We start from the raw sequence: 57671 nt of genomic DNA, 5'->3' as shown, positions 1-57671 counted from the left end.
AGATGCGGAAGTGGCGGAATTGGTAGACGCACCAGATTTAGGTTCTGGCGCCGTAAGGTGTGAGAGTTCAAGTCTCTCCTTCCGCACCATCTTAATAATCATCTACAATATCAAATATGCGGAAATGGCGGAATTGGTAGACGCACCAGATTTAGGTTCTGGCGCCGCAAGGTGTGAGAGTTCAAGTCTCTCTTTCCGCACCATACTTTCCTTGTTTTGGAAAGCGCTTAGTTGAAAGGCTAAGACCTGTAGGGCTATCGCCAAGCGGTAAGGCAGCGGCTTTTGATGCCGCCATTCCCTGGTTCGAATCCAGGTAGCCCTGCCATTACAAAACGTTGTTGAGGTTTTACCAATTACCTTGATGACTACAAGATAAGTTGCGGAAGTGGCGGAATTGGTAGACGCACCAGATTTAGGTTCTGGCGCCGCAAGGTGTGAGAGTTCAAGTCTCTCCTTCCGCACCATCATTGAAAACCCAGCATTAATTTGCTGGGTTTTTTCTTTTTTCCGATTCTGGACTCGGTAGATCATTGATTTACCGAATTAAAAAAGCGAGCTCATGGCTCGCTTTTTTTCTATCTGGTTTGCTACGTAATACTTAGCCTACATACCTAACGCGTACTTCAATACTTGTGCTTTGATCGGCCCTGAATTTTCAGCCAGCTTTAATGCTGCATTGCGTGCAAGCTTCAAAGGCCCCAAATCATTGCTAAAGCCTTTGTAGAAAAAATCCATACCGGTCTGCATTAGAAGATTGTCCGGGCGACGAGTACGCTCATATTTTGCTAATAGAGCATCCGTTAACTCATCTTGCCCTTGTGTCACTGATAGCAATACATCAACGTCTTTAAAGCCTAAATTCACGCCCTGCCCCGCTAATGGATTGATTGTATGCGCTGAATCACCAACTAGCACACAACCTCTATGCGAATAGGACTGCGCGTGTCGACGTGTCAAAGGGAAAGAACCAAACTGCAGAACTTCGATATCTCCAAGCTCTTTAGGAAAGTGACGCACGATCTCTTCTCTTAATTGAGGTTTGGTCATAGCGCAAAGCTGTTTGATTCGTTTTGGGGAATCATACCAAACTAGAGATCCTTGCCCGACTTCTTGTCCATCTTCTGTCAATGAACACAAAGGTAGGAAAGAGCGAGGCCCACTAGGAGTGAACTGTTGCCAAGTAATGTCTTGTTGTGGCAACTCAGTTTTAACATTGATGAGCATACAATGTTGACGGTAATCCCAAGCAGTTAGGCCAATACCCGCTAGCTGACGTACTTTAGAATTGGCACCATCAGCGCCAATGATCCAGTTCGCATCAAACTGTTTGCCGCTTTCTAGCGTGATACGGTTTCCATCATTGAAATCGATGTCTTTTAATCGCTCAGGACACTTCACCGTTAAGTTGTCGAATTGCGCGAAAGCTTGCCAAAGGCCAAGTTGGATTAGGCGGTTTTCAACGATGTAGCCAAGTTGATCCAATGAAAGCTCATCAGAATGAAAACGAGTACGACACTCAGGATGCTCCCAAGTTTCCAGACGACGATAGGGACAGACGCGCATTGCTTCGATCGCCGACCAAGCATCTAATGATTCAAGTAATTTCACCGATTGATGTGAAATAGCAGAAACTCGCACGTCCAGAGCTTGAGCAGCATCGAATGCTTTAGGCTCCGCTCCTTCAACTACCACTACGCTTCTACCTTGCTTGGCAAATCCAACCGCGACAGCTGCCCCGACCATGCCGCCACCGATTACGGCGATGTCATACTTGTTCATTTTTTGCTCTTCATCATGCTGATTATTTGGCGTTTTTCAATTGTACGTTCCGAGGCTATTTTTACAAAATTGTTTAACAAAAAACCTTGCTGTATATAGGGCAAAAAACTAGATTTCATCAGGGTTTGCAGAGAATTCGTCAGATCACTAGTCAGGTGCTTTTTAAAGCAGTACAATACGCCGCTTACCGCCGTGATGGCGGCTATAATTTGAGCAATAGCTCTCCAATTTAAGTACAACTGAACGAGCGAAAGTGAGATGAGTAAGAAACTGCTAATTAAAACCTGGGGCTGCCAGATGAACGAATACGATTCATCAAAAATGGCCGACCTGCTTAATGCTGCAAACGGCTATGAGCTGACGGAAGAGCCAGAGGAAGCAGACGTACTTCTACTTAACACCTGTTCGATCCGTGAAAAAGCGCAAGAGAAAGTTTTCCACCAGCTAGGCCGTTGGAAAACACTAAAAGATAAAAAACCTGGCGTAGTTATCGGTGTAGGTGGTTGTGTAGCAACACAAGAAGGTGACCACATCCGTGAGCGTGCACCATACGTTGACGTGATCTTTGGCCCTCAAACTCTGCACCGCCTACCTGAGATGATCAAACAATCTCAAACTGACGATGCACCGGTAATGGACATTTCGTTCCCAGAGATTGAAAAGTTCGACCGCCTACCTGAGCCACGTGCAGAAGGTGCGACGGCGTTTGTTTCTATCATGGAAGGCTGTTCAAAATACTGCACTTACTGCGTTGTACCATACACTCGTGGTGAAGAAGTTAGTCGTCCAATGGATGACGTGTTATTCGAGATTGCACAGCTAGCAGAACAAGGTGTACGTGAAGTTAACCTACTAGGTCAAAACGTAAACGCATACCGTGGCCCTATGCACGACGGCGAGATCTGTTCTTTTGCTGAACTGCTTCGTCTCGTTGCATCTATCGATGGTATCGACCGTATTCGTTTCACGACTAGCCACCCGCTAGAGTTTACAGACGACATCATCGCGGTTTACGAAGATACCCCGGAGCTTGTGAGTTTCCTACACCTGCCAGTACAAAGTGGTAGTGACCGTATTCTAACGATGATGAAGCGTCCTCACACAGCTATCGAGTACAAGTCGATCATCCGTAAACTACGTAAAGCGCGTCCTGATATCCAAATCAGTTCTGACTTTATTGTTGGTTTCCCTGGTGAAACAGACAAAGACTTCCAAGACACAATGAAGCTAATCAAAGACGTAGACTTTGACATGAGCTTCAGCTTTATCTTCTCACCTCGTCCAGGTACACCAGCGGCAGATTACCCTTGTGATATACCAGAGCAAGTGAAAAAAGAGCGTCTATACGAGCTGCAACAAACCATCAATGCACAAGCAATGCGTTACTCACGCCTAATGCTTGGTACTGAGCAGCGTGTACTGGTTGAAGGCCCTTCTAAGAAAAACCTAATGGAACTGCGCGCTCGTACAGAAAACAACCGTGTAGTAAACTTTGAAGGTAGCGCAGACCTAATTGGTCAGTTCGTTGACGTGAAGATTACGGACGTATTTGCAAACTCGCTACGTGGTGAGCTAGTACGTACAGAAAAAGACATGGACCTTCGTAGTGTGATTTCTCCAACACAAATGATGGCGAAAACACGTCGCGAAGATGAGCTAGGTGTAGCTACTTTTACGCCATAAGCTCGTATAAATCGCCATGGAGAGCCTGGTCGTCATCAGGCTCTCATTGAGTGGCATAAAATGAGAGGCAACATTGAGCAATAAAATCGTAACTCTAGAAATTAACCTAGAACCTTCAGATAACCGCCGACTTGCTAGCCTGTGCGGTCCATTCGACGACAACATCAAGCATTTAGAACGCCGTCTAGGCGTTGAAATCAACCATCGTAGTGACCATTTTACCATTGTTGGTAAGCCTCACACCTCAGCGGCTGCGCTGGACATTCTAAAAACGCTTTATGTAGATACTGCGCCTGTGCGTGGCGAGATCCCAGATATCGAACCAGAACAAATTCATCTGGCGATCAAAGAATCTGGCGTATTAGAACAAAATACCGAGTCAAGTATTGCGCACGGTAAAGAAGTGTTCGTAAAAACCAAAAAAGGCGTCATTAAACCGCGCACACCAAACCAAGCTCAATACTTGGTCAATATGGTTACGCACGACATCTCTTTTGGTATTGGTCCTGCAGGTACAGGTAAGACTTACCTTGCCGTTGCAGCAGCAGTTGATGCACTAGAACGCCAAGAAATTCGTCGCATTCTTTTGACACGTCCGGCGGTAGAAGCGGGTGAAAAACTGGGTTTCTTACCTGGTGACTTAAGCCAAAAGGTTGACCCATACCTTCGTCCACTGTACGACGCATTATTCGAGATGCTAGGCTTCGAGCGAGTTGAAAAGCTGATTGAACGCAACGTTATAGAGGTCGCTCCTCTGGCATACATGCGCGGTCGTACGCTGAACGATGCTTTCATCATTTTAGATGAAAGTCAGAACACCACCGTTGAACAGATGAAAATGTTCCTGACTCGTATTGGTTTCAATTCGCGTGCGGTTATTACTGGTGACGTCACTCAGATCGACTTACCTCGTGGTGCGAAGTCAGGTCTTCGTCATGCGATTGAAGTGCTCAGTGAAGTCGACGACATCAGCTTTAACTTCTTCCAAGCAGATGACGTTGTTCGCCACCCTGTGGTTGCTCGCATCGTCAACGCCTACGAGAAGTGGGAAGCGCAAGATCAAAAAGAACGTAAAGAGTTCGAGAAACGTCGCCGTGAAGAGCGTGATGCTAAACTGTTAGAAGCAGCGAAAGCAGAACTTAGCGCTCAAGTCGCTGCAACTAAGGAATAAAAATGGCAATTGAACTTGATCTGCAACTGGCAGTCGAAAATGAAGAAGGCTTACCTTCGCAGCAAGACTTCCAACTTTGGTTAGACAAGACCATCCCTCTTTTCCAACCTCAAGCAGAAGTGACAATTCGAATTGTCGATGAGAAAGAAAGCCACGATCTTAACCATGAGTATCGTGGTAAAGATAAGCCGACGAATGTGCTTTCTTTCCCATTTGAAGCGCCTCCTGGCATGGAGATTGACCTTTTGGGCGATCTTATTATTTGCCGCCAAGTTGTTGAAAAAGAGGCAATTGAACAGAATAAGCCTCTGTTAGCACATTGGGCGCATATGGTTGTACATGGCAGCTTGCATCTGCTAGGTTATGATCATATCGAGGATGACGAAGCTGAAGAGATGGAGTCACTCGAAACCGAAATCATGCAAGGTATGGGTTATGAAGACCCTTATATTGCTGAAAAAGAGTAACCCTTTGGGTACTCGACAGGGAAAGGCGAACCAATAAAACAGTTCTCGCGTTCGCCTCTCTACGTGAGCTATCACACGTCTGATAGCGTTACTTAATTGAGAAACAATGAACGAAGATAATTCTCCCTCTTCTAACGAAGGTAAGAAAGAAAAGGCAGAAGGTCCGAGTAGAAAGTCCTTCTTTGAACGCCTAGGTCAACTATTTCAAGGCGAACCAAAAGACCGCCAAGAGCTTGTGGATGTAATCCGCGACTCAGAAGTAAATGACCTGATTGACCACGACACTCGCGATATGCTCGAAGGTGTTATGGAAATCTCCGAAATGCGTGTGCGTGACATCATGATCCCGCGTTCGCAAATGGTCACCGTTGAGCGCACTGACGATTTAGATACTCTAATCGCACTTATTACCGATGCTCAGCACTCTCGCTACCCAGTAATCAGCGAAGATAAAGACCATGTGGAAGGTATTCTTCTTGCGAAGGACTTACTTAAATACTTAGGCTCAGGCAGTAACCCATTTGATATTGAAGAAGTAATTCGACCTGCAGTTGTGGTACCGGAAAGCAAACGTGTTGACCGCCTGCTAAAAGAGTTCCGTGAAGAACGCTATCATATGGCGATTGTTGTCGATGAATTCGGTGGTGTTTCTGGTCTTGTGACCATTGAAGATATCCTGGAAGAAATCGTCGGGGATATCGAAGATGAATTCGATGAAAGCGAAGAAACAGACATTCGTAAGCTAAGCAAGCATACGTTTGCTGTCAGAGCGCTGACAACCATCGAAGAGTTTAATGAGACATTCGGTACCAACTTCAGCGATGAAGAAGTAGATACGGTAGGTGGCATGGTCATGACGGCCTTTGGTCACTTACCTTCTCGCGGCGAATTGGTCGAAATTGAAGGCTACAACTTCAAAGTGACCGCTGCCGATAACCGTCGTGTCATTCAACTCCAAGTGACCATTCCAGACGAAGAAACGCTGGTTGAAGCCACTCAAGAGTAACGCGATACCCTACTACCGGGAATATCAGAAAAAACAATAATGATGAATTTACTCTTTCATCGCCTCAAGCGGCCCTTAGTGGCCGCTTTTGTTGGCGCCTCCACTACCCTAGCATTTGCTCCTTACCAGTTGTGGCCAATTGCCATTCTTAGCCCTGCAATATTGCTAATTCTTCTTGCAAACCAAACACCTAAGCGCGCGCTTTGGATAGGTTATGCTTGGGGGTTAGGCCAATTTGCAACAGGTGTTAGCTGGGTTTATGTCAGCATTTCTGGCTTCGGCGGGATGCCGCTGATTGCGAACCTCTTCTTGATGGGTATGCTCATTGCCTACCTTGCAGTTTATTCCGGATTGTTCGCTTGGCTAAACAATAAGTTTTTCCCTCAATTTAGCCTCAGTAAAGCGCTTCTTGCTGCTCCTGCATTATGGCTAATTACCGATTGGTTGCGCGGTTGGGTGATGACCGGCTTCCCTTGGTTGTGGTTGGGCTATAGTCAAATTGATGCGCCACTAGCAAGCTTTGCACCGATCGGTGGTGTAGAACTGCTTACGCTGTTTGTTCTTATTAGTGCAGGAGCATTAGCATATGCGTGGATTCACAAACAGTGGTTGATGATTATCATCCCTGTTGTTTTGATGAGCGCAGGTTTTGGGATTCGCCAATGTGATTGGGTAACACCTCGCCCAGAAGACACCACCAAAGTGGCCTTGATTCAAGGTAACGTCGACCAGAACCTCAAATGGCTGCCAAGCCAACGCTGGCCAACCATCATGAAGTACGCCGACCTGACGCGTGAAAACTGGGACGCCGACATCATTGTCTGGCCAGAAGCAGCAATCCCTGCATTTGAAGTTGAAGTGCCTTCCTTCTTGAGCAACATCGACAGTGCCGCGAAGATGAACAACAGCGCCATCATCACAGGCATTGTTAATCAATCGGAGGACAGGCAGTTCTATAACAGCATTCTGTCGCTAGGCGTCACACCATACGGTGATTACAGCTTTGATATGAGCGAACGCTACCACAAGCATCACCTATTACCGTTTGGTGAGTTTGTTCCGTTTGAAGATATCTTGCGCCCGCTGGCTCCATTCTTCAATTTACCAATGTCGTCGTTTAGTCGTGGGGCGTTCGTGCAACCTAATATCGTTGCGAACGGCATGCACATGGCACCAGCGCTCTGTTACGAGATCATTTTTAATGAACAAGTGCGTCAAAACGTTACTGACGAAACCGACTTCATTCTAACGCTTTCGAACGATGCATGGTTTGGACATTCGATTGGACCACTTCAACATATGGAAATCGCTCGCATGCGTGCTCTGGAACTGGGCAAGCCGCTGATCCGTTCAACAAACAACGGCTTAACAGCAGTAACCGATTATAAAGGCAAGATTGTAGAGCAAGTTCCTCAATTTGAAACAGCTGTACTACGTGCAGAGCTCACCCCAACAGATGGAACAACACCATACCGAACGTTTGGCACTTGGCCATTGTATTTTTGGGTTGCGCTGAGTTTAATGCTGGCTTGGTGGTTACCGAGAAAGAAAGACTAAAAACGTCATTTTTTGACATAAGACGAATAACGAAAAAGAGGCCACACGGCCTCTTTTTTTCTTATCAAGCAAATACAAAAAGATTGTATAGGTGGCTATGGTTTCAAGGACTGACGACTAAAGCCTTTGTGGCCACATTTGATACATGGAATGATGATAGTTGGATGGTTGTAGGTAGTTTTATGTCCGCACTCATCACAGACAAGTGTGCCTAAGCCGATAACCTCGCCAGCTTCATACAAGCCTTGATGCTCCAAGTCATCAAAAAGCTCTACCCATTCAACTTTGGTACGGTCCGTAATCTCTAGTAAGCCTTGCCAAATGGAATCCGCTACCGTTAAGTAAAAAGGACCGCTTTTGCTGTCTTCATAGCTCTCAGAAAACTCTTTTAAGTCGGCTTTCACATACGCGGCAATTAAGGCCAACTCATCTTTGGTCAAGTCATTGGCGGCTTCCACCACTTTGCCCGACGTTTCTAAAGCTTTGTTAACTTCTTCCGGACTTTGCTTCAAGGTTTCAATCACATCCTCGAGCATTTCCTCATAACCTGTTTTACGTTTAGGCATAACTGACCTCCATTCTTTCTCCTACCTAGGCGCATTCAGTGCGCATGGGTACAGATTGGCTATTGTTGTGATCCCTAGCTTTAGGTATTCTATGACGATCTATTTAAGTCTGTTCTAACCGAACTCACAAATTCCAAGATAACCGGATATCATCGATGCAAGAACAATACAATCCACAAGACATTGAACAGAAAGTTCAAAAGCACTGGGATGACAACAAGACCTTTGTTGTAAGTGAAGACCCAAATAAAGAAAAATTCTACTGTCTATCTATGTTCCCATACCCAAGTGGTCGACTGCACATGGGTCACGTGCGCAACTACACCATCGGTGACGTAGTATCTCGCTTCCAACGCCTACAAGGCAAAAATGTAATGCAACCAATTGGTTGGGATGCGTTCGGTCTACCAGCAGAAAACGCAGCGGTGAAAAACAACACAGCTCCTGCGCCATGGACTTACGAAAACATCGAATACATGAAAAACCAGCTTAAATTGCTAGGTTTTGGCTACGACTGGAATCGTGAATTCGCAACTTGTACGCCTGAGTACTACCGTTGGGAACAAGAGTTCTTCACTAAGCTTTACGAAAAAGGCCTAGTTTACAAGAAGACGTCTTCTGTTAACTGGTGTCCAAACGACCAAACCGTTCTTGCAAACGAACAGGTTGAAGACGGCTGCTGCTGGCGTTGTGACACTCCAGTAGAGCAAAAAGAGATCCCTCAGTGGTTCATCAAGATCACAGAATACGCGCAAGAGCTACTTGACGATCTAGACAAACTTGAAGGTTGGCCAGAAATGGTTAAGACCATGCAACGCAATTGGATTGGTCGCTCTGAAGGTGTGGAACTGAAGTTTGAAGTGAAAGGTCAACAAGACCTAGAAGTTTACACAACGCGTCCAGACACACTAATGGGTGTGACTTACGTTGGTATCGCAGCGGGTCATCCTCTAGCAACGCTAGCTGCAGAGAACAACCCAGAGCTTGCTGCATTCATCGAAGAATGTAAGAACACCAAAGTTGCTGAAGCTGAACTGGCGACAATGGAGAAGAAAGGTATGGCAACTGGCCTTACTGCTATTCATCCATTGAACGGTCGTGAAGTACCAGTTTACGTCGCAAACTTCGTATTGATGGACTACGGTACAGGCGCTGTAATGGCAGTACCTGCACACGACCAACGCGACTTCGAATTCGCAACTAAGTACGGTCTAGACATCATCCCAGTGATCAAACCAGCAGATGGTAGCGAGCTAGACATCTCTGAAGCGGCGTACACAGAAAAAGGTGTATTGTTCGATTCAGGTGAGTTCGACGGCCTAGAATTCCAAGCGGCATTCGATGCAATTGCAGCGAAGCTAGAAGCGGAAGGTAAAGGCACTAAGACCGTTAACTTCCGTCTACGTGACTGGGGTGTATCTCGTCAACGTTACTGGGGCGCACCAATCCCAATGGTAACCACTGAAGACGGTGAAGTTCACCCAGTACCTGCTGACCAACTACCAGTGATTCTTCCAGAAGACGTGGTAATGGACGGCGTAACCAGCCCAATCAAAGCAGACAAAGAATGGGCGAAGACCACATTCAACGGCGAACCGGCTCTACGTGAGACAGATACGTTCGATACGTTCATGGAATCTTCTTGGTACTACGCACGTTACTGTTCACCACAAGCTGACGATATCCTAGATCCAGAAAAAGCAAACTACTGGCTACCAGTAGACCAGTACATCGGCGGTATCGAGCACGCTTGTATGCACCTATTGTACTCACGCTTCTTCCACAAATTGCTACGTGATGCAGGCTACGTAACGTCTGACGAGCCGTTCAAACAACTACTATGTCAAGGCATGGTACTGGCTGACGCGTTCTACTTCGAGAACGAGAAAGGCGGTAAAGAGTGGGTTGCACCAACAGATGTTGCTGTAGAGCGTGACGGTAAAGGCCGCATCATTTCTGCTAAAGACAACGAAGGCCGTGATGTAACACACTCAGGCATGATCAAAATGTCTAAGTCTAAAAACAACGGTATCGACCCTCAAGAGATGGTAGACAAGTACGGTGCTGATACAGTGCGTCTATTCATGATGTTCGCATCTCCAGCAGACATGACGCTTGAGTGGCAAGAGTCTGGCGTAGAAGGTGCAAACCGCTTCCTAAAACGTGTTTGGAAACTAGTGAAAGAACACTCAGAGAAAGGCGCAGCAGAAGCAGTGGATGCAGCAGCACTTTCTGGTGAGCAAAAAGCACTTCGTCGTGACGTTCACAAAACTATCGCGAAAGTGACTGACGATATCGCTCGTCGTCAAACGTTCAACACAGCAATCGCAGCAATCATGGAACTGATGAACAAGCTAGCGAAAGCACCTCAAGAATCTGCACAAGATCGTGCAATTCTTGATGAAGCGCTAAAAGCAGTTGTAACGATGCTTTACCCAATCACTCCGCACATTTCATACGAGTTATGGACTGCGCTTGGTGAGTCAAACATCGACAACGCAGCATGGCCAACGTTTGATGAGAAAGCGCTAGTTGAAGACGAAAAAACTATCGTTGTTCAAGTTAACGGTAAGCTACGTGCGAAGTTAACAGTAGCGGCAGACGCAACGAAAGAACAAGTTGAAGAGCTTGGTCTAAACGACGAAAACGTTACTAAGTTCACAGATGGCCTAACAATCCGTAAAGTAATTTACGTCCCAGGTAAACTGCTGAACATCGTTGCAAACTAAGCGGTCACTGTAAGCAAATTACAGCTTGCAATAACGCAGAGCGAACTAATTCGCACGCTAAGAGTCTTTAAACAGGGTAGTTCACTACCCTGTTTATTTACCTCAAACCATTCACAGTGAGTGGTTTAAGGTAAATAACCCCTTCAATTTAGGATGAATACAATCAATGCGCTTTTTCTCTTTGATTAAACTACCAGTGGTATTGGTACTAGCGGGGCTTCTTTCTGCCTGTGGTTTTCACCTTCGTGGCGAGTATTCCGTTCCGGAAGAGCTGCACACCATGTCATTCTCTAGCTACGATGAATACAGCAAACTCACACGCTATGTACGCTCTCAGCTGCAACTCAACAAAGTTGACCTAGTTCAGCCGTCATCTTCAGTACCAAATCTGCATTTAATCAAAGCAACCATGGATGAGCGAACGCTCTCGCTTTACCAAAACAGTCGTGCGGCAGAAAAAGAATTGACTTACGTGGTGCAATATCGCGTCACAATTCCAGGGTTTGGCTCAAAAAATTTCACCACAACCGTGAACCGCAACTATTTAGACAACCCGCTAACAGCATTGGCAAAATCGGTTGAACGTGACGTAATCGAAGACGAGATGCGTCAACAAGCAGCGAAACAGATGATGCGTCAACTTGGCCGAATCCGTGCTGAGTACGAAGCGGGGCAAATTGCAGCGCCAACTGAGAAAACAAACTCTTAATCAACATGCGAATTTATGCTGACAAGCTAGCTGACCATCTAGCCAAACACTTAAAGCAGGTTTATCTGATCTTCGGAAACGAACCGCTACTGATCCAAGAAAGCCGCCAAGCGATTCAAAAAACCGCTCTACAACATGGTTTTGAAGAAAGACACCGTTTTGCTGTCGATGCAAGTTTAGATTGGAACCAAGTGTATGACTGCTTTCAAGCTCTGAGCTTATTTTCTAGTCGACAACTCATTGAGCTTGAGATCCCAGAAAGCGGTGTCACCACAGCCATCAGCAAAGAGCTACAGACTCTGTGTGACATGCTGCATGATGACATCATGCTAGTGATCATCGGAACGAAGCTGACTAAAGCGCAAGAAAATGCCAAATGGTTTAAAGCACTGAATGCCAAAGGCGACTGGGTCAGCTGCTTAACGCCGGATCTTCAGCGTTTGCCTATGTTTGTGCAAACGCGCTGCCGCGCATTGGGTTTAAAGCCCGATCAGCAATCCTTACAGATGTTGGCACAGTGGCATGAAGGCAACTTATTTGCACTTTCTCAGAGTCTAGAGAAACTGGCTTTGCTCTATCCTGATGGCGAACTGACTGTTGTACGCTTAGAGGAAGCCTTAAGTCGACACAACCACTTTACGACGTTTAACTGGATTGATGCGTTACTTGCAGGTAAAGCTAATCGTGCTCAACGCATCCTGCGTCAATTAGAAGCCGAAGGCATTGAAACGGTCATTCTCATCCGAAGTGTGCAGAAAGAGTTCAACCAACTATTAAGCATGCATCAAGATCTGACTCAAATGTCGATTAGCCAAGTCTTTGAGAAGTATCGCGTTTGGCAAAATAAACGTCCGCTTTATAACGCCGCGTTAATGCGCTTATCAGCAAGCCGTATTTGCGCCCTAATCTCCTTGCTTGCACAAGCTGAGATTAAAGCCAAAACCCAGTATGACGAGTCCGTCTGGCCAACTATTCATCAATTGAGCTTAGAAACCTGCTCTCCTGATATTAAGCTGGCAATTTAAAAATCAAAGCGTGCTATAGTGCGCGACCTATTTTGCCCAACTACACGCAAAATAGATGAGATGTAAAAGAGATAACCCGAGGAAAACCGAGTGCTTCGCGAAGAACTGAAAGACTTTTTAGCAGACAAAGCCGACGATATGAAAGCGGAAGATATTGTCATCCTAAACGTGGAAGACAAATCCAGCGTAACAGACTACATGATCATTTGTACGGGTACGTCTAAACGCCACGTTTCATCCATCGCCGATCACGTTGCATCTGAAGTAAAAAAAGCAGGCCTTGAACCTTTAGGTATGGAAGGAGAAAACGAAGGTGAATGGGTTGTCCTAGATATGGGCGATGCGATGCTGCATGTCATGCAGGAAGAACACCGCTCTCTGTACCAACTAGAAAAACTCTGGGGTTAATCTTTTGAAAATTCAACTAATTGCCGTTGGCACAAAAATGCCAAAGTGGGTTGAAGAAGGCTTCCAAGAATACCGTCGCCGTTTCCCTCATGATATGCCACTAGAGTTGGTTGAAATCTCAGCAGGAAAACGCGGCAAAAACGCTGATATTGCTCGAATTCTACAAAAAGAAGGCGAAGCGATGTTAGCAGCAGTGCCAAAAGGCAATCGTATCGTGACCCTAGATATTCCCGGTAAAAAGTGGGACACCCCACAGCTGGCAGAGCAGCTAGAAGCTTGGAAACTCGATGGTCGTGACGTTTCTATTCTGATAGGTGGTCCTGAAGGTTTAGCACCTGCATGTAAAGCCGCAGCCGACCAAAGTTGGTCACTGTCAGCGCTAACGTTACCGCACCCACTTGTGCGTATCGTCATGGCAGAGAGTTTATACCGAGCGTGGAGCATTACCGCTAACCACCCTTACCATCGCGAATAATCGTTGTTTAACTTTAGAGCCAAGCGTTAATGATTCGTAGACGCCGCAGTCAAATCCGAGATTATCAAGCCGAAGCGCGCCTGTTCGCCAGCCGCGCTATCGTTGCTTTTTTCGGCATCGTTGTTTTGATGGGCTTGCTGGTCGCCAATATGTACAACATTCAGGTGAACCAGTTTCAAGATTATCAAACCCGTTCAAATGACAACCGCATCAAAGTGGTTCCTATTGCGCCAAACCGCGGTCTTATCTACGACCGAAATGGTGTCCTGTTAGCCGAAAACCGTCCTGTATTTAACTTGGAGCTGACTCCAGAAAAAATCAAAGACATCGACGCTACTATCCAAGAATTGCAAACCATTCTGGAAATCACACCAGAACAGATCGAACGCTTCCATCGTGAGCGTAAGCGTACTCGTCGATTCAAATCCGTCCCATTGCTAACCCAGCTGAACGAAAAGCAGGTCGCGGTCTTTTCCGTCAACCAATACCGTTTTCCTGGTGTTGAAATTAGTGCCACACTCAAACGTTACTACCCTTACGGGGAAGTGTTAACGCACGTAATCGGCTATGTTTCTCGTATCAATGACCGCGACATGCAGCGTTTGATTCGAGAAGAAAAAGACGCCAACTACCAAGCGACTCGTGATATCGGTAAGTTGGGCATCGAAAAATACTACGAAGATCTGCTGCACGGCACTGCTGGCTACCAAGAAGTGGAAGTCAACAGCCGAGGACGCGTGATTCGCACGTTAAAGTACGTACCGCCAGTTCCGGGCAAAGACATTGTCTTAAACCTCGATATCAACTTGCAGCTTTACGTTCATCAGCTTTTGGATGGTCGACGTGGCAGCGCTATCGTGCTTGATCCTCGTGACAATGGGGTGCTAGCTATGGTGTCTAGCCCAAGTTACGACCCGAACGCTTTTGTCCACGGCATTTCTGGTAAAGCCTATCGCGATTTGTTGAACGATAAAAACCGCCCGTTGGTAAACCGCACAACGCTAGGTATTTATCCGCCAGCTTCAACAATCAAGCCATTTATGGCAGTCGCAGCGTTGCAAGAAGGCGTAATCACGCCAAATACTACTCGCAACGACCCAGGTTATTGGCGCATTCCTAACTCAGACACTCGTCCATTCCGTGACTGGTTGCGTTGGGGACATGGCCGCGTAGATGTCATTAAATCCATTGAAGAGTCTGTTGATACGTTTTACTACCAAATTGCTTATGACTTGGGGATCGACCGAATTTCAAACTGGATGATGATGTTTGGTTTTGGTGACTACACAGGCATCGATATCTACGAAGAAAGTAAGGCTAATATGCCAACTCGTGATTGGAAGATGTCTCGTCACAAAACGCCTTGGTATAAAGGTGACACCATTCCTGTTGGTATCGGCCAAGGCTATTGGACGGCGACACCTATGCAAATTGCGAAAGCAACATCGGTGTTAGTGAATAATGGTGCGGTTTCCGCTCCTCACCTCCTAAAGTCCACCATCGATAATGGTGATAACTTTGAGGAACAAGAAACCTCTGAATACGTAACCTACCCACCGATTCAAAATGTGCCAGAAAAATACTGGGATATTGCGAAAGAAGGTATGCGCCGTGTAAACCATGGTACTCGTGGTACGGCTCGTCGTTCTTTCTACAATATGAGCTACCAGACAGCCGGTAAATCAGGTACAGCGCAGGTCTTTGGCTTGGGCGAGAACGAAGAGTACAACGCAGATGAAATCGCGGAACACTTGCGTGACCACGCCCTGTTTACGGGCTTTGCTCCGTTTGACGATCCAAAAGTTATCGTTACTCTCGTGCTAGAAAACGCAGGCGGTGGCTCAAGTAACGGTGGTCCAATGGCGAGAAAAATCTTTGACCGAGTGGTACTTGGCCCAGAAGAAATCAAACCAGAAGATGACAAAACCAACGCGCAAAAAGAGGTTACACGCTAATGAAGATGGATCCCTCTACAGGTAAAAACCGCGCCTTGTTTGAGCGCTTCCATATCGACTTGCCCCTCCTACTCGGCATCTTTGCTTTAATGGGTTTTGGTCTTGTGATCATGTACAGTGCCAGCGGACAAAGTTTGGAGATGATGGATCGCCAAGCAATGCGCATGGTATTGTCTCTTGTCGTGATGGTGGTTCTGGCTCAACTTTCTCCACGAACGTATGAAAGCCTGGCGCCACTAATGTTTGTTGCCGGTGTAGTTTTACTATTTGGCGTACTGTTCTTTGGTGAGGCCTCGAAAGGTGCGCAACGCTGGCTCAACCTAGGCTTTGTTCGATTCCAACCGTCCGAATTACTCAAACTTGCGGTACCGTTGATGGTTGCGCGCTATATCGGCCGCCAACCATTACCACCAACATTCCGAACGCTGATTGTTGCGCTAATCATGGTGTGCTTACCAACGATTCTTATCGCGAAACAACCAGATTTGGGAACGTCGATTCTGATTGCGGCTTCAGGTATTTTCGTTATTTTCCTAGCAGGCATCAGTTGGAAGATCATCGCTGCTGCTGCCATTGCCTTAGGTGGTTTCATACCAATTTTGTGGTTCTTCTTGATGCGCGAATACCAAAAGGTTCGCGTTCGTACTCTGTTCAATCCAGAATCTGACCCACTTGGCGCGGGTTACCACATTATCCAAAGTAAAATTGCGATTGGTTCTGGCGGTATTTCCGGTAAAGGTTGGTTGCACGGTACGCAGTCACAACTGGAATTTCTTCCTGAACGACACACTGACTTTATCTTTGCAGTAATTGCTGAGGAATGGGGTATGATTGGCTTCCTTTGCCTATTAGCCATCTATCTCTTCATTATTGGTCGAGGTTTGTACCTTGCTAGCCAAGCACAAACCGCGTTTGGACGAATGATGGCAGGCAGTATTGTACTTAGCTTCTTCGTGTATATTTTTGTAAATATCGGCATGGTGAGTGGCATCCTACCTGTTGTAGGTGTACCGTTACCACTGATCAGCTATGGCGGTACCTCGATGGTGACCCTAATGGCTGGTTTTGGCATTTTGATGTCGATTCATACGCACCGAAAAGCATTCTCTAAGGCGACCTAGACATGCAAAAACGCGCTTTATATTCCTTAGTTTTTTCTGCACTGATTTTGGCTGGTTGTTCATCCACCAGCCAAAAGACACAAGAAGGCCGTTACGAACTTGAATCCGATGTAGCACCTGATACACCGCTTTCAGTCGAACACATCGAGGATGCGCATCCCAAATACGAACCTTACAGCCTAGGTGGTAATACCGATTACCACTTGCGCGGTAATGATTACAAGATCGTTCGCGACGCAAAAGGGTTTACTGAAAAAGGTCGTGCATCTTGGTACGGTAAAAAGTTCCAGGGGCATTTGACGTCTAACGGTGAAATCTACGACATGTACTCCATGACGGCTGCGCATAAAACGCTACCGTTACCAAGTTATGTGAAAGTGACCAACACCGACAATGGCAAAATCACAGTCGTTCGAGTAAATGACCGAGGTCCGTTTCACGATGGCCGTATCATCGACTTGAGCTACGCCGCTGCGCATAAATTGGATGTCATAAAAACAGGAACGGCGAATGTTGAAATCGAAGTTATCAGCGTAGAGAAACCTACCGATCAAAAGTCGCTAGAATCTCACCCAAAGTACGTCATTCAAGTCGCATCTTCAAAAAATGAAGATCGCGCACGAACTTTAGGCGCAGAGCTTGGTCAAAAGCTGGATACCGAAACTTTCTTAGAAAACGCGAAAGAGTCTTATCGCTTGTTATTGGGTCCATTTACTGACTATTCCCTGACGCAAGCCACACTGGATAAAGTAAAGTTGCTCGGCTATTCGTCCGCATTTATTAAAAAACACAACACTGCGAAATGACCTTGAGTCATGAATTTCTAAACGAAGCCCCTCTTACATAAGTGGGGATTCTGGTAAGATGTGTGCAGTTAAACCCAAAAATTTGAATTACCATGAATAAAAATAAGTTTGTGAAATCTATTCTCGTTTCTTCGGTTGCCCTTTCTGCAACCTTCGCTCAATCTGCTTTTGCATCACCAGTCGTTGTTCCAGATGCGCCTCAAATTGCGGCAAAAGGCTACGTACTGATGGATTACCATTCAGGTAAAGTGCTAGCAGAAAAAGAAATGAACACAAAATTGTCTCCTGCTAGTCTAACTAAAATGATGACCAGCTACGTAATCGGCCAAGAGCTAGCACGTGGTAATATCTCAGAAGATGATGACGTAACCATCAGTAAGAATGCATGGGCGAAAAACTTCCCAGATTCTTCAAAAATGTTCATTGAAGTAGGTACTACGGTAAAAGTACGCGATCTTAACCGTGGCATCATCATTCAATCAGGTAACGATGCGTGTGTGGCAATGGCTGAACACATCGCAGGTTCTGAAGATGCATTTGTTGACCTAATGAACGCGTGGGCAAATACCCTAGGCATGAAGAACTCTCATTTTGCCAACGTTCACGGCCTAGATAACTCAGAACTGTACTCAACACCTTACGACATGGCGCTACTTGGTAAAGCCCTGATTCGTGACGTGCCAGACGAGTACCGTGTTTACTCTGAAAAGAAATTCACTTACAACGGCATCACCCAATACAACCGCAACGGTCTACTTTGGGATAAGAGCATGAACGTTGATGGCATCAAAACTGGCCACACAAGCAATGCAGGTTACAGCCTAGTAAGTTCAGCAACAGAAGGCCAAATGCGTTTGGTTGCTGTAGTGATGGGCACTAAAGATGCAAATGCTCGTAAATCAGAAAGCAAAAAACTACTGAGCTACGGCTTCCGCTTCTTCGAAACAGTAGCGCCTCACAAAGCGGGTGAAACCTTCGTAGAAGAAAAAGTGTGGATGGGTAACAAAGACACCGTTGCTCTGGGTCTTGATCAAGACACTTACGTAACACTGCCACGCGGTGAAGCGAAAAACCTAAAAGCAAGCTTCGTACTTGAAAAAGAGCTAGAAGCCCCAATTAATAAAGGTGATGTAGTCGGTAAGCTATACTATCAAATCGATGGTGAAGATATTGCTGAATACCCGCTAATGGCACTAGAAACCGTAGAGCAAGGCAGCTTGTTCAGCCGTTTATGGGATTACATCGTATTGTTATTCAAGAGCTTCTTCTAAACGAGTCGCAGAATAGCAAACTTATTCGCAAAGCCGCCAATTATGGCGGCTTTTTAAGTCTGTGATCCTCACCTTGAGTTCACCCTAATTTGACTGTACTATTTCGCACCGCAACGAATACCAACTGGAGTTATCGATATGCTAACCATCAACTCTGATGCAAAATTGAAAGACCTGCTTGAGTTCCCTTGTTCTTTTACTTACAAGGTAATGGGTCATGCAAAGCCTGAGCTTCCAGAACTCGTTCTTGAAGTAATCCAGCGCCATGCTCCAGGTGACTACAGCCCAAAAGTCAAACCAAGCGCTAAAGGCAACTACCACTCAGTGTCTATCAACATCACTGCAACGTCTATCGAGCAGGTTGAAACCCTATACAAAGAACTGGGCGAAATCGACATCGTTCGTATGGTTCTATAATTTTTTGATAGATTAAATTTTTTTTGAAAGCAGCTTCGGCTGCTTTCTTTTTATTTATCAACCAGATAAATCAATGTTCTTGTACTTTCAGTTAAAAATCTGTTACTCAGCGGTAGAGCATCTGGGTCATCCGGTTTATAATCCAAAAACTTTATATATTAGCGACAGGAATTCCCATGCAACACCAACTTGTTGTAAAACGACTTGGCCGCCAAGACTATGAGCCTGTATGGAAGGCGATGCATAAGTTCACCGACCAACGCACAGAAGAAACCCCTGATGAAGTCTGGTTGGTCGAACATAACCCAGTATTTACCCAAGGGCAGGCAGGCAAAGCCGAGCACTTAATTAACACTGGTGATATTCCTGTCGTACAAAGTGACCGTGGTGGTCAGGTAACCTATCATGGTCCTGGTCAACTCGTGGCTTACTTCTTGATCAACCTACGTCGCAAAAAATTAGGCGTACGAGATCTCGTTACAACCATCGAGAACCTCGTGATCAACACATTAAAAGCATACAATATCGACTCTGCCGCAAGACCAGACGCCCCTGGCGTTTACGTCGATGGCAAGAAAATATGCTCTCTCGGTCTACGTATTCGTAAAGGTTGCTCATTCCATGGGTTAGCCCTGAATGTAAATATGGACTTAACGCCGTTCCTACGCATCAACCCTTGTGGTTATGCAGGCATGGAAATGGTTCAAGTGAGCCAATTTAACGGCCCGAGTGACGTAGAAACCGTAGAAAAACAATTAATAGAAGAACTCGTTACTTTGCTCGATTACGAGCGAGTAGAATTCAGCACAGAAGCACCTTCTCAAGGTAATAAAGCATGAGCAAACCAATCCAGATGGAAAAAGGCGTTAAATATCGTGACGCCGATAAAATGGCATTGATTCCCGTAAAGAACATGCCTACAGAGCAGAAAGAAGTGCTACGTAAGCCTGATTGGATGAAGATCAAGCTACCAGCCGACAGCCAACGAATTCAAGACATCAAAGCTGCGATGCGTAAGAACAAACTTCACTCCGTATGTGAAGAAGCGTCTTGCCCTAACCTAGCGGAATGTTTTAACCACGGTACAGCAACCTTCATGATCCTAGGTGCAATCTGTACTCGTCGTTGTCCTTTCTGTGACGTTGCTCATGGCCGTCCATTACCACCAGAAGCAGAAGAGCCACAAAAACTGGCAAGAACTATCGCCGACATGAAACTGAAGTACGTTGTTATTACTTCAGTAGACCGTGACGACCTACGTGATGGTGGTGCACAGCACTTTGCCGATTGTAACCGTGAGATCCGCGCGTTAAACCCAGACATCAAGATCGAAACACTGGTTCCTGACTTCCGTGGTCGTATGGACGTAGCGCTTGACCTGATGAAAGACAACCCGCCAGATGTCTTCAACCACAACCTAGAAACTGCACCACGTCTTTACCGTAAAGCTCGCCCAGGTGCGAACTACAAGTGGTCACTTGAGCTTCTTAAGAAGTTCAAAGAACAGCATCCAGATGTACCGACCAAATCAGGTCTGATGATGGGCCTTGGTGAAACCAAAGAAGAAATCATCGAAGTGCTTAAAGATCTGCGTGCACACGGTGTAACGATGCTGACTCTAGGTCAGTACCTAGCGCCAAGCCGTCACCACTTGCCTGTAGAACGTTACGTTCCACCATCAGAGTTTGACGAGCTAAAAGAAGTCGCATTAGAGCTAGGCTTCACGCACGCAGCATGTGGTCCATTTGTTCGCTCTTCATACCATGCCGATATGCAGGCACAAGGTCTTGAGATCAAATAAGCATCTTGAACTCGAAAACTGAAAAGGTTGGCTTAGTGCCAACCTTTTTTGTATCTGCCAACCAAGAGATACCCTGCACCACTCTCTTTTATTCGATGGCACGATTAAACAATCCCAGACGCCAGACAAACAAAAAGGCCCTCAGCTGAGGACCTTTAGTATTTTCAAACTGATTCGTTTCTAGTTCAGGGAAAAGGCGCGCAGTTTACAACTGTAAATGAGCACCTTTGACGCAAAAATAGAGCGAATCAGGCAGAACAATTAGGCGTAAACCGGTAGACGCTTACAGATTTCTAATACTTTCTGTTTAGTCGCTTCGATAACTTCTTCGTTGCCGATGTTATCTAGAACGTCACACATCCAGTTTGCTAGATCTTTTGCATCTTCTTCAGTAAAACCACGACGAGTGATCGCTGGTGTACCTACACGAATACCAGACGTTACGAATGGGCTGCGTGGGTCATTTGGTACTGAGTTCTTGTTTACTGTGATGTTTGCTGCACCTAGTGCCGCGTCTGCATCTTTACCAGTGATGTCTTTGTCGATTAGATCAACAAGGAACAAGTGGTTTTCTGTGCCGTTAGATACGATTTTGTAGCCACGCTCTTGGAACTGACCAACCATTGCTTTTGCGTTTTTCACTACGCGAGCTTGGTAAGCTTTGAACTCTGGCTCCATCGCTTCTTTGAACGCTACTGCTTTACCAGCGATAACGTGCATTAGAGGACCACCTTGACCACCAGGGAACACAGCTGAGTTCAGCTTCTTGTACATATCTTCGCCAGCATTAGACAAGATAAGACCACCGCGAGGGCCTGCTAGTGTTTTGTGCGTCGTTGTTGTTACTACGTGAGCGTGTGGAACAGGTGTTGGGTATTCGCCTGCTGCGATAAGACCAGCTACGTGTGCCATATCAACGAAAAGGTAAGCATCTACTTTGTCCGCGATTTCACGCATGCGCTTCCAATCAACGATTTGCGAGTAAGCAGAGAAACCACCGATGATCATCTTAGGCTTGTGCTCAAGCGCTAGCTGTTCCATCTCGTCGTAATTGATTTGACCCGCTTCATCGATACCGTAAGGGATAACGTTGTAATGCTTACCAGAGAAGTTTACTGGAGAACCGTGAGTCAGGTGACCACCGTGCGCTAGGCTCATACCTAGTACTGTATCGCCTGGGTTAAGAAGCGCCATGTAAACTGCGCTGTTTGCTTGAGAACCTGAGTGAGGTTGTACGTTCGCGTACTCACAACCGAATAGTTTGCATGCACGATCGATAGCAAGCTGTTCTGCTTTATCTACGTACTCACAACCGCCGTAGTAACGCTTGCCTGGGTAGCCTTCAGCGTATTTGTTCGTTAGCTGAGAACCTTGCGCTTCCATTACACGTGGACTTGTGTAGTTTTCAGAAGCGATAAGTTCAATGTGTTCTTCCTGGCGAAGGGTTTCTTCCTGGATAGCTGCGAACAGTTCCGCATCGTAATCTGCGATGTTCATATCACGCTTAAGCATCTGTATCTCCTGACTCAGATTAGTACTGAAAGTTGCAAAAAAACTGGTTAACGACCTAACGCAAACGTTTTCGTCGCATCAATGGCGCGCATTCTACATAATTTGATCTAGGTCATAAAGAGAAATTTACAATTTTTCTCATGCAGTTTTTTCATGATGACAAGCAATAGTTATCATGGTGATGTTGCAATTGTTCAACCACGATTTATTGCCTGTCAATTTTGTGCTTTACACCCTGTAAAACAGCAATTACATAGGTTTACCGCAAATTTTACCCTCTAGCTACCGAAAAGATCATCTTTTTACTACTATGCACGCCTTATTTCTCACCGATGACTGCAATTTTGATGGAAAAACACTCAAGAAAAGAAGACTGGATAGCAATTCTCACTGGTACCTTTTTGGTAGCTCAGGGCGTTTTCTTTCTCCAATCCGCGAACCTTCTAACAGGAGGCACGACTGGATTGGCATTGCTAATAAGCCAATTTACACCTTTTACCTTTGGTGTGCTGTACTTTTTGGCAAACTGTCCTTTTTACTTACTCGCATGGAAACGCTTCGGCCGTCATTTCGCAATCAATAGCGCTATTTCTGGCGCTTTGGTTTCTATCTTTGCCGATCACCTTTATTTGCTGATCTCACTCGAATCCGTTAACGAAATTTATTGCGCGGTAGCAGGTGGCCTATTGATGGGATTAGGTATGCTGATTTTGTTCCGACATCGCTCCAGCCTAGGTGGCTTTAACGTGTTGTGTTTGTTTATTCAGGACAAGTTTGGCATTTCTGTTGGCAAAAGCCAGATGGCAATCGATGCATGTATCCTGTTTGCTTCGTTCTTCTTTGTCACTCCAGAGGTGATTGGCCTTTCGATTTTGGGTGCCTTTGCACTGAATGTCGTATTGGCGATGAATCACAAACCACACCGATATTCCGTTACCTACGGTTCATAAACTTTTGATGATAATTGACGCGCGATTTATAAGATTTCGCGCTTCAATAACTATATAATATTTCGCGATTTCCAAATAACTCGGTACGGTATGCGCGACTTTCTACAACAAGCCAAACAAACTCACAGTTGTATTGCGATTGGCGAGTTGGTCTACAATCCGAAAACACAGACTCTTCATCAAGACACTATCGCGATTGATCTCGAACCTCGTACCATTGAGTTATTCGAACTGCTGCTGACAAGCGTGGGGCATCCGCTCTCTGCCGACACCATTATCGAAACCATTTGGCAGAGCAAATTCATCTCCAAGAATGTGCTCACTAACCGCATTAGCACCTTACGTGCGCTGCTACAGCAACACCTACCCGAGTACGATACGGCTAAGCTCTTGGTCACTTATCCTCGCAAGGGCTATTTTCTTAACCCTGCCAATATCCGTTTAATACCACCAGCGAAAAGCCATCGACGCGTTATTCCAACTCAGGTTGCGAGTAATAAGAACTTCAAGCTAATTTTTGCTTATGGCTTGTGTGCCATACTTGCGGTTTGTAGCGTGACGCTCGCAAGCTTGCTATGGCAACGCCAAGAGATTTCAACACAACAAACACGTCATCAGTTACTTATCCCCAAAGTCGAGTTGCTGCTCAACCGTGTCGATGCAATCGGCTCTCAGGCACGAAAATATCGCACACTGGTCAAAGCCGTCTTACTGCAACAACAAGTAGAATATCCATATACCGACATCGCTAACCAAGACGCTCCAAGCTACTTTCTGGATCCCATTGGTCATACACCGTATTTCCCTGGTGCACGAAATATGCAGACCAGTGATTACGAACTCAACATAGAGTTAAAAGACGGCGCAGAACAAGGCACCTTGAAAGCGCAGATGAACCTTATTTATCCTGCGACAGGGAAGCTGGCATTTCGCAATGAATACACACTGCGCTTATCCGACCTACAATCGGACATCTTCCAAATTCACTCGGATGTCGCACAATACTTCAACTTGCCTGCACCTTCGGCAAGCACATGGCAGCTGTCAGACGTTCACCAAAAAATGCTGTTTGAGAATGTCTTTTCTAACCAACCTCTCCAACAAGCTGATGAGTTTGCAGCTATCACAACCGCAAGGCATCTCGCGTTGTACGAGCAAGAGCCTCAAAAGCTGGAAGCGTATTTGACGCAAGTGCAGTCGTCGTTCGATGTTTTGCCAGATGAGCTAAGCCTCTGGTTGGGCGTATTGCATTTCAAACTAGGTAACCTAGACCGAGCGAAAGTTCTGTTGACCACTCCAGATGGCGACTCACGTATTCAAAACGCGCTGATTTATACGTTTGTGTCTCACATCGCTTATAAGCAAAACAAACTTGAACAGTTCCGTCTCAACTACATGGAATCACTGGTGGCACTGCTGCGCGTTTTACCCTCCGAGACATTGTTTGAACGTCTTTCTCAATCAGAATCGAAAGAAACTTGCCTTCAACCATGGAAAACGTTGCATGTCAGTTTGACCGATCAAGAAATTATCAGCCGATGGAAAGCGCTCATCAACGAGTATTGCACCAACGTAGCTAACGAAATAAGCCCTAATAAAACAAAGACCTAAATATAAAATTAAGCTTTCGTTAAGCGCTATTAGCTTTTGTTTTTTGCCCTTTTTATCTCACTGAACTTAGCATGCTCGCATTCAAGCAACGGCCCAACATGAAGCGGCCTTATCAATCAGGAATGTAAACCATGCTAAACAAAATGACGCTTATCGCAGCAGCAACTCTGGCTCTTTACGGCTGTGGCGGAGGTTCGTCTTCTGGCAGTGCTAATCCAAACAAAGTGCCTCAAGAAAGTTTCGACATCGCGATTCAAAACTCCATTTTCGCTCCCGAGACAAACACACAACTTAGCTATTCGTTTAGCTTGGATGGCCAATCTGAAGGTGACATGAAGCTGAGCTTTCAAGCGATGGATAGCGAGCAAATATTGGCAGCATTGGCACAAATCCCAAACAGCGAGGCAATCATCCAGTTGGTTAATGACTTGGTGAACTACGGCGCTCAACAGTTCTATTACTCTGACGAACAGTTCAATAACGAAGAAGAGAGCAATACACTTTATTTTGCAGGCTCTGATGGTGCACTTCATGAAGTCACCGACGTTTATTCCATTGGCAATCAGTTTATTGCCATGCTAATGCACAGTAGCCCGATTTTCCGCCTGAACGGTAACGACGTAAAAGAGAAAAGCCCGAACATTGATATCGGTGAAGAAACCATGTCTCTGCAAACTACTCTTACAGGTAACGCAGTACACCACCTGTTAGACAGTTTTGAAGAACATGAGTGGGTACAAAACCTGCCAATGACAGCATCTTGCCAAGTGGTTTGGCAACAGCAAATCCGAGAGACTGGCGTACGTAAAACGTTCTCGATTTCAGGCAAGACAATTGAAGCGGCATACCTGACGGAAGAGAATACTTACAACCTAAACTGCGATGATATGGACTCAATGGAATTCGCCACTTCAGCAGAACGTTGGTTTAACCCGAGCTTAGGTCTGATTGAGCAAATCGAACTACTAAAAGTACAACAAGTACAAATCAACGAAGAGAAAGTGCTGCTAACAGCGATTGAAACAAAATAAGCTCGCATCTTTTAAAGATACGGCATCTCAATAAAAGAAGGCTTTGGGGAGCAAACCAAAGCCTTCATCTCGAACATCAATCCTAGGGGTGATGACACCCGAGTTTATTCTTCTATCAATAAAATACGAGTTTCGTAAGGTCGCAACACTTGATGGTTTGACGCGACTGCGCTCGCTGAGTTTTGATAGTTGGATAGCAAGTTTTTCGCTTTACTCAGTTCAAAACGTTCTGGCAGAACACATTCCACCTCTTCAGCGTAGTAGTTATTGATACACAGCAGCGTTTGTTTGTCGTTCTGGCGAGCGTAAGCAAAAATACGTTGATGCTCTGGCAGTAAATCTTCATAACGGCCATCGGTGATCACCGGAACCTGTTTACGTAGCTCAATCAAACGTTTGTAGAAGTAGAACACCGAGTTCAAATCAGCAACCGCCGCTTCTGCGTTGATTTCAGAGTAATTCTGCGCCACCTCAAGCCACGGTGTGCCTTCGGTAAAACCAGCGTGCTTTTGGCTGTTCCACTGCATTGGCGTACGTGAGTTATCACGCGACTTCTGCGCCAAAATCGCCATCATATCTTCGTGAGATACGCCATCGCGGTTGACCATGATGTCGTACATGTTGGTGCTTTCTACGTCGCGGTACTGGCTGATCTCAGTGTAACCTGGGTTGGTCATACCAATCTCTTCTCCTTGATAAACATACGGCGTGCCTTGCATCATATGTACAGACGCCGCCAGCATTTTCGCCGACTCGACGCGGTATTGTTTATCATCACCTAAGCGGCTGACCACACGAGGTTGATCGTGGTTACACCAGAACAGTGCGCCCCACCCTTTGCCATTTAAGCCCGTTTGCCAATGGTTGAAGATCTGCTTTAACTGAATGAAATCAAACGGCGCTTTGGTCCATTTTTCACCATTCGGATAATCGACTTTCAGGTGGTGAAAATTGAACACCATCGACAGCTCTTTGCCATCTAATGAAGAGTATTGCTGGCAGTGCTCTAGCGTGGTCGAAGACATTTCGCCCACCGTAACGCTGCCATATTTTTGAAACACGGCATCGCTGATTTCTTGCAAATATTCGTGCACGCGAGGACCATCCGTATAGAAACGACGGCCATCGCCAATATCATCACTTGGGAAGTCTTGTTGTTTAGAAATCAGGTTGATGACGTCGAGACGGAAACCATCCACGCCTTTGTCTGCCCAGAAACTGATGACTTCTTTGACTTCTTCACGCACCACTGGGTTTTCCCAGTTCAAATCCGCCTGCTCTTTAGCAAAAAGGTGCAAGTAGTACTGCCCTGTCGCGTCATCCAATTCCCAAGCATTGCCTCCAAACTTCGATTGCCAGTTGTTAGGTTCTGCGCCCTCAACCGGATCTTTCCAGATGTAGTAGTCACGGTATGGGCTGTTTTTGTCCCCTAACGCGGATTGGAACCAATGATGCTCAGTCGACGTGTGGTTCACTACAATGTCCATGATGATACGAATACCCAGCTGATGCGCTTCTGCCAGCAAGGTATCGAAATCTTCCATAGTGCCGAACTGTGGATTGATCGCGTAATAATCGGAAATGTCATAACCGTTATCAACCATAGGAGACTGATACACTGGCGTTAGCCAAATCGCATCCACACCAAGGTGTTTTAGATAATCCAGTTTAGAAATGATCCCTTTAATGTCGCCCGTGCCTTTACTGCCACTGTCACAAAAGCTTTTTGGGTAAATTTGGTAGATGGTTGCGGTTTTCCACCAGCTCTCATCATGCTTGGTCATAGCCATTTCTAACACTCACTTACCAGTAATCGGAAACTTAAAATTTGAAAAGAAAAACAGGAGGAGGCAGCCAAGTCACTGCCTCAAATTGAATTACGCGTTTGCCGCTTCAAGCTCACCTTTCGCTTGTGCACGCTTATAAAGAATTAATGTTAATGCGGCAGGTACCACCATCGCGACTAGCATCGCCAGAGCAAAGATGCCCCAGAACTGCGGCTGGATAGATAAGATACCCGGCAAGCCGCCTACGCCGATACCGTTCGCCATTACGCCCGCACTACCACAGATAGCAGCAGCGCATGCACTACCGATCATCGCGCTCAACATTGGGAACTTGTATTTCAAGTTGATGCCGTACATGGCTGGCTCTGTTACACCAAGGTAGGCGGAAATCGCCGCAGGCACTGAGATTTCACGCTCATCCTGCTTTTTACTGATGATAATGATGCCAACCACTGCCGATGCTTGAGCAATGTTCGATAGTGCAATCAAAGGCCAAATCGGCGTGCCACCCAATTCTTGCATCAACTGCAAGTCAACGGCGTTGGTTGTGTGGTGGATACCTGTGATCACAAGTGGCGCGTATAAGAAGCCGAAGATGGTAGAGCCAATCATCGCAAAGTCACCCGTCATGGCTGCTTTTGCTGCGAAAGCAACGCCGTCACCCAACATACGACCGAATGGGCCAATGATAGAGTGCGCAAGAATCACAGACACAATGATGGAAACAAACGGTACTACTACTAGGTAAAGGTAAGACGGAATGATGCGTTTTAAGCGTGTTTCGATAAACGCCAGTGCCATACCCGCTAACATCGCTGGAATCACCTGCGCCTGATAGCCCACTTTCTCAATAACAAACAATCCGAAATCCCAGACTTCTGGTGCTTGTTTACCGATCAAGTACGCGTTCATTAACTGCGGCGAAACCAACGTCACACCCAACGTGATACCCAGAATCGGTGTCCCGCCGAGCTTTTTCACGGTCGACCAACACACACCAACGGGTAAGAAGAAGAAAATCGCTTCACCAATTAACCATAGGAATGAGTGAACAGTCGCCCAAAACTGACTAATTTCCGTTAGGGTTTGACCATCAAACATCTTAATGTCGCCAATCACATTACGGAAACCAAGAATCAAACCACCAGTAATGATCGCAGGCAGCAACGGTACAAAGATTTCTGCAAGGTGGGAAATACCACGCTCAACGATATTCATGTTTTGGCGAGCAGCGTTCTTGGATTCGTCTTTGCTCGCTTCACTTTTACCGCTTAGCTCGATCAGTACTTTGTAAACCTCATCAACTTCAGTGCCGATGACGACTTGGAATTGACCTGCGTTGGTAAAACAACCTTTCACCATACGCAAGGCTTCTAACTGTTTCGTGTCCGCTTTGTCGGTATCATTTAGAACAAAACGCAAGCGAGTTAAACAGTGGCTTACACTGGCAATATTGTCCGGCCCCCCGACCAGCTCAATAAGACGCTCCACGTCTTTACGCGCAATCTTACTCATAACTTTGTCCACCCTGTATTGGATACATTCGATTCATCATTTTATTTTTATAAATGGGAACATTCCCACTTCTTGATTTTAATATTGCCACCCAAAGACAAAAAACAAAATGGGAACAGTCCCATTAATTGAGAATGATCACAGTATAATTTTAGAGCAGATCGTTTTAGAACGGGTTAACGGCAAACAGGATGTTGAGTGAAGTGAACGACTTCTTCATCGCCATTTAATTGATTAATCAGCATCTTAGCGGACTTTTCACCCGCAAGGGTATAACCCGGGTCAACACTAAATACTTTAGGGAAAAGGAAAGACAGCAACTCGTTACCACCCACGCCTGTCACGACCACGTCTTCACGGCCTAACTCTTGAAGACGCTTAATTACGCCCAATGCAATGGTATCGCTGGCACACACAATGGCTTGCGTGTCTGCTTTTAGAACGTGATCCACCAATTGATAAGCACTTTCATGGCTAAGCTTACCGGTTTGGAAACAAGGTGTGAGTTGTTTACGTTGACACCAAGCTTTATAAGCATTTAAACGCGCCAAGCCTGTGGTTTTGTCTTCAGGATCAACACCAATATAAGCAATGCGAGAGAGAGATTGCTGCTCAAGATGAGACAAAGCCATGTCTATCACGCCTTGGTTATCATAATTGATGGAAGAGACGTTATTGGTATCCATCGCAATCACCACAATGCGATTGCCCCACTCGGTTAAGGCTTGCTCATCGCACCCAGTAAAGCCAAACACAATCACGCCATCCACATTGCGACGCTTAAGCACGTTTAGGTGTTCGTTGGTTTTGTCGCGATCAAACTGGCTTTCCATGATCACCGCATCATAACCAGCGGAATACAATGCATTGAGCATTGTACCAACTGCGCGATTTTCGGATGGTGAGTCCAGACGGGAGATAATAACTCCAATGACTTTTTGGCTACCGCCACGCATTGATTGCGCAGATTTGGACGGTACATAGCCAGATTCACGAATGATTTGCTCTACTTTCTCTCGCGTTTGAGGTTTCACTTTTGGATCATTGGTAAGCACACGGCTTACTGTTGATTTGCCAACGCCTGCCAATTTCGCGATATCAAGAATGGTGAGTTTTTTGCTCATAAGTGATCAAACTAGAATGGATGAATGCTTAGGTGACTGAACTTTAACAGCAATAAAAGAAAAGGGAAGCAAACGCTTCCCTTAAACATGCAAATTGTGGTGTTATTTTTGTAAATACGCTGGCACATCTGCGATGCTATCGAGCACTACTGTAGCTAATGCTTCACCTTGCTCGGTGATTGGCTTACCTGTGCGAACCAGAATCTTAGTGCCAACACCTGCGGCTTCTGCTGCCATCATGTCTTCGGCTTTATCACCAATCATCACAGATTTTTCCATGTCGATTTTCAAGAAGTCGCGAGCAGAGATAAACATACCAGGTTTAGGTTTGCGGCAATCACAATCTTGCTTGTAGTCACCGATGCCATGCTCAGGATGATGTGGACAATAGTAAAAACCATCAAACTCAACGCCATTATCAACGAAGTTCCAGTCCATCCATTGTGTCAGAGACAAGAAACGGTCTTCACTGAATTTACCGCGCGCGATGCCCGATTGATTCGTTACAAGCACCAACAGGTAACCTTTATCTTTCAGCGCTTTTGTCGCTTCAAACACACCGTCAATGTACTCAAAATCATGTTCGTCATGAACGTAGCCGTGGTCAACGTTGATCACGCCGTCACGATCGATAAAAACAGCAGGTTTTGCCAAAACGTATTTCTCTATTAACTCGGTTTAATCAGATTATTACATACCTTATAAACTTCAACACTATCTAATTCGTTCTAGGCCTCGACAAAACGGTTGATTTGTTGGGCAAGAATCGGTAAATCTGAGGGTGCCCCTCCGCTCATCTTCTTGTTGTTATCTACGCCTCTTTCTTTCCAAAACAGAACATCCATACATTTAGACGTCTAGACGTAAAAATATCTATTGACTTCATTCTGGTTAACCCATAGCATCAACTGAGAATTGAGATAAAGCTCAAAATTAAGTTCTGTCAAAGGCCGTTTTTGACAGCGAAGTTCCCCTTATCTCTGGGCAGGTTGAAACATGATAGAAATAAAAAACGTCAATAAAGTGTTCTACCAAGGCAGTAAGGAAATCCTTGCCCTGAAAGACATTAACCTACACATCGCCAAGGGCACCATCTTCGGTGTTATCGGTTCATCAGGCGCTGGTAAAAGTACGCTGATCCGCTGTGTAAACATGCTAGAAGCACCAAGCTCTGGCTCCATCATCGTTGATGGCGTTGATTTAACAACACTCAGCAAAAAGCAGTTGGTCGAAACGCGCCGCAACATTGGCATGATCTTCCAGCACTTTAATCTGCTTTCGTCTCGTACTGTGTTTGATAACGTGGCTCTACCACTGGAACTGGCTGGCAAAGACAAATCGCAAATCACAACAAAAGTGACTGAGCTGCTAAAGCTCGTTGGCTTAGCGGACAAGCACGAAAGCTATCCGTCCAACCTAAGTGGCGGTCAAAAACAACGTGTGGCTATTGCTCGCGCATTGGCATCCGACCCAAGCGTACTGTTGTGTGACGAAGCCACCAGCGCATTGGATCCTGCAACGACTCAATCCATCCTTGAGCTATTAAAAGAGATCAACCGCAAACTCAACATCACGATTCTACTGATCACCCACGAAATGGAAGTGGTAAAAAGCATCTGTCACGAAGTGGCGATCATCGGTGGTGGTGAATTGGTTGAGAAAGGCACGGTTGGCGATATTTTTGCGCACCCGAAAACGGAACTGGCTCACGAGTTCATTCGTTCCACATTGGATCTTTCCATTCCAGAAGATTACCAAGCGCGTTTGCAACCAAATCGAGTTGAAGGCAGCTACCCTCTTGTCCGTATGGAATTTACTGGCGCAACCGTAGATGCACCGTTGATGTCGCAGATTTCGCGTAAGTACAACATCGACGTCAGCATTCTGAGTTCCGATCTTGATTACGCCGGCGGCGTGAAGTTCGGCATGATGGTCGCAGAGCTGTTTGGTAATGAACAAGACGACAGTGCAGCAATTGAATATCTGCGCGAGCACAACGTAAAAGTAGAGGTACTTGGTTATGTCCTTTAATACGATTTTTGAATGGCTAAGTTTAAACAGCAAACTACTTTTAGGTGCTACGTGGGAAACCATCTACATGGTCGCAGTTGCTGGCGTAGTGGGTTTTGCGGTCGGCATTCCGTTGGGAGTGATTCTGCATATTACTAAGAAAGGCGGCTTGCTAGAAAACACCAAACTGAACGGAATTCTTGGTGCAGTGGTTAACGTTGGGCGCTCAGTTCCTTTCCTTGTTTTGATGGTTGCGATCATTCCGGTGACTAAAATGTTAGTGGGCACTTTCATTGGTACAACTGCGGCAATCGTTCCGCTGACTATTGGTGCGATTCCGTTTGTCGCTCGTCTCATTGAAGGGGCATTGCTGGAAGTACCAACTGGCTTGGTTGAGGCTGCGCAATCCATGGGCGCAACACCAACGCAAATCATCACAAAAGTTCTCCTACCAGAAGCAATGCCGACTATTGTTAACTCAGTGACGATTACTCTAGTGACATTAGTGAGCTACTCTGCGATGGCAGGAACGGTTGGCGGCGGCGGCCTCGGTGACGTAGCCATCCGATACGGCTTCCACCGTTACGACATTACTATCATGGCAGTAACCGTTGTGATGTTGATTGTTCTAGTACAAATTATTCAGTCTATCGGTGACGCAGTGGTGCGCCGTGTAGACCACCGATAAGCATTGAAAATACATATTATAAGGAGATAAACATGAAATTTAGCCTTAAAGGTCTTTTGACTGTAGCAACTGCTGCTTCTGCTCTTGTTCTAGCGGGTTGTGGCGATAAAGAAGTGGACGTAAACAAGGTAAAAGTTGGCGTAATTGCAGGTGCTGAAGCGCAAGTTGCTGAAGTAGCGGCAAAAGTAGCGAAAGAAAAGTACAACCTAGACGTTGAACTGGTTACGTTCACGGACTACGTAACACCAAACGCTGCGCTAGATGACGGCTCTGTAGACGCGAACGCTTTCCAACACAAACCTTACCTAGATCAACAGGTTAAAGATCGCGGCTACAAACTGGCTATCGCAGGTAACTCGTTTGTTTACCCAATCGCAGGGTACTCAAAGCAAGTAAAATCTGTGGATGAAATTCAAGATGGCGCACGCATCGCGGTTCCAAACGATCCAACCAACCTAGGTCGCTCACTACTGCTTCTTGAGCAACAAGGTTTGATTACGCTACGTGATGGCGTTGGCCTACTCGCTACAGTACGTGACATCGTAGGCAATCCTAAGAACATTGAAATCATTGAGCTAGAAGCACCGCAACTTCCTCGTTCTCTGGATGACGTAACGCTGTCTATCATTAACACCACTTACGCAAGCTCTATCGACCTGTCTCCAGAGCGTGACGGTGTGTTTGTTGAAGATAAAGAATCTCCATACGTAAACCTAATCGTAGCGCGTGAAGAGAACGTTAATGCTCAAAACGTACAAAACTTCGTAAAAGCTTACCAAACTGAAGAAGTTTACGAAGCAGCGAAAAAACTATTCAAAGGCGGCGTAGTGAAAGGTTGGTAATCCCGCTTTTCTAAAACCGAACTATTCGAAAACAAAAGGGCTGATGTGAAAACATCAGCCCTTTTTAGTCTTTCTCAATCTATCAAGTTAGGTCAGGTGAGAACCTATTTAATATGATCCCAAGAGATGTTCGAAACAATTCGGCACGAGTCGCACTTAAAATAGAAGATGTCATGTAATGGCTCATCAAGCAGCCATTCTCCACCACACTTCGGACACTTACGTGCTTTCTCGCTCTCCAACGACTGACCGCCCACACGATACTGATAATAGTAAGTTGGAATCTTGGTGATGTATTCGATACGACCACGCAAATCCCAACCGCGGCGGAACAACACACTGTCTACGTCGCAAATCTCGTGCAGCGCCGCATGCTCCGCGCGGCACCCGCCCGCCATTTGGATTTCATCGCACGCTTGCCATTCCGTCTGCCATTTGATGACCGCTTTATGATCGCCGTTGAGTGTCGGATCATTACGATACAGTGGAATTGGCAACAAAGTTTCACCACTGCGCAGTGGCGAGCACGTGTGCACATACGTTGTGTAGAGCACTTGCCAATTTGGCGCTTCGTCTTCGGCCGCTTGTTCTGAATTTAAATCACGACCAAGCATACGCATTTTCGGCGCAAGCAAAGACGCATCCGACAAACGATTCATGCACACTTTAACGAAATCTGAATGATAACGCGGATGCAAACTGTCTTGCTCCGGGCAAACCACGCGCACAAAAAATTCGCCGTCACCCATCACTATCGGGAATTCACGACCTAGCACTTGGCCGTTGTAACGTAACGCATCCATCAAACCGTTAATGGCTTTATCTACCGCACTGACGGTGGTGTTATCAAAACACTCAAATTGCAACTCAACAACGTACATGCTTACACCGCAGCCTCAATTTTGGCCAAAAACTCCACAACATTCTCTGCGAGCACTTCGCGCTTATCTGTTCCTAAACGCTCTAAAATCACATTGCCCGTTAAGTTACAAATTGAAATCACGTCCAATTCTGCATCCGTCGCTGCAATAAACACCGTCGGCTTTAGCTTTAGACGACGCTGTGTCACCAAGTGACCCAAAATGTTCTCTTGTAAGCGAACAAAATCGTCATCACTCCAAACTTGAAGCAATGTCAGAGGATTCGTCTGCCACGTTGCGTCCATATCCGCACTGTATTGAGATCCATAAAACGCTTTAATGTCTTCATGCAGCGTCAACTCAATCGCATTTTCAACGTTAGTAAAATCCGCCATCTCTTCTCGCGGGAATGCTTTCCACAATACCGCGCCGTCACACTTCTCTTCGACACATGGAGAAACAAAATCAGCAAGCTCCTCATTGCGAGGCAATTCATTATTCTTATTTTGCCAAGCTTGTTGGTAGCGCAGGCTGAAGTCTTGTAGCGCCTGAGTAACGGTTTGGGTCATGAAGGTCTCCTCATTCCTTATTTGTCAGATAGCAGAATTTGCCGGATAGCAATTAATCAGCGGATTCAGTAAAATTCTCGCCATTCTAATCGAAAACGACCACAAAGTATGAGCAAATATTCTGACGCTAAAGAGCTTGCTGGCCTGACGCTGGGCAAAAAGACTGAGTACGCTAACCAGTACGATGCAAGCCTACTGCAACCTGTACCTCGCAGCCTAAACCGTGATGACCTTGAACTAGGCGACACCTTACCTTTCTTGGGACATGACATTTGGACTCTGTACGAACTGTCTTGGCTAAACAGCAGAGGCTTGCCTCAAGTGGCCGTTGGTGAAGTGTACATTCCTGCAACCAGTGCAAACTTAATTGAGTCGAAGTCATTTAAGCTCTACCTAAACAGCTATAACCAAACCCGTTTCGCGAGTTGGGAAGAAGTAGCAGAGCGTTTAACGCAAGACCTATCCGCATGCGCGGGCGAAAAGGTATTGGTCGAAGTGAACCCTGTAGGTCACTACACCAACCAACCTATCGTGACAATGGAAGGCGAATGCATTGACGACCAAGACATTGAAATCAACAGCTACGATTTTGATGCTGATTTGCTAACAGGTGCTGCTGGCGAAGATCAAGTGGAAGAAGTGTTGCATAGCCACCTATTGAAATCGAACTGTTTGATCACCAACCAGCCAGACTGGGGCAGCGTTGAAATTCGCTACCAAGGTGCCAAGATCGATCGTGAGAAGTTGCTGCGCTATTTGGTGTCTTTCCGTGAACACAACGAGTTCCATGAGCAATGTGTAGAACGTATTTTCACTGACCTGATGAAATACTGCCAACCAAACAAATTGACGGTGTTTGCGCGTTACACTCGTCGTGGCGGCTTGGATATCAACCCTTACCGTTCGACAGAACAAGATAAGCCAGCTCATAATCATCGCATGGCTCGTCAATAATAGCGTGATAGGCAGAAATAAGTTCGGCAATCAAGAGGATTGCCGGGCGTTTTTATTGCCCAAGCATGTTACTATACCAAACGACTTCAACCGGCTATAAAAAGCAAGTTGAAGTCATTTGGGTTTATCCGCTATCTAAAACAGTTCGAGGGAACGAAAAGAATGTTTTGGGACAGTTCGCGTCTAATTAAATTAATAGGCTTTTTTTGTCTACTCTTGGCACAGCCACTCCACGCGACCATTTTATCTTCTGCTTTGCTTAACGAAGCACAACAACTGGCTGAGATAGAGCCAGCTCAAGCAAAGCAAGCAGCCAAAAACTACTTATCGCAACGCGAACTGACCGAACGTAAAGAAAGCGGCAGCCCTTCTGCGATGTCTCGAGAAGAGACCGATCGCAGCATTCGTACCCCAGCCAGCACCATCGAAGCACACAAGATCATTGCGCAAGCCGACTATACGATGGGCAATGTCCGCTCAGCGATCGATAACCTCAATGAAGCAGAAAAGCTCGCGAAAGAATACCAACTGCCTTACATGACTTTGGATGTGCAACTCATGCGCAACCAAATGATTTGGATGTACGACCACAACTATTCAGCAGCCGAAGACACCCTCAATCAAATTGAAAAACAGCTCGACGAAGCCGACTCTGTACTTCAACGTACAGACAGCGTCCGTTATCGTCTAGTGATGCAACGAGCCCTGCTAGCGGCTCATCGTGGCGATAACGTTGGCGCAGAGCGTTTGTATGCTCAAGCGAAAAGCATGCTTGAGGACAGTCGTTCCGATTTGGCCTTAATTGATTACTACACTTCTGTTGGTGAGTTTTACCTTAACAGTAAAAAATACAACCTTGCGCTTTCAGAACTGCTTTACGGTTATTGGCAGTCCATAGAAAGTGACAGCGGTACTCGCCTTGCTAAAGTAAACCGCTTGCTGGCGAGACTTTTCCAAGAGCGTCGTGTGTACGACAAAGCCATTGAATATCTGTCTCAGGCTGCAGATTTCTACGACTCTTACCCAAGCTCCCCTATTTTGGCCGATGTGCTTGAACAAATGGGCGACATCTATTTTTATCAAGGCAAGTTCAATCTTGCTTTGGTGCACTACTTCAACGTACTGGATCACGAAAGCACCAGTCGTAATATCAATCGCACCATTAAGATTCGGTTGAGCTTGGCTGCGACTTACCTGCAACTCTACAACTACGCACTTGCAGAGCAATATCTGGAACGTGCGACAGAGTTACTGGAATACGCGGATATCCCTCAGCTTGAAGCGAAAGCCGCCCTACTTCAGTCTGGTCTCGCTTATCATCAGAACGACAGCAAAAAAGTAATTGAAAACGCGAAGAAAGCCTTAGAGCTTGTCGAAAAAGCGCCGGAAAACAAAAACTTCATCAAGCAGCAATCTTACCGTTTGTTGGGCTTGGGTTACGAACAGGCGGGCGAATATCAACTGTCACTGCAAGCGTACAAAAAATACACCAGCTTAGTGCGTTTGGAGCAAAAACAACTCAACCAAATTAGTGAAGATGCGTTCCGTCAGCAAAAAGAGTTTGCGGAACAGACCATTCACTATGTCGGTCAATCAGAGCGTCTAGAGCAGGTGGAAATGGAACATCGTAAGTTCCAGAAAATTTCCTTTGCCCTATTCATCACCGTTCTGGTTATGTTTTTGTTCATTATGCGCCGCGGCGTGATCATGCAGCGCCAAGCGGGTGAAATCGAGAAACTTCGTAACGACCTCTTTACCCATTCCCGCTCTCGCTTACGTAATCTGCGCATGCTGAACGTGAAGTTGTCTCGCTCACTGAAAAAATCGCGTGACACTTTTGAACAGTGGCAAATGGGTGAACTTATCCATGAACCGCTCAACGACCGACTACGTTTTGTGATGATCGACCTACCGTTCTTACGCAGCATGTACGTTCAAAATGGTTACAAAGCGGGCTTGGAATTAGAACGCGCATTCGGAGAATACCTAGCAGAGCGCATCGAAAAACCGGCACGTTTGTACCACTTCTCGGATGCAAACTTACTCTACATCGAACCTAACGCAGACCGCGACGCCTCTGCCGAAGTCATGTTTGAAAAATTCCAAGCGTGGGTAGACGAATTTGCGACTCAGCATAACGTCAATCGCATCATTCGTATGGGCATCAGCGACTACCCGTTCTTGCCTCGAGCTTACACCGCTATCAATGACGAAGAGCTGCTCGACTTACTGCTACTTGCGACGCACATTGCACGCGAAGTTAGCCTCAAAGATAAACAAAGTCATTGGGTATTTTTGAAAGCCATAGACAACGCGCCAGCAGCGAGCTTTGCAACCGGTAACATAAGAACCGCTTGCCAACACGCCATCAACCAAGGCCTGATCAAGATCCACTCCTCTTACAAGAATGAGGACGACATCAAGAAAATATTAAAAAATGGATAATTAACCATCGGTTAAGCGTAATAACTAATGACGCTATAAAGTTTTTTGTTATTATCAGTTAATTGTCAGTAGTACATGGACTTAACCGTAGTCGTTTCATGGGAATCTTGGAATCCGATATTCAGTCGCAGCTTCATCAGCTGAGTTGTCAACTTGACCAACTCAGGCTGACACATCGTGATACTTCGCTCAAATTTAAGCGAGAACAACAAGTTCTCAAGCGCGTTGTGGCATCTTTGTCGTCTGCTTGCCAAGGCTCAAACACCCAAGTTGCTAACTATCTGTTTGAAATTCAGCAAGAGCTGCAACATCAAAAAGACATCAGCACTCTGATCCCGCGCTTGGCGGTACTTGAAAGAATGCTCAAACAGCAGTCGAAAACGATGGATAAACAGAACGGCTACCTCGATGAACAAATCAAACACAGCGGTGAAACACTCCAACGTGTTACGGGTTTGCCAGCGCAGTTAAAACGCGAACTGCGCAACTTAATGAGCTTCTCGGAAGTACACGCAGGGAAGAAAGTCGATCAAGCTACCCGTCTACTGAGCATCTACGAACGCGCGATTAAAATCATCACTTCGAACTCGCGTTTACAACTCAGCGAATTCGAAAACAACCCAGACAAATCTCAACTAGAATGCCTCGCCGTCGATCTACAACATACGATTACAGAACTTGATTTTGAAGGCGAATGTGGCGAGAGACTGCTTGATATTCGTGCAAAACTGTTGCTTGGCGTGAATGCAGAATCCTTAATCGAGCTGACGTTAAGCACTCTAAAGTTAGTCGTCGAAGCGACTAAGTTTGAGCGCAAAGCATCAAGCCAATTTCTCGATCAGTTAAACTCTGCTCTGGCGAGTAACCTCAAAACCGTCCATCAAAACGTCGATCAACACCATACTTATTTTGAGCATCGCCAAGAGCTGAATGCGGAAATGAATGGTTTGGTTGAACTCAGCCAACAATCTCTCGACCAAGCTCAGGATTTAGCAGAACTCAAACAAGAAGTCGCTCCATTGCTAGCCAAAATGGCCTCGTTAACCGAGCGCCTCAAGATGACGGAAGAGAGAGAACAGGCCCTGCAAGAGCGTTTAAGCTACAGCAAAAATCAGCTTGAAGCGGTGTTTGAAACCACACAAGATTACCGCCGCCGCTTAGACGACCAGACACAGCGAATGTTGCTTGATCCACTCACGAAGGTTTACAACCGAACAGCATTTAACGATCGTCTTGAGCTCGAATACCGTCGTTGGATTCGCTCTCAACAAAATCTACGAGTGGTACTGTTTGATGTCGATAACTTCAAAGCCGTAAACGACAGTTATGGTTATACCGCTGGTGATAAAGCGCTGAAGATCATCGCTCGAGCCATCAATAAGCGCGTGTCTGATACCGAAACCGTCGCTCGCTTTGGCGGTGAAGAGTTTATTCTGCTGATCCCAGAACAAAATGAAGAATACACTTTAGAACTGATGAAGAATATTCAGCGCGATATCTGTCAGCTGCCGTTTAAGTTCCGCGAGCAAAACATCATAATTACTCTGACAGCCGTCTCTACTTCATTTAAGGAATCAGACGCACCAGAATATGTGCTCGATCGCCTTGGGCAAATGCTCACTGACGCTAAAAAACGGGGCACAAACCAGCTAAACTGGAACTAAAAACCGTTCAAAAAACAAGCAAACAAACACTTTCACCCCCTCTCAAACGCTCATAACCTCCCATTTTCAACGAGTTATCACATTTATCCCCTTTCAGTCTGCTAAGCTGTTAAAACCCAAGTCACTTCAAGATGATGTATTCATTCATGACGAATATGGCATCTTGAGGTTGCTTGGGACTCGATAACCATAAAACCAAACCCTCCAGCCATCTGAGTAAAACGACACGTACAACTAAGTAAGATGCGTTGGAACTATCCCTCAAAATAATGCAACACAAGGAGGCGTTATGATTACCCATATAAGCCCCGCAGGTAGCATGGACTTGCTATCCCAACTGGAAGTTGAACGCTTAAAGAAAACCGCTTCGAGTGATCTTTACCAGCTTTATCGTAACTGTACGTTAGCGGTATTGAACTCTGGTAGCCACACAGATAACTCCAAAGAGCTTCTCGATAAACACCAATCGTTTGATGTGAATGTAGTGCGCCGCGAGCGTGGCATTAAGCTAGAGCTGACCGACCCACCAGAGCATGCGTTTGTCGATGGAGAGATCATTAAAGGCATTCAAGAACACTTATTCTCTGTACTGCGTGACATCGTTTACGTGAACATGCACTTGGCTGACAGTCAGCGCCTCAATCTCACTAACCCAACGCATATTACCAACCTTGTGTTTGGTATTTTGCGTAACGCAGGCGCGCTCACTCCCGGTATTGAACCAAATCTCGTCGTCTGTTGGGGCGGCCATTCAATCAATGGCGTTGAATACCAATACACGCGCGAAGTGGGTAACGAGCTTGGCTTACGTGAACTTAATATCTGTACGGGTTGTGGACCTGGTGCGATGGAAGGCCCGATGAAAGGAGCGGCAATCGGTCACGCTAAACAGCGTTACACCGAGCAACGCTACCTTGGCTTGACGGAGCCTTCAATCATTGCCGCTGAGCCGCCAAACCCAATCGTCAACGAGCTGATCATCATGCCGGACATCGAAAAACGTTTAGAAGCGTTTGTTCGTATGGCGCATGGTATTGTGATCTTCCCGGGTGGTCCGGGTACTGCCGAAGAGTTGCTGTACATTCTTGGTATCATGATGCATCCAGACAATGCTGATCAGCCGATGCCGATTGTGTTAACCGGACCAAAAGAGAGCGAAGAATACTTCCGTTCTATCGACGCGTTTATTCGCGATACCTTAGGTGAAGAAGGTCAAAAACACTACCAAATCGTCATTGATGATCCTGCCGAAGTTGCACGTATCATGAAGCGCTCGATGGAAGATGTACGCCTTCACCGTAAAGAAAAAGGCGATGCTTACAGCTTCAACTGGTCATTGAAAATCGAACCGGATTTCCAACTGCCATTTGACCCAACGCATACATCAATGGAAGGGTTGAATTTGAACTTAGATCAAGAACCTCAGGTTCTGGCGGCTAACTTACGCAAAGCCTTCTCTGGTATTGTGGCAGGTAACGTCAAAGCCGAGGGCATTCGTGAAATAGAATGCAAAGGTCCATTTTCCATTCATGGCGATCCTGTACTGATGAAGAAGCTCGACAAGCTACTGCAAGACTTCGTTGAACAGCATCGAATGAAATTGCCAGGCGGTTCTGATTACGAACCATGCTATCGAATTGCCCATCCATAAATTGGTGGTCGATAGTCTGGCTTGCATTCGTTACACTAGGGGCATTACGCCCCTTTTTTATTGCTAAGTCATTATGTCTATTCATCTTGTTATTATTGATGCCCTCAACTTGATTCGCCGTGTGCACTCTGCACAACCGGATCCAACTGACATCGCAAGAACCATCACGACGACTCAGCGAACCCTTACGCGTATTCTTTCCGAAGCGAAACCAACACATATCATCGCGGTGTTTGATCACCATGAACAAGATAGAGGTTGGCGCGCTGAAATCCTTCCTGACTACAAGCAAAATCGCAAACCGATGCCAGAGCCGCTGATGCAAGGCTTGGATGCCATCCAACAAGCATGGTGGGAGCAAGGTATTGATTCACTGCTATCAGAAGGCGATGAGGCGGACGATTTAGTTGCGACACTGGCGACCAAAGTGGCAAGCCACGGCGAGAAAGTAACGATCGTTTCAACCGACAAAGGCTACTGCCAGTTACTTTCACCGACGCTGCAAATTCGCGATTACTTTCAACACCGTTGGTTGGATGAACCGTTTATTGAGAAAGAGTTTGGCGTAAAGCCAAGCCAACTCGCTGATTATTGGGGGTTAACTGGCATTAGTTCAAGCCAAGTGCCAGGCGTTCCGGGCATTGGACCGAAAGCCGCCAAAGAGATCCTAACTCAATTTGAAGACATTGAAGCAGCCTACGCCAGCGATGAACTTGCACCGAAATATCGCAAGAAGCTGGATGAACACATTGAGTCTGCACGTCTATGTAAACGAGTAGCGGCGTTGAAATGCGATATCGATCTCGGCTTTAACCTGCAAGACATTCGCTTTACCGGACCAAATAAAGCCGAGTAAGTACATCTCTTTTACGCTGTAAGTTTTGGGTTAGACAACACGTTTATAAAATCTGTTGTGTAACCCTTTACATTCACGGCAATGATATTTGCCTCATCATTAACCTACAAGATACTGATTAGTTTATAAGCTAATTCACAGTCTTAGTGAGTAATTTCATTATTTTTAAATCTCTTAATAACGGAGAAAAATAATGAAAAACATCATCTTAGTATCTTTAGTCACACTCTTATCCTTCCCTACTCTTGCTGAAACTTGTGGTCAACACCTTGATAAAGGCATACCTTCAAGCAACAGCGATCAGTTCCTTTGCCGAGATGGCTATGCGGTTGGGTACAACTACAACACCAAAAATGCAGACTGGGTTGCTTACCACATTACCGCAGAAAGCGTGAACATCACCAACAAACGCAGTAACGCCTTCCAAGAAGACACTGAAATGCCGGATTACGCACGCTCTACCTTAGCGGACTACAAAGGCTCAGGATACGACAGAGGGCACCTTGCGCCGTCAGCGACAATGGATTTCACCCAAGAGTCAATGAAGCAAAGCTTTTTGATGAGCAACATGTCGCCTCAACTGCCGGGGTTTAACCGCGTTGGTTGGCGCGTTCTAGAGGAACATGTTCGTGATCTCGCCAATGAGTACAATGAGCTTTATGTGGTGACCGGACCGATTTACCAAGGTAATGAAGGAACAATCGGTAATGGTGTGGCGATCCCGAGCGCATTTTACAAAGTCATTCTTGATCCAAGCTTTGATGAAGCCATTGCGTTCATTGTCCCGCATCGTGATGTTTCAAGCTCTGAGTTAGCCAACTTTATTACCACCATTGACGAAGTTGAACGTCAAACTGGATTAGACTTTTTTGCTCAAACGCCAGATAACATCGAAGACAACATGGAATCAGTAAAATGGGAAGAGATGTGGCCAACCAACCAGTAATTGAGTGACTGTCGCGATTCCTAAACCGCAATAAAAAAGCGCCTGAAGTAGGCGCCTTTTTGATAATGTTCAACCACATAGAAACGATAACTTAGTGCGGAGAGATATTAGATAGACACTGAATGTGAATCGTGATCTCTTCACGGTCATGATACAGATGCTTCGCTTGCAGCTTGAATTTCACCTTGTTCTCAATCAAGAACATTTTTAGATTTTCAAGATCTTGCAGTACTTCATCGTAACGACCTTTCATTGGCAATTTCAGGTTAAAGATGGCTTCTTTCGCCCAACCTTTAAGCAGCCATTGGCCCATAAGATGTGCCACGCGAGCTGGTTTCTCAACCATATCACACACAATCCAAGTCACGTTCTTACGGTCTGGTTCAAACTTAAAGCCATCCACCATGTGGTGCTTAATCTGACCCGTTTCCATCAAGCTGTCTGCCATCATGCCATTATCAACACAATGAACGAACATAGAACGCTTCACTAATTGGTACGTCCAACCACCTGGACATGCACCTAAGTCAACGCCCCACATGCCTGGCGCTAAACGCTCATCCCACTCATCTCGCGGAATAAATACGTGGAAAGCTTCTTCCAGTTTTAGCGTTGAACGGCTTGGTGCGTCTGCTGGGAATTTCAAGCGAGGGATACCCATAAAGAACTGCGAGTTGTTGCCTGGTAGTGAGTAACCCACATAACAATGACCCGGTGCGACAAAACAGATGTGCAGCACTGGCTTCTTCGCGTTGTCTTTATTCCACATCAAACCTTTACCACGCAACGCTTGGCGCATTGGTACAGTGAACTTGCGGCAGAACTTCAATAGCTCTTTTGCTTCGTTCGTATCTGGCGTTTCGATACGTAGATCGCCACAACGTGGGAACGATTCAAACTCTGACAGCTCAGCCAGAATTGGGCTGATGCGGTCTTCACTTGGCAGCGCTTCAAACTCAGCCGCTACAGCAAACATCTGACGCGCAAAAATCAATGAACTAAAGTCTAAACCTTTAACTAGCTTCTCTGCGTCTCCATCTTGGTAACACTCGAAGACAACATAACCTGAGTTTTTCTTCACACGAGGGAAGCCATACACTTCCAACTGTGTCGCTTTGTCCTGAATTTCACCAGCACACTCTTTCTCAAAGCCAGCACGGCAATAGAGCATTAGTTGTTTCACTTGGAGACCTCTTTGATATTAAACGCAGCAAAAAAGAACAGACACCAGCCGATCATGAACATGAATCCTCCCATTGGAGTGATGGGTCCAAACCATTTAATGCCCGTCAGCGCCAGCGCGTAAAGACTGCCGCTAAAACAAAAGATGCCGATGATAAAGCAAATCGCCGCGATGAAAAAATATTTTTGTGCTTTTTGTCCCAAATTGAGCAGAAGCAAAATGGCACAAAATGCAACCGCTAAGGTGTGGATGAACTGATACAACACACCCGTCTCAAACACGCCAAGCAAATAAGGCGCAAGCTTGGCTTTTAGGCCGTGCGCTGCGAAAGCGCCTAGTGCAACAGAAACTAGTCCCGAAAGTCCCGTAAAAAAGAGTAACCACTTACTTTTCACTGTACACCTCATTGATGAATGCTGACAGTTGCTCTACTGCAAGTGCAATATTGCCCGCTTCGGTATGTCCCGAGCTCTTGCGCGGCTTAAAGCTATGATCGCCATCAGGTAAGAAGCTCACTTTCACTTGCTTAGAAAACACAAACTCATCAAACTCTTCACGCTTACCAAAAGTATCTCGCTCACCTTGAAGAATCAGAGTGGGCTTGTCGATGCTTGCAAGATGATCACCTTTGAATTTTTCTGGCTTACCCGGAGGGTGAAATGGAAAGCCTAAACAGGCAATGCCCGCCACCAGCTCGTGCTCTGCGAGTAAACTCGCCATTCTCCCTCCCATCGACTTGCCACCAATGACCACGGGAGAAGAAGCAAAGTGAGCGATCACTTCGCTGTATGCTTCGAGCAACTTTGGTGCGCGATCGGGCGGACGCTTTTTGCCATCTTCCGAACGTTTCACCATGTAAGGGAAATTAAAACGCACCACACGAATGCCTTGCTCAACTAATCCTTTGGCGACAGCAGTCATGAAGTCATGCTCCATCCCCGCCCCTGCGCCGTGAGCAAAAACAAACAGCGGCCCGTTTTCAGGCCCCTCAACTATCCACTGGCTCATCCAATACTTCCTCTTGTTCTTTTCTCGCCGTTGCCAGCATCCAATCTCTAAATGTCGCGATGCGTCCCATGTCTGCCTGCTGCTCATGGCACACCACATAGAAGGCATTTTTGGAGATAAGCACCTCATCAAACGGCGCAATCAGCCGTCCCGCTTCCATTTCTGGTTTCGCTAACACGTTGTTGCCCAATGCTACGCCTTGTCCGTGTGCAGCAGCCTGCAGCACCATAGTCGAGTGGCTGAAAATCGGGCCGTGATTCACGTTAATGCCTTCGATGTTGTAATGACGAGCGAACTGCTTCCAATCTTTACGCGAAGTATCATGTAACAAAGTGTGTAATTTGAGGTCACTTAGAGATTCTAATGGTTTGTTACCTAAAAGTAACGAAGGTGAACAAAGTGGGATCAGAAACTCTTGGTACAGTTTATCCGCTCGCAAACCCGGCCAGTTCCCACGGCCGTAGTAGATCGCTACATCTACATCATCAGTCAGTGAACCTTCATCCATATCCACAGCTTTGATGCGTACATCGATGTCTGGCTCTTGGGCATTAAAGTCCGCCAAACGAGGCACCAACCACTGAATGGCAAAGCTCGGTGGCAAGCTGATGGTCAACGCACCTTTTTCGCTACGTTCCAATACCTTATCGGTCGCTTCAGCAATCGAGGTAAAGATGTCTTTGATGTCGAGAAAGTAACTTTGCCCTTCTTCTGTTAACAGCAAAGAACGGTTACGGCGACGGAAAAGTTTTAGAGATAGAAACTCTTCTAGGGCTTTAATTTGATGACTCACTGCGGCTTGAGTCACAAATAACTCTTCTGCCGCACGCGTAAAGCTGAGATGACGAGCGGCTGCTTCAAATACTCGAAGCGAATTTAAAGGAGGCAATCTGCGAGACATATGGGACCTCAAATAGGATTAGTTTTTTTAATCTGAAACATTATAAAATGTCCGTTGTCGAACAGCCAGATAAATTCTATATTTCACCCCGCAACACGAGCCTGAACGGCTTGATTTCCTTGGAAATCAATTGGCTTCGTTGTTGCGATGTTGTGTTTGCAAACTCGTATTTCGAGTTAGGTAGATTTCTACCATGATGTTTTGTCCACACTCCCTGTGACAAAACAGATACTTCCTGTATTTATTTTTGACCTGTCTGTCAAATTTGTTACACCGCCTTTTTAGGCGGTGTTTTTTTATCTAAAGAAAATCCCATCTTTCAAATCTGGCATCAACATCACTTTTTATCTGTATTTCGGATTAATTATCGTTATATCAACACAACCAATATAGCTTTGCGATAAGCCTCAACATTATGCCGAGTTACGCTTATTTATTGCGCGATCAAAAACAAAAAAGCGCAAATTACATCAGCAATTTGCGCTTTGGGTCTGCTTCAGATCACCGCCATTAGCGGCCATCGAAAGTGTGTTTATTTACTGAGTGACTATGGACGGTAAACTTTCACGTTGTTAAAGCCTTGCTCTTGCAAGTAAAGCGCTTGCAGACGGCTCATTACGCCACGGTCACAGTACAGTAGGTAAGTTTTCGACTGGTCTAGGTCACCGAACTGCGTACCCAGCTTGTAGAACGGAATGTGTTTCACATCCACACCAGCGATTTCTAGTGGGTTATCGTCTTCCTCATCAGGGCTACGAATATCCAATACCACTGCGTGTTCTTCTACCGCTTGTACTTGCTCGACTTCTGGTGCCGCTTGCTCAGATTCTTTTGCGATATCACGAATGTCCATTTGACGCGCTTCGTAAACCACTTTCTCTAGAATGCTGAAGTCAAACTTCGCTTCTTCTGCTTCTAGCTTCTCTTTCACCGCTTTTACTGTTGGCTTCTTAGAGATCACGCCACAGTACTCAGGCATGGTTTTCGCGAAGTCTTCTGTACCGATTTCACGAGCTAAGTTGATGATGTCTTCTTTATCCCAGTTGATAAGAGGACGCAGAATCAGCGTATCCGTAACATTATCGATGTGACGAAGGTTCGTTAGCGTTTGGCTAGATACCTGGCCAAGAGCTTCACCCGTTACCAACGCTTCAATCTTAAACTTCTCAGCAATCATGCCAGCAGCGCGCATGAACATACGCTTCAAGATGACGCCCATTTGACCGTCATCTACTTTCTCAAGAATTTCAGCAACCACAGGTTCGAAATCAACAGAGATGAAACGCACTTTCGCTGATGAGCCGTATTTGTTCCATAGGTAGTGAGAAACCTGCTTAACGCCGATTTCATGAGCAGGGCCACCTAGGTTAAAGAAACAGTAGTGAACTTTAGAGCCACGTTTGATGTGTAGGTAGCTTGATACACCAGAGTCGAAACCACCTGAGATCAGGCTTAGTACGTCTTCTTGAGTACCTAGAGGGAAGCCACCTAGACCTTTGTAACGTGCCAACACTTGGTTAAGTTTGTCACCCGACACTTCAACTTTTACCGTCACATCAGGGTTGTGTAATTTAACGCGTGCGCTTTCTACTGCTTGGTTTAGACCACCACCAACGTAACGTTCAAGCTCGATAGACGTGAAGTCATGCTTACCACGGCGTTTTGCACGAACCACAAACGTTTTATTTTCAATAAGCGGACGGCTAAGTTCCAGCACCTGCTCGTAGATGTCGTGCAGGTCTTTAAACTCAGATTGCTTCACTTCTAGAACGTGATGAATGCCTGGCGTGTGAGTCAGGATTTCTAAAACTTCAGCGTGGTATTCGTTGCTCTCAGAGGTCACTTCAATGTGATCACGACGGTTAAATACTGCGACAGATTCCGTGCGGCTCTTGACGATGTTACGAATGTTGCACTCTAAAATCTTTGTGAAGCGCTTACGCACAGATTCACTTTTTACAAAAATTTCTGGATGGGGCTTTACAATAAATTTCATAGTCTAATTCGCAGGTTAGTTTCGCAATCAACAATGAGTGAACTCTCATAACTATAGAATCAAATCGAAATCCGCGTGAAAGGCACGCCGTTTTCAACGATGTAATGAGCTCACTTTTAGGGCGCAAGATTATATACCCAAACAACCTTAAGATGCTAGGTGCAGCGAGAATGCCTTGGCTTGCAGGCAATGCTACGATTTTAAGAACAAGCGACTCTCGACTAGAAATCGTCAAAAAAAGCGAGCACTCTGCTCGCTTTTTATCTTCTGAACTATTTATAGACGCGCTTTGTTATTGAATAACGGGCACTTCTTCACTGTATAAAGGTTCACCTTGCATGATACTGATTTCAACACGACGGTTAAGTGCGCGGTTTTCATCGGAATCATTCGGCACCAAAGGCTCGGTATCCGCCATACCTCGCACACGAAGACGCTGATGCGAGAAACCTCTGACCTTTTCCATCTCTTGAGCGACCGACACCGCACGCTGCGATGACAAGTCCCAATTCGAGCGATACAGCTCAGAATCCAAACGCTGATTGTCCGTGTGACCAGAGATTCGGACAATACCTGGCACATCTTTCACTAGCTCCGCAATCTGTCGCACTAATGGTCTGAACTTCGGTTGCAGGAATGCAGAACCTTCTGGGAATGCGCCTTTCTCTCGCATTCGTATAACGATTTGCTGACCGAGGTTCTCCACTTCAATCGCGCCTTGTTCGATTTCACGTTCGAGCGCCTTCTTGATGCTCTCCATCAAGGTTTCCATCTCTTGTGACATCTCTTCAGACTGCTGCTGTTGCATGTCTGACTCTGCGGACTGATTGCTTTGTGTCGAGGTTTCCGGTGCTTGACCGCCCGTCAGCTTGCCTTCATCACGCTTAGTACCACCAGCTCGGTCAGACTCACCTTCGTGGAATTCTAACGTCTGCTGAGTGATGTCCATGGTTTGTTGCATGATGACATCAATCGGTGTCGGCTCAGGACGGCCTGGTCTAAATTCTTGTGCGATGATGCTGGTGCCTTTAGGAATGTCTTTCACTTCCAGTTGGTTTTGCACACCAAATGCAAACTTCATCGAACCAGCAATCTGTTTGAACTTCAAAACATCCATTTCAGAGAATGAAAGCAGCAGTACGAAGAAGCACATCAACAGCGACATCAAGTCCGCGAATGTCCCCATCCACAACGGGAGACCGGGTGGCGGACAATCGCATTTGTTATCTTCATCATCCATCAAAAATCTCCGCGATTACTCATCAATCTCAAGAGCACGTTTACCCTCGTTGAGGTAGTTCTTCAGGTAGCTGTCGATAACTCGTGGGTTTTGACCATCTTGAATGGCAAGTACGCCGTCCATGATCAAACGGCGGTTAAGCGTTTCTTGATCTCGGCGTAAAGAAAGCTTATCGGCAATTGGGAAGAACAGCATGTTTGACAACACCGCACCGTAAAGTGTGGTTAAAAGGGCTACCGCCATTGCAGGGCCGATCGCTTTTGGGTCATCCATGTTCGAAAGCATCGCAACCAGACCAACCAGCGTACCGATCATCCCCATCGCTGGAGCAACGTCACCAAACGCTCGGAAAACACCCGTGCCTTGCGTGTGTCGCTCATCCGTCAAGGCAATGTCTTTTTGCAACGCAGCGCGAACCACGTCCGCATCGTGACCATCCACCAAAAGGTCAATGCCTTTCTGCATAAAGCTGTTGTTGATTTCCATCTCTTCCAGAGCGAGGAAACCGCCTTTACGCGCCGCATCGGCCATTTCAACAATCTTTGCGATGAGGTCTTCTGGCTCATCGGCTTTAAACATGAATGCCTTGCCTGCAATTTTCGCCGCACCAAAAAACTGGCCGAGCGTGAACTTCATCAATACTACAAATGCAGAGCCACCTACTACGATAAGGATCGATGTAACGTCGACGAACATGCCGATACTGCCACCTAGCACCATTGCCATGATGACGAAGGCAAAACCACCGATCAAACCTATTAGGGTTGCTAAATCCACAAAGCACTCCTCACGCTATTTAAATACTGCCATTAGGCGGATTATTACTTGTATCGACAACTAGAACAGATTTTTTAGGAAAATCTTAGCTAATAGATCACAAATTAACGCCAACAACCCTAACTAAAATATGGGGTTTGTCTAATCAGACCCGTTTAGAGCCAATTTTGTGACAATTATGTAAGGTTAAATTTGACCAAGTAACTAGGCTAAGGTAACTTTCGTGCATCCTATTCAAGGCTTGATTAAGGCAGAGAAAAGATGGCGGTCAAGAAACCAGAAAACATGACCTTCGAAGCAACCATTGAAGAGCTTGATAGCTTGGTTGATCAATTAGAAAACGGCGATCTTGCCCTAGATGATGCCTTACGTAAATTTGAACGAGGCATTGCCTTAGCTCGTGCTGGCCAAACCAAACTGAGCGACGCAGAACAGCGCGTAAGCATTCTTCTTAGCGAAGATGACGAAGCCCCTCTTAGCGACTTCAAACCAGATTCAGAATAACCATCAGTAGTGAGCAATGTGATGCAACAGACATTGACGTCTTTCCAAGAAAGAAACAATCAGCAATTGAATTTGTGGCTAGAACAGCTTCCATATCAAGAGCAGCCATTGATTCAAGCAATGAAATACGGCCTTTTGTTAGGCGGCAAACGCGTTCGCCCATTTCTTGTTTACATCACAGGTCAAATGCTCGGCTGTAAACCTGAAGATCTAGACACTCCAGCTTCAGCCATCGAGTGTATTCATGCCTACTCGCTCATCCATGACGATCTTCCTGCTATGGATGATGATGATCTGCGCCGAGGTCAGCCAACCTGCCATATCAAATTTGATGAAGCGACCGCCATTTTAACCGGTGATGCCCTACAAACTCTTGCTTTTTCCATCATTGCTGACGGTCCGTTGAGCACAAGCGCAGAAAACCAACGTGTCAACATGATCAAAGCGTTAGCTCACTCCTCTGGTGCGAACGGCATGTGTGTCGGCCAAGCATTGGATTTGGGTGCGGAGAATCGCCAAGTTTCTCTTGCAGAAATGGAAGAGATACACCGTAAAAAAACCGGAGCTCTGATTGATTGTGCGGTAAAATTAGGTGCTCTGGCCGCTGGTGAAAAAGGTATCGAGGTTTTACCTCATTTAGAACGCTATTCAAAAGCAATTGGTTTGGCGTTTCAGGTTCAAGACGATATTCTTGATATCATTAGTGACACAGAAACATTGGGTAAACCTCAAGGTTCAGACCAAGAACTGAACAAAAGCACTTACCCATCCCTGCTGGGTTTAGAGGGAGCCATTGAGAAAGCTCACACTCTGTTACAGGAAGCACTTCAAGCATTGGAAGCTATCCCATACAATACTCAGTTACTCGAAGAGTTCGCCCGATACGTCATCGAGCGCAAAAACTAACACTATAAGCGCGCATTTATATGACTCTTGATATTTCAAAGTACCCAACACTGGCGTTAGCAAATACACCGGAAGAATTGCGTCTTCTTCCAAAAGAAACATTACCAACTCTGTGTGATGAGCTGCGAACGTATCTGCTAAATTCAGTGAGCCAATCTAGCGGACACTTAGCGTCTGGCTTAGGCACCGTAGAGCTAACTGTGGCTTTGCATTATGTTTACAACACACCCGTAGATAAACTTATCTGGGATGTTGGTCATCAGGCTTACCCACATAAAATTTTGACGGGTCGTCGCGATCAAATGCCAACGATTCGCCAGAAAGACGGCTTACACCCTTTCCCTTGGCGCGAAGAGAGCGAGTACGACACGCTATCAGTTGGTCACTCTTCTACTTCCATCAGTGCAGGGCTTGGCCTAGCCATCAGCGCTCAAAAAGAAGGTAAAGGTCGTAAAGTCATCAGTGTGATTGGTGATGGTGCGATTACTGCCGGCATGGCATTCGAAGCCATGAACCACGCAGGCGATGTTCATCCTGACATGTTGGTGATTCTGAACGACAATGAAATGTCGATCTCAGAAAACGTTGGTGCTCTAAACAACCACCTAGCGAAAGTGCTTTCCGGTAGTCTTTACACCTCTATCCGTGAAGGTGGGAAAAAAGTGCTATCAGGTGTACCACCAATCAAAGAACTGGTTCGTCGCACTGAAGAACATCTAAAAGGCATGGTTGTCCCTGGCACTCTGTTTGAAGAGTTTGGCTTTAACTACATTGGTCCAATTGATGGGCACGATGTGAATGAGCTCGTTAAGACGCTGAAGAACATGCGTGAGCTAAAAGGCCCTCAATTCCTGCACATCATGACCAAGAAAGGTAAAGGTTATGAGCCAGCAGAGAAAGATCCTATTGGCTACCACGGCGTCCCTAAGTTCGATCCAAGCCATAACTGCTTACCAAAAAGCAGTGGCGGCAAACCAACTTTCTCAAAGATTTTTGGTGACTTCTTATGTGACATGGCAGCGCAAGATCCTAAACTAATGGCAATTACGCCAGCAATGCGTGAAGGTTCTGGCATGGTACGTTTCTCGAAAGAGTACCCAGACCAATACTTTGATGTGGCAATTGCAGAGCAACACGCTGTGACACTTGCAACGGGTATGGCAATTGCTGGCGATCATCCGATCGTTGCTATCTACTCGACCTTCTTGCAACGTGGTTACGATCAACTTATCCATGACATCGCTATCATGGACTTACCAGTAATGTTCGCTATCGACCGCGCAGGTTTGGTCGGTGCAGATGGTCAAACACACCAAGGTGCCTTTGATCTTAGCTTTATGCGCTGCATTCCTAACATGGTGATCATGGCTCCAAGCGACGAAAACGAATGTCGCCAAATGCTGTACACAGGTCATAAGCACACTGGACCAAGTGCCGTACGTTATCCTCGTGGTAGTGGTATGGGTACAGAGATCGAAAAAGAGTTTACCGCTCTTGAGATTGGTAAAGGTCGAGTGGTACGCAAAGGTGAAAAGGTGGCAATCCTGAGCTTCGGTACTTTCTTACCGAATGCACTAGAAGCAGCTGAAAACCTCAATGCAACGGTTGCTGATATGCGTTTCGTCAAACCTCTTGATGAAGCATTGATTCGCCAACTCGCTGATGAACATGACGTTCTTGTCACACTAGAAGAGAACGCAATCGCAGGTGGTGCTGGCGCAGGTGTAGTTGAGTTCATGATGAAAGAAAAAATCATCAAACCAGTACTCAACCTTGGCTTGCCTGATAAATTCATCCATCAAGGTACTCAAGAAGAACTTCACGAAGAACTCGGTTTAGACGCAAAAGGGATTGAAAAATCCATTGCGGAATACCTTGCGAAGTAAGCAATTAAATAGCAAAAAGGGATGCCAATGGCATCCCTTTTTAATTCTTGTTGTTCTTCGAGTGATAGGTGATGTACTAACTCATCCAACCCGCATACTTTGCAACGAGAAACAAAGCAATACCTGCCATAATACCCGCCACAATATCATCGAGCATAATGCCAAGCCCGCCATGGATGCGTTTGTCTAACCAACCTATTGGCCACGGTTTGACCATATCGAAAAAGCGGAAAAGAATGAAACCCGTCAACAACCATTTCCATTCCGTGATAGGAATATTCAGGGCTGGTACAATACTCATGGTGATCCAAAAGCCCGCAAACTCATCCCATACAATTGAACCGTGATCATGCACCTTCATATCATCTGACGTGACTTGGCAGATTTTGATGCCAATCACGCACGAAAGTAATACCACAACGACATAAGCCGGAAATGGCAGCTGCGCCAACAACAGAAAAAACGGAACCGCAGCAAGCGTGCCCATTGTTCCAGGAACTACTGGCGACAAACCACTGCCAAACCCCGTCGCCAACAAATGCCACGGGTTCTTTAATGAGATCAGAGAAAGAGGGTTGGTCATATCCTTAAACCTATACTGCTAGTTTAACTCGATGAGCTTATTTAAAGTGGTCGAAACCACTTAAATCCCAGTCGAGAGGTTGGTTGTTATCGTGAAGCTCAAACGTTCCATTTGGTCTAATTTGGCCAATGCACGTCACTTTGCACCCGCTATAAGACAAAGCACTCTGCAAAGAACCTCGATTTTGTTCTGATACAGTGAAACACAACTCGTATTCTTCACCGCTAGATAAAGCATACTGCTGTGCGCTTACCTTATCATCTAAAAATTGTACCAGCTCTGAAGAGATTGGTAATTGAGACACATCGATACTCACACCAACTTGTGAGCGTTTTAAAATATGTTTGATATCCGAAATCAGGCCGTCTGAAATATCAATCGCCGAAGATGCTAACCCTACCAAAGCTTGCCCCGCTAACACTCTCGGAGTACTTAGGTAGTGGGCTTTTTCTAGTTCATCAGCACCAATGCGACTGCGAAGTGTTTCATCTAAGATGACATCCAGCCCTGCTTTTGCATCACCCAAATTCCCCGTGACATACACCCAGTCCCCGACTTTCGCGCCAGAGCGAGTCAGCGCTTTGCCCTCAGGCACAAAACCTTGCACTGTCAGTGTTAAGCTTAATGGGCCTTTCGTTGTATCACCGCCGATTAACTGAATACCAAAGTAATCCGCCAGTTCGAAAAACGCATCACAGAATGGTGCGAGCCATTCTTCATCCGCTTCAGGCATGGTCAATGCAAAGCTTACCCAAGCAGGTGTTGCGCCCATCGCAGCTAAGTCGCTGATGTTGGATGCAAGCGCCTTGTGAGCAACCCAAGCAGGGTTCGCGTGAGGAAGGAAATGGGTTCCAGCAACCAAGGTATCGGTGCTGATAGCAATCTGTACATTTGCTGGCGCCTTAACGAGAGCGCAATCGTCCCCTGCGGCGAGGTGTACGTCTTTGCGCTGGTTTTGTCGGCCAACAAAATACTTATCAATCAGGTTAAATTCACCAGACATAATTCATTTATCTTTTCATGCCAATGGCATTGATATCATACAAAAAAGGTCAGCATGTGCTGACCTTTTTATTGAAGAAATCGTTATTTCTTACGTACGTGTGGTGCGGCTTTATCTAGCACACCGTTCACGAATTTGTGGCTGTCTTCTGCAGCGAATACTTTAGCAAGTTCAATCGCTTCGTTGATTACCACTTTGTAAGGAACATCTTCGCGACGAGTCATCTCGTACATAGCAAGGCGAAGAAGAGCAAGTTCCATCATATCTAGATCCTGCATAGGACGAGATACGTAAGGACGAATTTTGCTATCTAGCTCAGCGTGGCTAAGTACAACACCGCTTAATAGTTCACGGAAGTAAGCAACGTCTGTTTCTGGAGCAGCAAGTGCTGGCTCAGATGCACGAAGTTCTTCTTCATCGTATTTGTCGCCAGACAAAAACTGTTCTTCAATCGTGGCAACATTCTCTTTAGTAATTTGCCATGAGTAGATCGCCTGTAGAGCGAATTGACGTGCGTTACGACGTGCGGCTGGTTTCACACTGGCCCCCATTAGGAATCAATTTCAGATAGTACATTAATCATTTCAAGTGCGCTTAGTGCAGCCTCTGCACCTTTATTACCAGCCTTGGTTCCTGCGCGTTCAATCGCTTGATCGATAGTATCAACAGTCAGCACACCGAATGCGACTGGAAGACTGTATTCCAGAGACACTTGTGCTAGGCCCTTGTTACATTCACTACAAACATAATCAAAGTGTGGTGTACCGCCACGGATTACTGTACCTAGAGATACGATCGCATCGTATTTACCAGTTTTAGCAACACGTTGAGCTACTAGAGGTAGTTCTACGGCACCTGGACAACGTACAACAGTGATGTTGTCTTCGCTTACTTGTCCGTGACGCTTTAGTGTATCGATCGCACCAGAAAGTAAGCTTTCGTTAATAAAACTGTTGAAGCGAGAAATAACGATAGCAATTTTTGCATTTGGCGCTGGGAAGCCACCCTCGATCACTTTCATAAGCTTTCCTTTAACTCTATTTATAAGTGAAATTTGTTCATCAAGTGAGAATCGCCGGATTCTAGCACAAATTTGTGAGCAATATCTAATGGAAATTGGCCGCGTGTCACGAGTTCCTAGTCCACGCCAAAATAGGTGTGCAAGGGACAAGGAACTTATCGGTCACTTCTTATTCGCAAACGTATTCAACCACGTTCAGGCCGAAACCGCCCAATGCATGGTATTTTTTGTTGGTCGAAGACAGAAGACGCATATCGTGAACACCAAGGTCTGCGAGAATTTGCGACCCCACTCCCACCCGGCGAGAGGTGCCCTGCTTTTTCGCTAAAGTCGGTGCTTCGCCTTTATCTTGCGCTTCGAACATCTTCACGCGGTGGATGAGCAACTCGGTTGATTCTTCATTGCCAAGTACAACCAGAACACCGCCTTCTTCACCGATACGCTTCATCGCTTTATCAAGTGTCCAGCTGCGCTCTGCATTGCGGTCACTGCGTAATACATCGGTGAATACGTCTTGTAGATGCACACGAACCAGCGGCGCTTCGCCGGCCAAATCACCTTTACACATCGCGTAATGCACTTGATTATCGATGGTGTCTTTGTAAGTCACCAAAGTGAACTCACCGTGTTCAGTTGGCAGTTTGCATTCTGCTACACGCTCAATGGTCGTTTCTGTGTTGTTGCGGTATTCGATAAGGTCCG

The 57671-nt window shown here is 46.0% G+C and carries 53 protein-coding genes and 4 tRNA genes (1 of these 57 only partly in view); 36 read left to right on the top strand and 21 right to left on the bottom strand.

Annotated elements, in window-relative coordinates; translation table 11 throughout:
* Positions 1 to 4: 4 nt before the first annotated feature.
* The 4 genes from BIW15_RS14340 to BIW15_RS14325 all read left to right on the top strand — a co-directional run bounded on the left by BIW15_RS14340 (position 5) and on the right by BIW15_RS14325 (position 464).
* Positions 5 to 89: transfer RNA gene (locus BIW15_RS14340), tRNA-Leu, on the top strand.
* Between the two features lie 29 nt (positions 90 to 118).
* Positions 119 to 203 (top strand) — tRNA-Leu (locus BIW15_RS14335).
* 47 nt (positions 204 to 250) lie between these two features.
* Positions 251 to 325: transfer RNA gene (locus BIW15_RS14330), tRNA-Gln, on the top strand.
* 54 nt (positions 326 to 379) lie between these two features.
* Positions 380 to 464, top strand: a tRNA-Leu gene (locus tag BIW15_RS14325).
* Between the two features lie 139 nt (positions 465 to 603).
* Here the strand turns inward: BIW15_RS14325 and BIW15_RS14320 are convergent.
* Positions 604 to 1779, bottom strand: a complete 1176-nt coding sequence (locus tag BIW15_RS14320) for a 2-octaprenyl-3-methyl-6-methoxy-1,4-benzoquinol hydroxylase (RefSeq protein ID WP_077281200.1) — start codon at positions 1777 to 1779, stop codon at positions 604 to 606.
* Positions 1780 to 2037: 258 nt separating this feature from the next.
* Here BIW15_RS14320 and miaB point away from each other — a divergent pair, with 258 nt between their 5' ends.
* From miaB to lnt, 5 genes are all read left to right on the top strand, one after another.
* Complete coding sequence (gene miaB / locus BIW15_RS14315) at positions 2038 to 3462, top strand: tRNA (N6-isopentenyl adenosine(37)-C2)-methylthiotransferase MiaB (protein ID WP_005496209.1); 1425 nt, start codon at positions 2038 to 2040, stop codon at positions 3460 to 3462.
* A gap of 73 nt (positions 3463 to 3535) precedes the next feature.
* Entirely contained in the window at positions 3536 to 4633 is a 1098-nt protein-coding gene (locus BIW15_RS14310) for a PhoH family protein (RefSeq protein WP_005483495.1), read from the top strand.
* Positions 4634 to 4635: 2 nt separating this feature from the next.
* A complete protein-coding gene (gene ybeY / locus BIW15_RS14305; protein ID WP_017448782.1) occupies positions 4636 to 5100 on the top strand; it encodes an rRNA maturation RNase YbeY in 465 nt (154 codons plus the stop codon).
* Between the two features lie 106 nt (positions 5101 to 5206).
* Positions 5207 to 6106 carry a CNNM family magnesium/cobalt transport protein CorC gene (gene corC / locus BIW15_RS14300; RefSeq protein WP_005483493.1) on the top strand — a complete coding sequence of 300 codons (900 nt, stop codon included), beginning with the start codon at positions 5207 to 5209 and terminating at the stop codon, positions 6104 to 6106.
* A 39-nt stretch (positions 6107 to 6145) separates the two neighbouring features.
* On the top strand, positions 6146 to 7663 hold the full coding sequence (lnt, locus tag BIW15_RS14295; protein WP_031821823.1) for an apolipoprotein N-acyltransferase: 1518 nt from the start codon (positions 6146 to 6148) through the stop codon (positions 7661 to 7663).
* Positions 7664 to 7758: 95 nt separating this feature from the next.
* Here the strand turns inward: lnt and BIW15_RS14290 are convergent, their stop codons facing one another.
* Positions 7759 to 8229 carry a zinc ribbon-containing protein gene (locus BIW15_RS14290; protein WP_005454505.1) on the bottom strand — a complete coding sequence of 157 codons (471 nt, stop codon included), beginning with the start codon at positions 8227 to 8229 and terminating at the stop codon, positions 7759 to 7761.
* Positions 8230 to 8384: 155 nt separating this feature from the next.
* Between BIW15_RS14290 and leuS the strand changes: the two genes are divergently transcribed.
* From leuS to lipA, 12 genes are all read left to right on the top strand, one after another.
* On the top strand, positions 8385 to 10958 hold the full coding sequence (leuS, locus tag BIW15_RS14285; protein ID WP_023585967.1) for a leucine--tRNA ligase: 2574 nt from the start codon (positions 8385 to 8387) through the stop codon (positions 10956 to 10958).
* Positions 10959 to 11124: 166 nt separating this feature from the next.
* A complete protein-coding gene (gene lptE, locus BIW15_RS14280; protein WP_005454508.1) occupies positions 11125 to 11667 on the top strand; it encodes an LPS assembly lipoprotein LptE in 543 nt (180 codons plus the stop codon).
* A gap of 5 nt (positions 11668 to 11672) precedes the next feature.
* On the top strand, positions 11673 to 12692 hold the full coding sequence (gene holA / locus BIW15_RS14275) for a DNA polymerase III subunit delta (protein ID WP_015296350.1): 1020 nt from the start codon (positions 11673 to 11675) through the stop codon (positions 12690 to 12692).
* Positions 12693 to 12782: 90 nt separating this feature from the next.
* Positions 12783 to 13100 (top strand): ribosome silencing factor, encoded by a 318-nt coding sequence (gene rsfS / locus BIW15_RS14270; protein ID WP_005456130.1) that lies wholly within the window; start codon positions 12783 to 12785, stop codon positions 13098 to 13100.
* Positions 13101 to 13104: 4 nt separating this feature from the next.
* Positions 13105 to 13575, top strand: a complete 471-nt coding sequence (gene rlmH / locus BIW15_RS14265; RefSeq protein ID WP_005456129.1) for a 23S rRNA (pseudouridine(1915)-N(3))-methyltransferase RlmH — start codon at positions 13105 to 13107, stop codon at positions 13573 to 13575.
* 29 nt (positions 13576 to 13604) lie between these two features.
* The gene (mrdA, locus tag BIW15_RS14260; protein ID WP_005493014.1) at positions 13605 to 15530 is read left to right on the top strand and encodes a penicillin-binding protein 2; all 1926 of its coding nucleotides are present in this window, start codon (positions 13605 to 13607) and stop codon (positions 15528 to 15530) included.
* Positions 15530 to 16651 carry a rod shape-determining protein RodA gene (gene rodA, locus BIW15_RS14255; RefSeq protein WP_005483658.1) on the top strand — a complete coding sequence of 374 codons (1122 nt, stop codon included), beginning with the start codon at positions 15530 to 15532 and terminating at the stop codon, positions 16649 to 16651. The genes mrdA and rodA overlap by 1 nt, the downstream gene beginning before the upstream one ends.
* A 2-nt stretch (positions 16652 to 16653) precedes the next feature.
* Complete coding sequence (locus tag BIW15_RS14250; protein ID WP_077281199.1) at positions 16654 to 17457, top strand: septal ring lytic transglycosylase RlpA family protein; 804 nt, start codon at positions 16654 to 16656, stop codon at positions 17455 to 17457.
* A 92-nt stretch (positions 17458 to 17549) separates the two neighbouring features.
* Positions 17550 to 18728: a serine hydrolase gene (locus BIW15_RS14245; RefSeq protein ID WP_005488796.1), complete on the top strand. Its 1179-nt coding sequence runs from the start codon at positions 17550 to 17552 to the stop codon at positions 18726 to 18728.
* A 138-nt stretch (positions 18729 to 18866) separates the two neighbouring features.
* Positions 18867 to 19145: a DUF493 family protein YbeD gene (gene ybeD, locus BIW15_RS14240; protein ID WP_005488798.1), complete on the top strand. Its 279-nt coding sequence runs from the start codon at positions 18867 to 18869 to the stop codon at positions 19143 to 19145.
* A gap of 176 nt (positions 19146 to 19321) precedes the next feature.
* A complete protein-coding gene (lipB, locus tag BIW15_RS14235; RefSeq protein WP_077281198.1) occupies positions 19322 to 19984 on the top strand; it encodes a lipoyl(octanoyl) transferase LipB in 663 nt (220 codons plus the stop codon).
* The gene (lipA, locus tag BIW15_RS14230; RefSeq protein ID WP_005496220.1) at positions 19981 to 20946 is read left to right on the top strand and encodes a lipoyl synthase; all 966 of its coding nucleotides are present in this window, start codon (positions 19981 to 19983) and stop codon (positions 20944 to 20946) included. Before lipB ends, lipA begins: the two co-directional genes overlap by 4 nt.
* A gap of 261 nt (positions 20947 to 21207) precedes the next feature.
* Here the strand turns inward: lipA and glyA are convergent, their stop codons facing one another.
* Complete coding sequence (gene glyA, locus BIW15_RS14225; protein ID WP_005479594.1) at positions 21208 to 22458, bottom strand: serine hydroxymethyltransferase; 1251 nt, start codon at positions 22456 to 22458, stop codon at positions 21208 to 21210.
* Positions 22459 to 22805: 347 nt separating this feature from the next.
* Here glyA and BIW15_RS14220 point away from each other — a divergent pair, with 347 nt between their 5' ends.
* The 3 genes from BIW15_RS14220 to BIW15_RS14210 all read left to right on the top strand — a co-directional run bounded on the left by BIW15_RS14220 (position 22806) and on the right by BIW15_RS14210 (position 26050).
* Positions 22806 to 23408, top strand: a complete 603-nt coding sequence (locus BIW15_RS14220; protein ID WP_005496223.1) for a YitT family protein — start codon at positions 22806 to 22808, stop codon at positions 23406 to 23408.
* 90 nt (positions 23409 to 23498) lie between these two features.
* Positions 23499 to 25019 carry a winged helix-turn-helix domain-containing protein gene (locus tag BIW15_RS14215; protein WP_077281197.1) on the top strand — a complete coding sequence of 507 codons (1521 nt, stop codon included), beginning with the start codon at positions 23499 to 23501 and terminating at the stop codon, positions 25017 to 25019.
* 131 nt (positions 25020 to 25150) lie between these two features.
* Complete coding sequence (locus tag BIW15_RS14210; RefSeq protein WP_021449684.1) at positions 25151 to 26050, top strand: hypothetical protein; 900 nt, start codon at positions 25151 to 25153, stop codon at positions 26048 to 26050.
* Positions 26051 to 26154: 104 nt separating this feature from the next.
* Here the strand turns inward: BIW15_RS14210 and treC are convergent, their stop codons facing one another.
* From treC to gmhB, 4 genes are all read right to left on the bottom strand, one after another.
* On the bottom strand, positions 26155 to 27840 hold the full coding sequence (gene treC, locus BIW15_RS14205) for an alpha,alpha-phosphotrehalase (RefSeq protein WP_077281196.1): 1686 nt from the start codon (positions 27838 to 27840) through the stop codon (positions 26155 to 26157).
* A gap of 87 nt (positions 27841 to 27927) precedes the next feature.
* On the bottom strand, positions 27928 to 29352 hold the full coding sequence (treB, locus tag BIW15_RS14200) for a PTS trehalose transporter subunit IIBC (RefSeq protein WP_042780936.1): 1425 nt from the start codon (positions 29350 to 29352) through the stop codon (positions 27928 to 27930).
* Positions 29353 to 29528: 176 nt separating this feature from the next.
* Entirely contained in the window at positions 29529 to 30476 is a 948-nt protein-coding gene (gene treR / locus BIW15_RS14195; protein ID WP_021822599.1) for a trehalose operon repressor TreR, read from the bottom strand.
* 102 nt (positions 30477 to 30578) lie between these two features.
* Positions 30579 to 31130, bottom strand: coding sequence for a D-glycero-beta-D-manno-heptose 1,7-bisphosphate 7-phosphatase (gene gmhB / locus BIW15_RS14190; protein WP_005459163.1), 552 nt, complete (start codon positions 31128 to 31130; stop codon positions 30579 to 30581).
* 342 nt (positions 31131 to 31472) lie between these two features.
* Here gmhB and metN point away from each other — a divergent pair, with 342 nt between their 5' ends.
* From metN to BIW15_RS14170, 3 genes are read left to right on the top strand one after another with little or no spacing between them, the layout of a single operon-like run.
* Complete coding sequence (metN, locus tag BIW15_RS14180) at positions 31473 to 32507, top strand: methionine ABC transporter ATP-binding protein MetN (protein WP_005459161.1); 1035 nt, start codon at positions 31473 to 31475, stop codon at positions 32505 to 32507.
* On the top strand, positions 32497 to 33174 hold the full coding sequence (locus BIW15_RS14175; RefSeq protein WP_005459160.1) for a methionine ABC transporter permease: 678 nt from the start codon (positions 32497 to 32499) through the stop codon (positions 33172 to 33174). Before metN ends, BIW15_RS14175 begins: the two co-directional genes overlap by 11 nt.
* A 32-nt stretch (positions 33175 to 33206) precedes the next feature.
* Positions 33207 to 34016 carry a MetQ/NlpA family lipoprotein gene (locus BIW15_RS14170; protein ID WP_005459159.1) on the top strand — a complete coding sequence of 270 codons (810 nt, stop codon included), beginning with the start codon at positions 33207 to 33209 and terminating at the stop codon, positions 34014 to 34016.
* A 104-nt stretch (positions 34017 to 34120) separates the two neighbouring features.
* Here the strand turns inward: BIW15_RS14170 and BIW15_RS14165 are convergent, their stop codons facing one another.
* A complete protein-coding gene (locus BIW15_RS14165; RefSeq protein WP_021487304.1) occupies positions 34121 to 34897 on the bottom strand; it encodes a Zn-ribbon-containing protein in 777 nt (258 codons plus the stop codon).
* A 2-nt stretch (positions 34898 to 34899) separates the two neighbouring features.
* Positions 34900 to 35445, bottom strand: a complete 546-nt coding sequence (syd, locus tag BIW15_RS14160; RefSeq protein WP_077281195.1) for a SecY-interacting protein — start codon at positions 35443 to 35445, stop codon at positions 34900 to 34902.
* Between the two features lie 108 nt (positions 35446 to 35553).
* On the opposite strand from syd, the gene queF reads away from it, so the two are divergent.
* The 6 genes from queF to BIW15_RS14130 all read left to right on the top strand — a co-directional run bounded on the left by queF (position 35554) and on the right by BIW15_RS14130 (position 43961).
* Positions 35554 to 36399 (top strand): NADPH-dependent 7-cyano-7-deazaguanine reductase QueF, encoded by an 846-nt coding sequence (queF, locus tag BIW15_RS14155; RefSeq protein WP_025637005.1) that lies wholly within the window; start codon positions 35554 to 35556, stop codon positions 36397 to 36399.
* A 162-nt stretch (positions 36400 to 36561) separates the two neighbouring features.
* On the top strand, positions 36562 to 38844 hold the full coding sequence (locus tag BIW15_RS14150; protein ID WP_015296341.1) for a hypothetical protein: 2283 nt from the start codon (positions 36562 to 36564) through the stop codon (positions 38842 to 38844).
* Between the two features lie 98 nt (positions 38845 to 38942).
* On the top strand, positions 38943 to 40508 hold the full coding sequence (locus tag BIW15_RS14145; RefSeq protein WP_077281194.1) for a diguanylate cyclase: 1566 nt from the start codon (positions 38943 to 38945) through the stop codon (positions 40506 to 40508).
* Between the two features lie 289 nt (positions 40509 to 40797).
* Entirely contained in the window at positions 40798 to 42159 is a 1362-nt protein-coding gene (ppnN, locus tag BIW15_RS14140) for a nucleotide 5'-monophosphate nucleosidase PpnN (RefSeq protein ID WP_005496242.1), read from the top strand.
* Positions 42160 to 42232: 73 nt separating this feature from the next.
* Complete coding sequence (xni, locus tag BIW15_RS14135) at positions 42233 to 43015, top strand: flap endonuclease Xni (RefSeq protein ID WP_005486771.1); 783 nt, start codon at positions 42233 to 42235, stop codon at positions 43013 to 43015.
* Positions 43016 to 43208: 193 nt separating this feature from the next.
* Complete coding sequence (locus BIW15_RS14130) at positions 43209 to 43961, top strand: DNA/RNA non-specific endonuclease (protein ID WP_025499683.1); 753 nt, start codon at positions 43209 to 43211, stop codon at positions 43959 to 43961.
* Positions 43962 to 44052: 91 nt separating this feature from the next.
* Here BIW15_RS14130 and rlmM read toward each other — a convergent pair whose 3' ends face one another.
* The 7 genes from rlmM to pomA form a co-directional block, all read right to left on the bottom strand.
* Positions 44053 to 45144, bottom strand: coding sequence for a 23S rRNA (cytidine(2498)-2'-O)-methyltransferase RlmM (rlmM, locus tag BIW15_RS14125; protein ID WP_015296337.1), 1092 nt, complete (start codon positions 45142 to 45144; stop codon positions 44053 to 44055).
* Positions 45141 to 45539, bottom strand: a complete 399-nt coding sequence (locus tag BIW15_RS14120) for a DUF423 domain-containing protein (RefSeq protein WP_077281193.1) — start codon at positions 45537 to 45539, stop codon at positions 45141 to 45143. The genes rlmM and BIW15_RS14120 overlap by 4 nt, the downstream gene beginning before the upstream one ends.
* Positions 45529 to 46152 carry an alpha/beta fold hydrolase gene (locus tag BIW15_RS14115; protein WP_025795273.1) on the bottom strand — a complete coding sequence of 208 codons (624 nt, stop codon included), beginning with the start codon at positions 46150 to 46152 and terminating at the stop codon, positions 45529 to 45531. Before BIW15_RS14115 ends, BIW15_RS14120 begins: the two co-directional genes overlap by 11 nt.
* Entirely contained in the window at positions 46133 to 47053 is a 921-nt protein-coding gene (locus BIW15_RS14110) for a transcriptional regulator GcvA (RefSeq protein WP_011105705.1), read from the bottom strand. The genes BIW15_RS14115 and BIW15_RS14110 overlap by 20 nt, the downstream gene beginning before the upstream one ends.
* A 547-nt stretch (positions 47054 to 47600) precedes the next feature.
* Positions 47601 to 49049 (bottom strand): tRNA uracil 4-sulfurtransferase ThiI, encoded by a 1449-nt coding sequence (gene thiI, locus BIW15_RS14105; protein ID WP_017448801.1) that lies wholly within the window; start codon positions 49047 to 49049, stop codon positions 47601 to 47603.
* A 292-nt stretch (positions 49050 to 49341) separates the two neighbouring features.
* Positions 49342 to 50289, bottom strand: a complete 948-nt coding sequence (locus tag BIW15_RS14100; RefSeq protein ID WP_077281192.1) for a flagellar motor protein MotB — start codon at positions 50287 to 50289, stop codon at positions 49342 to 49344.
* A 15-nt stretch (positions 50290 to 50304) separates the two neighbouring features.
* Positions 50305 to 51066 carry a flagellar motor protein PomA gene (gene pomA, locus BIW15_RS14095; protein WP_005482965.1) on the bottom strand — a complete coding sequence of 254 codons (762 nt, stop codon included), beginning with the start codon at positions 51064 to 51066 and terminating at the stop codon, positions 50305 to 50307.
* Between the two features lie 261 nt (positions 51067 to 51327).
* On the opposite strand from pomA, the gene xseB reads away from it, so the two are divergent.
* Genes xseB through dxs form a run of 3 tightly spaced genes read left to right on the top strand, consistent with a single transcriptional unit; the run spans position 51328 to position 54362 of the window.
* The gene (xseB, locus tag BIW15_RS14090; protein ID WP_005381566.1) at positions 51328 to 51570 is read left to right on the top strand and encodes an exodeoxyribonuclease VII small subunit; all 243 of its coding nucleotides are present in this window, start codon (positions 51328 to 51330) and stop codon (positions 51568 to 51570) included.
* A gap of 21 nt (positions 51571 to 51591) precedes the next feature.
* Entirely contained in the window at positions 51592 to 52476 is an 885-nt protein-coding gene (ispA, locus tag BIW15_RS14085; protein WP_077281191.1) for a (2E,6E)-farnesyl diphosphate synthase, read from the top strand.
* 20 nt (positions 52477 to 52496) lie between these two features.
* Complete coding sequence (dxs, locus tag BIW15_RS14080) at positions 52497 to 54362, top strand: 1-deoxy-D-xylulose-5-phosphate synthase (protein ID WP_023585982.1); 1866 nt, start codon at positions 52497 to 52499, stop codon at positions 54360 to 54362.
* 76 nt (positions 54363 to 54438) lie between these two features.
* Here the strand turns inward: dxs and pgpA are convergent, their stop codons facing one another.
* The 5 genes from pgpA to ribBA form a co-directional block, all read right to left on the bottom strand.
* On the bottom strand, positions 54439 to 54945 hold the full coding sequence (pgpA, locus tag BIW15_RS14075; protein WP_005482983.1) for a phosphatidylglycerophosphatase A: 507 nt from the start codon (positions 54943 to 54945) through the stop codon (positions 54439 to 54441).
* A gap of 37 nt (positions 54946 to 54982) precedes the next feature.
* The gene (thiL, locus tag BIW15_RS14070; RefSeq protein WP_005496252.1) at positions 54983 to 55948 is read right to left on the bottom strand and encodes a thiamine-phosphate kinase; all 966 of its coding nucleotides are present in this window, start codon (positions 55946 to 55948) and stop codon (positions 54983 to 54985) included.
* A gap of 83 nt (positions 55949 to 56031) precedes the next feature.
* Entirely contained in the window at positions 56032 to 56499 is a 468-nt protein-coding gene (gene nusB, locus BIW15_RS14065; RefSeq protein ID WP_005456038.1) for a transcription antitermination factor NusB, read from the bottom strand.
* A complete protein-coding gene (ribE, locus tag BIW15_RS14060; protein WP_005440184.1) occupies positions 56499 to 56969 on the bottom strand; it encodes a 6,7-dimethyl-8-ribityllumazine synthase in 471 nt (156 codons plus the stop codon). Before ribE ends, nusB begins: the two co-directional genes overlap by 1 nt.
* A gap of 169 nt (positions 56970 to 57138) precedes the next feature.
* Positions 57139 to 57671 carry the end of a bifunctional 3,4-dihydroxy-2-butanone-4-phosphate synthase/GTP cyclohydrolase II gene (ribBA, locus tag BIW15_RS14055; RefSeq protein WP_005496254.1) on the bottom strand. It continues 577 nt past the right edge of the window, so only the last 533 of its 1110 coding nucleotides appear in the window; its start codon lies off the right edge, out of view — the gene reads right to left on this strand; its stop codon occupies positions 57139 to 57141.

This window comes from Vibrio sp. SALL6 (genome assembly GCF_002002385.1).
GTDB classification, from domain to species: domain Bacteria; phylum Pseudomonadota; class Gammaproteobacteria; order Enterobacterales; family Vibrionaceae; genus Vibrio; species Vibrio parahaemolyticus.
This window is presented reverse-complemented; position numbering and strand designations above follow the sequence as displayed.

What these genes read in the sequence shown, in the direction of transcription:
- BIW15_RS14320 (WP_077281200.1), bottom strand. Translation starts at nt 1,779, where the DNA reads ATGAACAAGTATGACATCGCCGTAATCGGTGGCGGCATGGTCGGGGCA.
- miaB (WP_005496209.1), top strand. Translation starts at nt 2,038, where the DNA reads ATGAGTAAGAAACTGCTAATTAAAACCTGGGGCTGCCAGATGAACGAA.
- ybeY (WP_017448782.1), top strand. Translation starts at nt 4,636, where the DNA reads ATGGCAATTGAACTTGATCTGCAACTGGCAGTCGAAAATGAAGAAGGC.
- corC (WP_005483493.1), top strand. Translation starts at nt 5,207, where the DNA reads ATGAACGAAGATAATTCTCCCTCTTCTAACGAAGGTAAGAAAGAAAAG.
- lnt (WP_031821823.1), top strand. Translation starts at nt 6,146, where the DNA reads ATGATGAATTTACTCTTTCATCGCCTCAAGCGGCCCTTAGTGGCCGCT.
- BIW15_RS14290 (WP_005454505.1), bottom strand. Translation starts at nt 8,229, where the DNA reads ATGCCTAAACGTAAAACAGGTTATGAGGAAATGCTCGAGGATGTGATT.
- leuS (WP_023585967.1), top strand. Translation starts at nt 8,385, where the DNA reads ATGCAAGAACAATACAATCCACAAGACATTGAACAGAAAGTTCAAAAG.
- lptE (WP_005454508.1), top strand. Translation starts at nt 11,125, where the DNA reads ATGCGCTTTTTCTCTTTGATTAAACTACCAGTGGTATTGGTACTAGCG.
- holA (WP_015296350.1), top strand. Translation starts at nt 11,673, where the DNA reads ATGCGAATTTATGCTGACAAGCTAGCTGACCATCTAGCCAAACACTTA.
- mrdA (WP_005493014.1), top strand. Translation starts at nt 13,605, where the DNA reads ATGATTCGTAGACGCCGCAGTCAAATCCGAGATTATCAAGCCGAAGCG.
- rodA (WP_005483658.1), top strand. Translation starts at nt 15,530, where the DNA reads ATGAAGATGGATCCCTCTACAGGTAAAAACCGCGCCTTGTTTGAGCGC.
- BIW15_RS14250 (WP_077281199.1), top strand. Translation starts at nt 16,654, where the DNA reads ATGCAAAAACGCGCTTTATATTCCTTAGTTTTTTCTGCACTGATTTTG.
- BIW15_RS14245 (WP_005488796.1), top strand. Translation starts at nt 17,550, where the DNA reads ATGAATAAAAATAAGTTTGTGAAATCTATTCTCGTTTCTTCGGTTGCC.
- ybeD (WP_005488798.1), top strand. Translation starts at nt 18,867, where the DNA reads ATGCTAACCATCAACTCTGATGCAAAATTGAAAGACCTGCTTGAGTTC.
- lipB (WP_077281198.1), top strand. Translation starts at nt 19,322, where the DNA reads ATGCAACACCAACTTGTTGTAAAACGACTTGGCCGCCAAGACTATGAG.
- lipA (WP_005496220.1), top strand. Translation starts at nt 19,981, where the DNA reads ATGAGCAAACCAATCCAGATGGAAAAAGGCGTTAAATATCGTGACGCC.
- glyA (WP_005479594.1), bottom strand. Translation starts at nt 22,458, where the DNA reads ATGCTTAAGCGTGATATGAACATCGCAGATTACGATGCGGAACTGTTC.
- BIW15_RS14220 (WP_005496223.1), top strand. Translation starts at nt 22,806, where the DNA reads ATGGAAAAACACTCAAGAAAAGAAGACTGGATAGCAATTCTCACTGGT.
- BIW15_RS14215 (WP_077281197.1), top strand. Translation starts at nt 23,499, where the DNA reads ATGCGCGACTTTCTACAACAAGCCAAACAAACTCACAGTTGTATTGCG.
- BIW15_RS14210 (WP_021449684.1), top strand. Translation starts at nt 25,151, where the DNA reads ATGCTAAACAAAATGACGCTTATCGCAGCAGCAACTCTGGCTCTTTAC.
- treC (WP_077281196.1), bottom strand. Translation starts at nt 27,840, where the DNA reads ATGGCTATGACCAAGCATGATGAGAGCTGGTGGAAAACCGCAACCATC.
- treB (WP_042780936.1), bottom strand. Translation starts at nt 29,352, where the DNA reads ATGAGTAAGATTGCGCGTAAAGACGTGGAGCGTCTTATTGAGCTGGTC.
- treR (WP_021822599.1), bottom strand. Translation starts at nt 30,476, where the DNA reads ATGAGCAAAAAACTCACCATTCTTGATATCGCGAAATTGGCAGGCGTT.
- metN (WP_005459161.1), top strand. Translation starts at nt 31,473, where the DNA reads ATGATAGAAATAAAAAACGTCAATAAAGTGTTCTACCAAGGCAGTAAG.
- BIW15_RS14175 (WP_005459160.1), top strand. Translation starts at nt 32,497, where the DNA reads ATGTCCTTTAATACGATTTTTGAATGGCTAAGTTTAAACAGCAAACTA.
- BIW15_RS14170 (WP_005459159.1), top strand. Translation starts at nt 33,207, where the DNA reads ATGAAATTTAGCCTTAAAGGTCTTTTGACTGTAGCAACTGCTGCTTCT.
- BIW15_RS14165 (WP_021487304.1), bottom strand. Translation starts at nt 34,897, where the DNA reads ATGTACGTTGTTGAGTTGCAATTTGAGTGTTTTGATAACACCACCGTC.
- syd (WP_077281195.1), bottom strand. Translation starts at nt 35,445, where the DNA reads ATGACCCAAACCGTTACTCAGGCGCTACAAGACTTCAGCCTGCGCTAC.
- queF (WP_025637005.1), top strand. Translation starts at nt 35,554, where the DNA reads ATGAGCAAATATTCTGACGCTAAAGAGCTTGCTGGCCTGACGCTGGGC.
- BIW15_RS14150 (WP_015296341.1), top strand. Translation starts at nt 36,562, where the DNA reads ATGTTTTGGGACAGTTCGCGTCTAATTAAATTAATAGGCTTTTTTTGT.
- BIW15_RS14145 (WP_077281194.1), top strand. Translation starts at nt 38,943, where the DNA reads ATGGGAATCTTGGAATCCGATATTCAGTCGCAGCTTCATCAGCTGAGT.
- ppnN (WP_005496242.1), top strand. Translation starts at nt 40,798, where the DNA reads ATGATTACCCATATAAGCCCCGCAGGTAGCATGGACTTGCTATCCCAA.
- xni (WP_005486771.1), top strand. Translation starts at nt 42,233, where the DNA reads ATGTCTATTCATCTTGTTATTATTGATGCCCTCAACTTGATTCGCCGT.
- BIW15_RS14130 (WP_025499683.1), top strand. Translation starts at nt 43,209, where the DNA reads ATGAAAAACATCATCTTAGTATCTTTAGTCACACTCTTATCCTTCCCT.
- BIW15_RS14115 (WP_025795273.1), bottom strand. Translation starts at nt 46,152, where the DNA reads ATGAGCCAGTGGATAGTTGAGGGGCCTGAAAACGGGCCGCTGTTTGTT.
- BIW15_RS14110 (WP_011105705.1), bottom strand. Translation starts at nt 47,053, where the DNA reads ATGTCTCGCAGATTGCCTCCTTTAAATTCGCTTCGAGTATTTGAAGCA.
- thiI (WP_017448801.1), bottom strand. Translation starts at nt 49,049, where the DNA reads ATGAAATTTATTGTAAAGCCCCATCCAGAAATTTTTGTAAAAAGTGAA.
- BIW15_RS14100 (WP_077281192.1), bottom strand. Translation starts at nt 50,289, where the DNA reads ATGGATGATGAAGATAACAAATGCGATTGTCCGCCACCCGGTCTCCCG.
- xseB (WP_005381566.1), top strand. Translation starts at nt 51,328, where the DNA reads ATGGCGGTCAAGAAACCAGAAAACATGACCTTCGAAGCAACCATTGAA.
- ispA (WP_077281191.1), top strand. Translation starts at nt 51,592, where the DNA reads ATGCAACAGACATTGACGTCTTTCCAAGAAAGAAACAATCAGCAATTG.
- dxs (WP_023585982.1), top strand. Translation starts at nt 52,497, where the DNA reads ATGACTCTTGATATTTCAAAGTACCCAACACTGGCGTTAGCAAATACA.
- pgpA (WP_005482983.1), bottom strand. Translation starts at nt 54,945, where the DNA reads ATGACCAACCCTCTTTCTCTGATCTCATTAAAGAACCCGTGGCATTTG.
- thiL (WP_005496252.1), bottom strand. Translation starts at nt 55,948, where the DNA reads ATGTCTGGTGAATTTAACCTGATTGATAAGTATTTTGTTGGCCGACAA.
- nusB (WP_005456038.1), bottom strand. Translation starts at nt 56,499, where the DNA reads ATGGGGGCCAGTGTGAAACCAGCCGCACGTCGTAACGCACGTCAATTC.
- ribE (WP_005440184.1), bottom strand. Translation starts at nt 56,969, where the DNA reads ATGAAAGTGATCGAGGGTGGCTTCCCAGCGCCAAATGCAAAAATTGCT.